At 37.0% G+C, this 57,671-nt stretch carries 55 protein-coding genes and 1 riboswitch (1 of these 56 only partly in view); of the genes, 20 read left to right on the top strand and 35 right to left on the bottom strand.

Annotated features, from left to right (window positions below):
• The 3 genes in view from H9635_RS14430 to recX are tightly spaced (at most 1 nt apart) and all read right to left on the bottom strand, a layout consistent with a single transcriptional unit that may run on beyond the window.
• Nucleotides 1–27: the start of a YfhJ family protein gene (locus H9635_RS14430; protein ID WP_191701013.1), read on the bottom strand. It extends 243 nt beyond the left edge of the window; only the first 27 of its 270 coding nucleotides appear in the window; the start codon lies at nt 25–27; the stop codon falls past the left edge of the window.
• A 1-nt stretch (nt 28) separates the two neighbouring features.
• The gene (locus H9635_RS14425) at nt 29–358 is read right to left on the bottom strand and encodes a YfhH family protein (protein WP_191701012.1); all 330 of its coding nucleotides are present in this window, start codon (nt 356–358) and stop codon (nt 29–31) included.
• Nucleotides 351–1,160: a recombination regulator RecX gene (recX, locus tag H9635_RS14420; protein ID WP_191701011.1), complete on the bottom strand. Its 810-nt coding sequence runs from the start codon at nt 1,158–1,160 to the stop codon at nt 351–353. The genes H9635_RS14425 and recX overlap by 8 nt, the downstream gene beginning before the upstream one ends.
• 109 nt (nt 1,161–1,269) lie before the next feature.
• On the opposite strand from recX, the gene H9635_RS14415 reads away from it, so the two are divergent.
• The 4 genes from H9635_RS14415 (at nt 1,270) to H9635_RS14400 (ending at nt 4,844) form a co-directional block, all read left to right on the top strand.
• On the top strand, nt 1,270–2,169 hold the full coding sequence (locus H9635_RS14415; protein WP_191701010.1) for a TIGR01777 family oxidoreductase: 900 nt from the start codon (nt 1,270–1,272) through the stop codon (nt 2,167–2,169).
• Between the two features lie 52 nt (nt 2,170–2,221).
• On the top strand, nt 2,222–3,007 hold the full coding sequence (locus H9635_RS14410; protein WP_191701009.1) for a polysaccharide deacetylase family protein: 786 nt from the start codon (nt 2,222–2,224) through the stop codon (nt 3,005–3,007).
• Nucleotides 3,008–3,140: 133 nt separating this feature from the next.
• A complete protein-coding gene (gene rlmD, locus H9635_RS14405) occupies nt 3,141–4,502 on the top strand; it encodes a 23S rRNA (uracil(1939)-C(5))-methyltransferase RlmD (RefSeq protein WP_191701039.1) in 1,362 nt (453 codons plus the stop codon).
• Between the two features lie 105 nt (nt 4,503–4,607).
• On the top strand, nt 4,608–4,844 hold the full coding sequence (locus H9635_RS14400) for a carboxypeptidase (RefSeq protein ID WP_191701008.1): 237 nt from the start codon (nt 4,608–4,610) through the stop codon (nt 4,842–4,844).
• A 16-nt stretch (nt 4,845–4,860) separates the two neighbouring features.
• Here the strand turns inward: H9635_RS14400 and H9635_RS14395 are convergent, their stop codons facing one another.
• Nucleotides 4,861–6,018 (bottom strand): MFS transporter, encoded by a 1,158-nt coding sequence (locus H9635_RS14395; RefSeq protein ID WP_191701007.1) that lies wholly within the window; start codon nt 6,016–6,018, stop codon nt 4,861–4,863.
• 476 nt (nt 6,019–6,494) lie between these two features.
• Between H9635_RS14395 and H9635_RS14390 the strand changes: the two genes are divergently transcribed.
• Nucleotides 6,495–6,680, top strand: a complete 186-nt coding sequence (locus tag H9635_RS14390) for an SE1561 family protein (protein WP_191701006.1) — start codon at nt 6,495–6,497, stop codon at nt 6,678–6,680.
• Between the two features lie 355 nt (nt 6,681–7,035).
• Entirely contained in the window at nt 7,036–8,574 is a 1,539-nt protein-coding gene (locus H9635_RS14385) for a fumarate hydratase (protein ID WP_191701005.1), read from the top strand.
• Nucleotides 8,575–8,994: 420 nt separating this feature from the next.
• On the opposite strand, the gene H9635_RS14380 is transcribed toward H9635_RS14385, so the two are convergent.
• Nucleotides 8,995–10,377 (bottom strand): L-cystine transporter, encoded by a 1,383-nt coding sequence (locus H9635_RS14380; RefSeq protein ID WP_191701004.1) that lies wholly within the window; start codon nt 10,375–10,377, stop codon nt 8,995–8,997.
• 214 nt (nt 10,378–10,591) lie between these two features.
• Here H9635_RS14380 and H9635_RS14375 point away from each other — a divergent pair, with 214 nt between their 5' ends.
• Complete coding sequence (locus H9635_RS14375; protein ID WP_191701003.1) at nt 10,592–12,496, top strand: heavy metal translocating P-type ATPase; 1,905 nt, start codon at nt 10,592–10,594, stop codon at nt 12,494–12,496.
• Nucleotides 12,497–12,592: 96 nt separating this feature from the next.
• On the opposite strand, the gene H9635_RS14370 is transcribed toward H9635_RS14375, so the two are convergent.
• Together H9635_RS14370 and H9635_RS14365 are read right to left on the bottom strand one after the other, a co-directional pair.
• Nucleotides 12,593–13,528, bottom strand: a complete 936-nt coding sequence (locus H9635_RS14370) for a YihY/virulence factor BrkB family protein (RefSeq protein WP_191701002.1) — start codon at nt 13,526–13,528, stop codon at nt 12,593–12,595.
• Nucleotides 13,529–13,667: 139 nt separating this feature from the next.
• Nucleotides 13,668–13,997 carry a YtxH domain-containing protein gene (locus H9635_RS14365; RefSeq protein WP_191701001.1) on the bottom strand — a complete coding sequence of 110 codons (330 nt, stop codon included), beginning with the start codon at nt 13,995–13,997 and terminating at the stop codon, nt 13,668–13,670.
• 182 nt (nt 13,998–14,179) lie between these two features.
• Between H9635_RS14365 and H9635_RS14360 the strand changes: the two genes are divergently transcribed.
• Nucleotides 14,180–14,401 carry a DUF1128 domain-containing protein gene (locus H9635_RS14360; RefSeq protein ID WP_191701000.1) on the top strand — a complete coding sequence of 74 codons (222 nt, stop codon included), beginning with the start codon at nt 14,180–14,182 and terminating at the stop codon, nt 14,399–14,401.
• An 80-nt stretch (nt 14,402–14,481) separates the two neighbouring features.
• On the opposite strand, the gene H9635_RS14355 is transcribed toward H9635_RS14360, so the two are convergent.
• From H9635_RS14355 to motA, 4 genes are all read right to left on the bottom strand, one after another.
• Nucleotides 14,482–15,390 carry a pseudouridine-5'-phosphate glycosidase gene (locus H9635_RS14355; protein ID WP_191700999.1) on the bottom strand — a complete coding sequence of 303 codons (909 nt, stop codon included), beginning with the start codon at nt 15,388–15,390 and terminating at the stop codon, nt 14,482–14,484.
• Entirely contained in the window at nt 15,390–16,478 is a 1,089-nt protein-coding gene (locus tag H9635_RS14350) for a carbohydrate kinase (RefSeq protein ID WP_191700998.1), read from the bottom strand. The genes H9635_RS14355 and H9635_RS14350 overlap by 1 nt, the downstream gene beginning before the upstream one ends.
• Nucleotides 16,479–16,585: 107 nt before the next feature.
• Nucleotides 16,586–17,350: a flagellar motor protein MotB gene (gene motB, locus H9635_RS14345; protein ID WP_191700997.1), complete on the bottom strand. Its 765-nt coding sequence runs from the start codon at nt 17,348–17,350 to the stop codon at nt 16,586–16,588.
• The gene (gene motA / locus H9635_RS14340; protein ID WP_191700996.1) at nt 17,334–18,134 is read right to left on the bottom strand and encodes a flagellar motor stator protein MotA; all 801 of its coding nucleotides are present in this window, start codon (nt 18,132–18,134) and stop codon (nt 17,334–17,336) included. Before motA ends, motB begins: the two co-directional genes overlap by 17 nt.
• Before the next feature lie 197 nt (nt 18,135–18,331).
• Between motA and H9635_RS14335 the strand changes: the two genes are divergently transcribed.
• The 3 genes from H9635_RS14335 to H9635_RS14325 all read left to right on the top strand — a co-directional run bounded on the left by H9635_RS14335 (nt 18,332) and on the right by H9635_RS14325 (nt 20,627).
• Nucleotides 18,332–19,567, top strand: a complete 1,236-nt coding sequence (locus H9635_RS14335; protein WP_191700995.1) for an aminopeptidase — start codon at nt 18,332–18,334, stop codon at nt 19,565–19,567.
• 125 nt (nt 19,568–19,692) lie between these two features.
• Nucleotides 19,693–19,896 carry a hypothetical protein gene (locus H9635_RS14330; protein ID WP_225231322.1) on the top strand — a complete coding sequence of 68 codons (204 nt, stop codon included), beginning with the start codon at nt 19,693–19,695 and terminating at the stop codon, nt 19,894–19,896.
• Between the two features lie 161 nt (nt 19,897–20,057).
• Nucleotides 20,058–20,627, top strand: coding sequence for a beta-class carbonic anhydrase (locus tag H9635_RS14325; protein WP_191700994.1), 570 nt, complete (start codon nt 20,058–20,060; stop codon nt 20,625–20,627).
• Between the two features lie 69 nt (nt 20,628–20,696).
• Here the strand turns inward: H9635_RS14325 and H9635_RS14320 are convergent, their stop codons facing one another.
• The 4 genes from H9635_RS14320 to thiT all read right to left on the bottom strand — a co-directional run bounded on the left by H9635_RS14320 (nt 20,697) and on the right by thiT (nt 23,863).
• A complete protein-coding gene (locus H9635_RS14320; RefSeq protein ID WP_191700993.1) occupies nt 20,697–21,251 on the bottom strand; it encodes a GNAT family N-acetyltransferase in 555 nt (184 codons plus the stop codon).
• A 70-nt stretch (nt 21,252–21,321) separates the two neighbouring features.
• Entirely contained in the window at nt 21,322–22,164 is an 843-nt protein-coding gene (locus H9635_RS14315; RefSeq protein WP_191700992.1) for a polyphosphate kinase 2 family protein, read from the bottom strand.
• A gap of 171 nt (nt 22,165–22,335) precedes the next feature.
• Nucleotides 22,336–23,088 carry a type I methionyl aminopeptidase gene (gene map / locus H9635_RS14310; protein WP_191700991.1) on the bottom strand — a complete coding sequence of 251 codons (753 nt, stop codon included), beginning with the start codon at nt 23,086–23,088 and terminating at the stop codon, nt 22,336–22,338.
• 214 nt (nt 23,089–23,302) lie between these two features.
• A complete protein-coding gene (gene thiT, locus H9635_RS14305) occupies nt 23,303–23,863 on the bottom strand; it encodes an energy-coupled thiamine transporter ThiT (protein ID WP_191700990.1) in 561 nt (186 codons plus the stop codon).
• Between the two features lie 111 nt (nt 23,864–23,974).
• Nucleotides 23,975–24,083: riboswitch (TPP riboswitch) on the bottom strand.
• 118 nt (nt 24,084–24,201) lie between these two features.
• Here thiT and H9635_RS14300 point away from each other — a divergent pair.
• Together H9635_RS14300 and H9635_RS19405 are read left to right on the top strand one after the other, a co-directional pair.
• Nucleotides 24,202–24,528: a DUF4870 domain-containing protein gene (locus H9635_RS14300; RefSeq protein WP_191700989.1), complete on the top strand. Its 327-nt coding sequence runs from the start codon at nt 24,202–24,204 to the stop codon at nt 24,526–24,528.
• A 69-nt stretch (nt 24,529–24,597) separates the two neighbouring features.
• On the top strand, nt 24,598–24,729 hold the full coding sequence (locus H9635_RS19405) for a hypothetical protein (RefSeq protein ID WP_263617210.1): 132 nt from the start codon (nt 24,598–24,600) through the stop codon (nt 24,727–24,729).
• Nucleotides 24,730–24,784: 55 nt separating this feature from the next.
• Here the strand turns inward: H9635_RS19405 and H9635_RS14295 are convergent, their stop codons facing one another.
• The 6 genes from H9635_RS14295 to nikC all read right to left on the bottom strand — a co-directional run bounded on the left by H9635_RS14295 (nt 24,785) and on the right by nikC (nt 32,979).
• Nucleotides 24,785–27,838 (bottom strand): AAA family ATPase, encoded by a 3,054-nt coding sequence (locus H9635_RS14295; protein ID WP_191700988.1) that lies wholly within the window; start codon nt 27,836–27,838, stop codon nt 24,785–24,787.
• 2 nt (nt 27,839–27,840) lie between these two features.
• On the bottom strand, nt 27,841–29,004 hold the full coding sequence (locus tag H9635_RS14290) for an exonuclease SbcCD subunit D (protein ID WP_191700987.1): 1,164 nt from the start codon (nt 29,002–29,004) through the stop codon (nt 27,841–27,843).
• 100 nt (nt 29,005–29,104) lie between these two features.
• Complete coding sequence (locus H9635_RS14285; protein WP_191700986.1) at nt 29,105–30,118, bottom strand: ABC transporter ATP-binding protein; 1,014 nt, start codon at nt 30,116–30,118, stop codon at nt 29,105–29,107.
• On the bottom strand, nt 30,090–31,127 hold the full coding sequence (locus tag H9635_RS14280; protein ID WP_318245220.1) for an ABC transporter ATP-binding protein: 1,038 nt from the start codon (nt 31,125–31,127) through the stop codon (nt 30,090–30,092). Before H9635_RS14280 ends, H9635_RS14285 begins: the two co-directional genes overlap by 29 nt.
• 22 nt (nt 31,128–31,149) lie before the next feature.
• The gene (locus H9635_RS14275) at nt 31,150–32,103 is read right to left on the bottom strand and encodes an ABC transporter permease (protein ID WP_191700985.1); all 954 of its coding nucleotides are present in this window, start codon (nt 32,101–32,103) and stop codon (nt 31,150–31,152) included.
• Nucleotides 32,104–32,118: 15 nt separating this feature from the next.
• A complete protein-coding gene (gene nikC, locus H9635_RS14270; RefSeq protein ID WP_191701036.1) occupies nt 32,119–32,979 on the bottom strand; it encodes a nickel transporter permease in 861 nt (286 codons plus the stop codon).
• A gap of 436 nt (nt 32,980–33,415) precedes the next feature.
• On the opposite strand from nikC, the gene H9635_RS14265 reads away from it, so the two are divergent.
• Nucleotides 33,416–35,056: a glutathione ABC transporter substrate-binding protein gene (locus H9635_RS14265; RefSeq protein WP_191700984.1), complete on the top strand. Its 1,641-nt coding sequence runs from the start codon at nt 33,416–33,418 to the stop codon at nt 35,054–35,056.
• Between the two features lie 52 nt (nt 35,057–35,108).
• Here H9635_RS14265 and H9635_RS14260 read toward each other — a convergent pair whose 3' ends face one another.
• The 5 genes from H9635_RS14260 to H9635_RS14240 all read right to left on the bottom strand — a co-directional run bounded on the left by H9635_RS14260 (nt 35,109) and on the right by H9635_RS14240 (nt 41,213).
• Entirely contained in the window at nt 35,109–35,975 is an 867-nt protein-coding gene (locus H9635_RS14260; protein ID WP_191700983.1) for an SGNH/GDSL hydrolase family protein, read from the bottom strand.
• Between the two features lie 21 nt (nt 35,976–35,996).
• Entirely contained in the window at nt 35,997–37,226 is a 1,230-nt protein-coding gene (locus H9635_RS14255; protein ID WP_191701035.1) for an aminopeptidase, read from the bottom strand.
• Between the two features lie 6 nt (nt 37,227–37,232).
• Nucleotides 37,233–38,465 carry a DEAD/DEAH box helicase gene (locus H9635_RS14250; protein ID WP_191700982.1) on the bottom strand — a complete coding sequence of 411 codons (1,233 nt, stop codon included), beginning with the start codon at nt 38,463–38,465 and terminating at the stop codon, nt 37,233–37,235.
• A 402-nt stretch (nt 38,466–38,867) separates the two neighbouring features.
• The gene (locus tag H9635_RS14245; protein ID WP_191700981.1) at nt 38,868–40,049 is read right to left on the bottom strand and encodes an acetyl-CoA C-acetyltransferase; all 1,182 of its coding nucleotides are present in this window, start codon (nt 40,047–40,049) and stop codon (nt 38,868–38,870) included.
• A gap of 21 nt (nt 40,050–40,070) precedes the next feature.
• Nucleotides 40,071–41,213, bottom strand: coding sequence for an acyl-CoA dehydrogenase family protein (locus H9635_RS14240; protein WP_191700980.1), 1,143 nt, complete (start codon nt 41,211–41,213; stop codon nt 40,071–40,073).
• A gap of 263 nt (nt 41,214–41,476) precedes the next feature.
• Here H9635_RS14240 and H9635_RS14235 point away from each other — a divergent pair, with 263 nt between their 5' ends.
• Complete coding sequence (locus tag H9635_RS14235; protein ID WP_191700979.1) at nt 41,477–42,052, top strand: metallophosphoesterase family protein; 576 nt, start codon at nt 41,477–41,479, stop codon at nt 42,050–42,052.
• Nucleotides 42,053–42,120: 68 nt separating this feature from the next.
• On the opposite strand, the gene H9635_RS14230 is transcribed toward H9635_RS14235, so the two are convergent.
• From H9635_RS14230 to H9635_RS14215, 4 genes are all read right to left on the bottom strand, one after another.
• On the bottom strand, nt 42,121–43,872 hold the full coding sequence (locus H9635_RS14230; protein WP_191700978.1) for a methyl-accepting chemotaxis protein: 1,752 nt from the start codon (nt 43,870–43,872) through the stop codon (nt 42,121–42,123).
• A 105-nt stretch (nt 43,873–43,977) separates the two neighbouring features.
• Nucleotides 43,978–44,874 (bottom strand): radical SAM/SPASM domain-containing protein, encoded by an 897-nt coding sequence (locus H9635_RS14225; protein WP_191700977.1) that lies wholly within the window; start codon nt 44,872–44,874, stop codon nt 43,978–43,980.
• A 210-nt stretch (nt 44,875–45,084) separates the two neighbouring features.
• Nucleotides 45,085–45,582 carry a YehS family protein gene (locus H9635_RS14220; RefSeq protein WP_191700976.1) on the bottom strand — a complete coding sequence of 166 codons (498 nt, stop codon included), beginning with the start codon at nt 45,580–45,582 and terminating at the stop codon, nt 45,085–45,087.
• A gap of 165 nt (nt 45,583–45,747) precedes the next feature.
• Complete coding sequence (locus tag H9635_RS14215) at nt 45,748–47,235, bottom strand: class I adenylate-forming enzyme family protein (RefSeq protein WP_191700975.1); 1,488 nt, start codon at nt 47,233–47,235, stop codon at nt 45,748–45,750.
• A 221-nt stretch (nt 47,236–47,456) separates the two neighbouring features.
• Here H9635_RS14215 and H9635_RS14210 point away from each other — a divergent pair, with 221 nt between their 5' ends.
• Nucleotides 47,457–47,684 (top strand): DUF1540 domain-containing protein, encoded by a 228-nt coding sequence (locus H9635_RS14210; protein ID WP_191700974.1) that lies wholly within the window; start codon nt 47,457–47,459, stop codon nt 47,682–47,684.
• 43 nt (nt 47,685–47,727) lie between these two features.
• On the opposite strand, the gene H9635_RS14205 is transcribed toward H9635_RS14210, so the two are convergent.
• Nucleotides 47,728–47,967, bottom strand: coding sequence for a hypothetical protein (locus H9635_RS14205; RefSeq protein ID WP_191700973.1), 240 nt, complete (start codon nt 47,965–47,967; stop codon nt 47,728–47,730).
• A gap of 76 nt (nt 47,968–48,043) precedes the next feature.
• Nucleotides 48,044–49,291, bottom strand: a complete 1,248-nt coding sequence (locus H9635_RS14200; RefSeq protein ID WP_191701034.1) for an MFS transporter — start codon at nt 49,289–49,291, stop codon at nt 48,044–48,046.
• A gap of 303 nt (nt 49,292–49,594) precedes the next feature.
• Here H9635_RS14200 and H9635_RS14195 point away from each other — a divergent pair, with 303 nt between their 5' ends.
• Both H9635_RS14195 and H9635_RS14190 read left to right on the top strand, forming a co-directional pair.
• Nucleotides 49,595–50,101: a DUF3298 and DUF4163 domain-containing protein gene (locus tag H9635_RS14195; RefSeq protein ID WP_225231321.1), complete on the top strand. Its 507-nt coding sequence runs from the start codon at nt 49,595–49,597 to the stop codon at nt 50,099–50,101.
• Nucleotides 50,102–50,244: 143 nt separating this feature from the next.
• Nucleotides 50,245–50,886 (top strand): cupin domain-containing protein, encoded by a 642-nt coding sequence (locus tag H9635_RS14190; protein ID WP_191700972.1) that lies wholly within the window; start codon nt 50,245–50,247, stop codon nt 50,884–50,886.
• Between the two features lie 189 nt (nt 50,887–51,075).
• Here H9635_RS14190 and H9635_RS14185 read toward each other — a convergent pair whose 3' ends face one another.
• Both H9635_RS14185 and H9635_RS14180 read right to left on the bottom strand, forming a co-directional pair.
• The gene (locus H9635_RS14185; protein ID WP_191700971.1) at nt 51,076–52,695 is read right to left on the bottom strand and encodes a multicopper oxidase family protein; all 1,620 of its coding nucleotides are present in this window, start codon (nt 52,693–52,695) and stop codon (nt 51,076–51,078) included.
• A gap of 93 nt (nt 52,696–52,788) precedes the next feature.
• Nucleotides 52,789–54,180 carry a hypothetical protein gene (locus H9635_RS14180; protein WP_191700970.1) on the bottom strand — a complete coding sequence of 464 codons (1,392 nt, stop codon included), beginning with the start codon at nt 54,178–54,180 and terminating at the stop codon, nt 52,789–52,791.
• Between the two features lie 215 nt (nt 54,181–54,395).
• Between H9635_RS14180 and H9635_RS14175 the strand changes: the two genes are divergently transcribed.
• Both H9635_RS14175 and H9635_RS14170 read left to right on the top strand, forming a co-directional pair.
• The gene (locus H9635_RS14175; protein ID WP_191700969.1) at nt 54,396–54,641 is read left to right on the top strand and encodes a hypothetical protein; all 246 of its coding nucleotides are present in this window, start codon (nt 54,396–54,398) and stop codon (nt 54,639–54,641) included.
• A 189-nt stretch (nt 54,642–54,830) separates the two neighbouring features.
• Complete coding sequence (locus tag H9635_RS14170) at nt 54,831–55,715, top strand: patatin-like phospholipase family protein (protein WP_191700968.1); 885 nt, start codon at nt 54,831–54,833, stop codon at nt 55,713–55,715.
• Between the two features lie 57 nt (nt 55,716–55,772).
• Here H9635_RS14170 and H9635_RS14165 read toward each other — a convergent pair whose 3' ends face one another.
• A complete protein-coding gene (locus tag H9635_RS14165; RefSeq protein WP_191700967.1) occupies nt 55,773–57,440 on the bottom strand; it encodes an SLC13 family permease in 1,668 nt (555 codons plus the stop codon).
• Between the last annotated feature and the right edge of the window lie 231 nt (nt 57,441–57,671).

The raw sequence follows: 57,671 nt of genomic DNA, 5'->3' as shown, positions 1-57,671 counted from the left end.
TGTCAGTTTTTGATAAATCTCTTCCATTTTACTTCCCTTCCTTTACCGGACGTAACATTGATACGGGTAATGCCTCTTCAAAGCGTTCAGAACCTAATCGGTGTCCCCATGCGAAACGCCCTTTTAAATAATCTACTTGAAAAAATTCACCTGGCGAACCATTTAAACGATATAACTCCCCGGGAATAATTGTTGAAAGATCTACTAAATAGGCTTCAGCCATCAGTGCTTTGCGCTCAAAAACCGCGTATTCATTTACTATCCCTAATTGCTCAGCTTTTCGTGCCCTTTCACGTAAATTGGCAACTTCTTGGCGTAATTCTTGTTCCGACATTCTACTATAAGTTAATTCATTCATTTTGGTGTTGCTCCTTTTGATCAATATATTCTTTTATTTTCTCTATCGGAAAGCCCTTTTGATACAGAGCTTGCTTAACTTTTTGATGTAGCTCAAAACCAGTGAGCTTCGATGCATATTTGCGCCAAAGTTTATCGCCCTGATTTTCGATTAATAGCTCCCATTCTTCATCATGGCGTTCAAGTTTTATTTGTTCAATTATTTCAGTCACTATGGAATAAGAATAGCCTTTGCGGAGGAGTACATCCTGAATTTTTTGTTTCACTTGAGTCGGTGTTTTGTTTTCATTGGACCTAATTGCTTTTTCTGCTAGTTCCATTGCAATCTTCAGTTGCTCATCATGACTAAACGTTCCCAATACTTGTTGCTGCAGTTCTTTGTCGATGCCTTTCTTTATGAAGTCTTGGCGGATAGCTGCGGGACCTTTTTTGGCAGTACGCTTTCTCGTTTCAAGAAGTGCTTTTGAGTAACTTTCATCATTCAAAAAACCTAAGCCCGTTAGTTTATGAATAGCTTCCTGAATGACAGCTTCCCCATAGCCTAATTGTAACAGTTTAGTTTTCACTTCATGTTTACTGCGCATTTGAAAGCTTAAAAAATTCAGCGCCTTATTAAATGCCTTTGCAATCTCATCTTCATATTGTATTTCATCTATTTCCATCTGCTCAAGTACTTTGCCTTTTTGCAGACCAAATTTAATAAGTGTACCTTCATCGACCGCAAACGAATATTTTTCGTTTAAATATATATTATAACGTTGTTGATTGTTTTTTTGCCGTCCGATTTTTGTTATTACTTGCACTATGCACACCTCACAATAACCTTGTTCATTCTAGTATACATGTTTTTACTTTCTCTTTCATGAAACGGTATACTTAACTAACTAGACTAATTAAAGGAAGGTGTTATTTGTGAGAGTTGCTATTGCAGGCGGGACAGGAATGGTTGGTCGTAAATTAAGTGAGCGACTAATTGAAAACGGACATGACGTAATAATATTGACACGTGGCGAGCAACAGTTTAAAAACGGTATTCAGTACGTTCAATGGTTAAATGACGACGCGACCCCTGAGCTTTATGTTGAAAACACTGATGTTTTTATAAATTTGGCTGGTGTATCTTTAAACGATGGTCGATGGACAGAAGAACAAAAGGAAAAGATTTATAACAGTCGAATGGATGCAACAGATGAAGTAATCCGTATATTGCAACACTTACAATATAAACCTCAAATTTTAATTAATGCGAGCGCAGTCGGGATTTATCCGGTATCGGAAACTGCTGCCTACACAGAGCAGTCTGATGAAAAAGCAAATGATTTTTTAGGACAAGTTGTCGCACACTGGGAAGAAAAAGCACTTCAAGCTGAGCAACTTGGTATTCGGACTTGCTTAACTCGGTTTGGTGTCATTTTACAAAACGGTGAAGGCGCATTGCCTATGATGGTGCTTCCTTATCAACTAGGCATCGGCGGCACTATCGGATCGGGTAACCAGTGGCTAAGTTGGATTCATATAGAAGATGTAGTAAGAGCTATGCTGTTGCTAATTTCAGATGAAAACTTATCCGGACCAATTAATTTTACAACACCGAATGTTAAAAGAATGAGAGAATTCGGAAAATCAATTAGCTTAGCACTAAATCGTCCTCATTGGCTTCCTGTTCCAAGCACAGTTTTAAAGCTTGCACTTGGTGAAAAAAGTATTCTTGTACTTGAAGGGCAGCACGTATTTCCGGAAAAGTTATTAAATGCAAATTTTGAATTTCAGTTCGTATCGGTCGAAGATGCCATTCGTAATTTATATAAATGAATAAAACGTGGCATTTCACGCAACCTACTTGTAAAAGGAGGTTGCTTTTTTAATGAAACGACACATTTTAGGAATTAGCTTCGTTTTACTCGTTGCATTAGTATCATTTATTTCAGTAGCCGAGGCTGAGGAATTTCACTGGGGCTTTAAACCGAGCAAAAATGGCGAGCCAGTGGAAATTGGAGAGCCTTTAGAAACATTAATGAACAAATACGGTGCTATTTATAAAGGTAGCCCAGAGAAGAAAATTGTTTATTTAACATTCGATAATGGCTACGAAAATGGCTATACCGAAAGCATTTTAAATACGCTAAGGGAAGAAAATGCACCGGCTACATTCTTTTTGACTGGTCACTATTTGACGAGTGCGACCGATTTAGTAAAAACAATGGTCAAAGATGGACATATTATCGGGAACCACTCTTACGGTCATCCTAACATGGCTCGGCTATCTGCTGCTGAAATGAAAACTGAATGGAAAAAATTTGATGATAAGTTAAATGAACTAACTGGTGTAAAACGTACGTACTATGCCCGACCACCAGAAGGAATCTTTAATGAAGAAGTATTAAAAGTCGGTAATGAAGCTGGTTATCGCCATATGTTCTGGTCCATCGCCTTCAAAGACTGGTTAAAGGATGAGCGACGTGGTGCCAAATATGCTTATGATGCACTAATGGGACAGCTTCATCCAGGTGCAATAATACTGATGCATACTGTTGCACAGGATAATGCTGAAGCAATTCCGCAATTTATAAAAGATGCAAAAGCCCAAGGTTACACATTCGGCTCTCTGGATGACTTAGTACTTGAGCACGAAAAAATATCTCCATATTAGGAAAGTTGCGTTCCTTTCTTTCCATTACAATTTCCGTTATACTGAAATGATGAAAAGAAGGAAGTGGCTCGCACTAATTTTTGGTGCGAGTCACTCTATTTAAAGGACGTGTAAAAACTTGAGTGAATTAAAAATGGAAGTCGGGCAAAAGTTCCCGTTAACAATAAAGCGCCTCGGTATTAATGGTGAAGGTGTAGGTTTTTATAAGCGTAATGTAGTATTTGTAAAAGGGGCTATTCCAGGAGAAGAAGTAACAGTTAGGTTAACAAAAGTATCTCCAAAGTTTTCCGAAGCTGAAATATTGAACATTCGTAAAGAAAGCGAATTCCGTCAAGAAGCACCATGCCCTGTTTATTCAGAATGTGGAGGCTGCCAATTACAGCATATGACCTATGATGCTCAACTAGTAAACAAGCGTGATATCGTTGTTCAAGCATTTGAAAAATATGCAAAGGATATTGCAGAAACAGCCGAAATCCGTCCAACTATCGGTATGGATAACCCTTGGCACTACCGTAACAAATCTCAATTCCAAGTGCGTAAAGAAGGTAAGCGTGTCTATGCTGGACTTTTTGCAGAAGGAACGAATCAACTTTTAAATATCAACGATTGCCTCGTGCAACATCCTGTAACATCAAAAATTACAGTAGCTACACGTAAGATTTTACAAAAGCTAAACATCCCTATTTATGATGGGAAATCATTAAATGGGTTAGTACGTACTATTGTAGTTCGTACAGGTATGCGTTCTGGTGAAACACAAGTCTGTCTTGTGACAACTCGTCATGAATTACCGCATAAAGAGGAGTTAATTGAACGCATCAAAAAAATTGATCCATCTATCGTATCTATTACACAAAACGTAAATCGTGAAAAAACATCTCTTATCTTTGGTAGTGATACGTATGTATTAGATGGTAAAGATGCTATCCATGAAAAATTAGGCGAATTTGCATTTGATTTATCAACTCGTGCATTTTTCCAGCTAAACCCAGAGCAAACAGTTCATTTATATAATGAAATAAAAAAAGCTGCTGCACTTACTGGAAAAGAAAATGTAGTTGATGCTTACTGTGGTGTTGGGACAATTGGTATGTGGCTTGCAGAAGGTGCACGTGAAGTACGCGGTATGGACAATGTCGATGAAGCAATTGCCGATGCAAAATATAATGCCCGCACAAATGATAATTTACAACATGTACGTTTCTTCCCAGGATCAGCCGATAAATGGCTATTCCGTTGGTCAAAAGAAGATTATCGTCCAGATGTAATTTGTGTAGACCCTCCACGTACAGGATTGGAGCCAGGATTTATTAGAACCGTGTTAAAAATCAAACCAAAGCGCTTTGTATACACTTCTTGTAATCCGTCTACGCTAGCACGTGATTTGAAAGACTTATCAAAAGCGTATAAAGTGGAGTACATTCAGCCAGTTGATATGTTCCCCCAAACAGCGCAAGTTGAGTGTGTTGTAAAATTAACGTTAAAGAAATAAAAGCTAACACCTTCATCAAAATAATTTTGATGAAGGTGTTTTTCGTATCTGTCCCCAAATTCTCTCATTTTTCATGTAAAATAGAATTTGCTAGGAGGTATTTAAATGAAAAATATTATATTTGTAATTATTACATTCATTGTTTCTTATTGGGGTATTTCATCACTCGGAGGCTTTATCTTTCCTAGTAATGATGAAAATTCCGCAACTTCAGCCAGCTCATTGCAGGCCGCTGTTACATTCGGTGGTGTAAATTATTTAAATGTATTTATCTACATAATTTTAGCAATGATTTTAACAACGATCATATTCTTTTCAGTAAAAAGCAGACGTTCCAATTAAGGACGTCTGCTTTTTACTATATAGAAAGTTTTTTTGTTTTACCAAGTAATATTACAATCGCAACAATTAACAGCATTACAGAAATAACAAATAAAAATCCGCTGTCTGGAAAAACTTCCAAATACAATCCCCCTAATAATGGTCCCGATAAACTTCCCAGACTAAAGAAAATACCACAAAGTAAATTACCTGTTGGCAATAATTCTTTAGGCGTCAAATCTGTCATGTAGGTTATGCCTAGCGAGAACATTGAACCAACACTCATCCCAGCTAATAAAAAGGTAGCCGCAACAAATATCTCGGAATTCTCCCAAAAGTTGCCGATAAAGAAAAAGGTGCTGCCTACCATTAATCCTGAAACGATGACTTTACGGCGTCCAATTTTATCACCCAATGCACCTAGTGGAAATTGCATTAAGATAGCTCCAATTGAAAAACTCGCTAATATGATAGAAACATATGCTAGATTAAAGTCTTTTCGTAACGCGTAAACCGGGAATAAAGCATTTAGAGAGGACTCCAAAAAACCGTATACAAATGGGGGCAAAAATGCAATCCATCCATATTTCACTGCCAACTTATAGCGCGAAAAACTATTTTGATTTGCATCCCCTGCCAACGTTTCCGGCTTCTCATTTTTTAAAAGAAATACTAAAGACCATGCTACAAGGCATAATGCAGATGACACAATAAACGGAAAGCTTTCGGATATTTTAATCAGCGGTACAAATAACGGACCAACCGCAAACCCTATCCCAAAAGATAATCCATATATAGACATGGCTTTTCCAAGTTTATGAGAAGCTGTCGACGTTGTAATCCATGTTTGGGTTGCAAAATGTAATGCATGATCACCGATTCCGATTAATAATCGCAAAATAAACCAGAACATAACACTTTTCCAAAATGGAAATAAAATTAATGATGTAAAAACCAACGCCCCTCCAAATACAATAATGGGTTTGTACCCGTATTTGCGTAAAGGCTGCTCAATAAATGGGGAAATTAATAAAGTCCCTATGTATAACCCCGTTGCATTCAAGCCATTAAGTGTAGATGACACGCCATCCCCTTCAAATATGACTGAAATAAGCGGCAATAGCATACCTTGCGAAAAGCCTGAAATTGATACGATAATAACTAAAATAATAAATCTTCGCTGATTATAACTCATTTCATTATTCTCCCTTGATTCATACATTCTATCGTATCATAGCCATTTATAAATGGGGAGAACTCAATAAACAGTTCAGAAAAATATAAAACCCTAGCCAACTTTATCTCTAAAAGTTAACTAGGGTTTTAAATATCACTTAATTCCATTTTATTCTTGCGTAAACAGTCGTCTCGACTAATTGCCGAAAATGTTTAAACGTCCTCCTTTTTTTGAGTTTGTCTATACAATTTTTTTCCGACCATCTCCTCTTCTTTAAGTATGAGTTTACTTTATCACAACACTTCAATATTGTAAATATTCAAAATACATAGAATCTTAAAATAATTAACAAGTACTATATAATTTCCTATTTTTTAATAGCTAATTTAATAGATAAGGTATATAAATCGTCTCTAGCTCAAGTTGTCAATTAACTTTTACAGTAGAACGTAGTATAATGTTCGTATGTAAACACAAAAGGAGCATCACGAACTATGAAGCCAATTACAAATAAAGAGCAGCAAGTAACGTATCTAAAGGAACGTTTAGAAATTTTCCTTGAAGTGTTGGATGCTATTGACCCTGAAACAACTGAACTAGAAGATATCGATCGCTTAATTCAAATGATGGATGATTTAGAAGATAAAATGGATCAATTCCAATCACGCGAAGAAAAATAAAATCCTAAAAGGCTGTGTAAAAGTGTACTTTACTTTTACACAGCCTTTCTTCGCAATTAATTTCCGCACTCCTTTGATTTTCGTTCTCGACACAAGACATGTCATTAAATAACTTTCCGATACTCTCTTTTTTCATTCTTTTGACTACATCCGCTATTATCCGCCTTAATTTTATGTGTTTTGACATTCATTCGTGTAAGCGCTCTTTTTTTTCTATTTTAAAAGAGTTATAATGTAAGATGGATTATTAGAAAGAGTATAATTTTCACTATATCGTGAAAGATTATGTTCTGACCTATGTCGACGATTCACCTAACGACAAAAATAAACATATTTTTCTGGGGGGAAAAATAAGATGGCATACTTAGAAACTTTAGAAAAAAGTCTTTATTCTTTAGTAACTGAAACATCTACAAACTTACCAAAAGACGTACGCCGCGCTATTAAAGCTGCCAAAGAAGCAGAAAATGCGGGAACTCGTGCAGCAATGTCATTAGACACGATTACTACAAATATTGTAATGGCTGAAGACAATGTGTCTCCAATTTGTCAAGATACTGGTCTACCAACATTTAAAGTATATACTCCAGTTGGTGTAAACCAAATCGAAATTAAAAAAGCTATCCAAACTGCTATCGCAGCAGCTACTGGGGATGCTAAATTACGTCCAAACTCAGTTGATTCATTAACTGGTAAGAACTCTGGTACAAACATCGGAGCAGGTCTACCAGTAATCAAGTTTGAACAATGGGAAAACGACTATATTACAGTGAAGCTAATCTTAAAAGGTGGCGGCTGTGAAAACAAAAACATCCAATATTCATTACCTACAGAATTAGAAGGTTTAGGGCGCGCTGGTCGTGACTTAGATGGTATCCGTAAATGTATTTTACACTCTGTATGGCAAGCACAAGGGCAAGGCTGTTCGGCTGGTTTCATCGGTGTTGGTATCGGTGGCGACCGCTCTTCTGGATATGATTTAGCGAAAGAGCAATTATTCCGTCATGTAGATGATGTGAATCCGATTGAAGACTTAGCAAAATTAGAAAAGTACATCGTGGAAAAATCCAATACATTTGGCGTTGGTACAATGGGCTTCGGCGGTGAAGCTACATTACTTGGTTGTAAAATCGGTGTAATGGACCGTTTACCAGCATCATTCTTCGTATCTGTAGCTTACAACTGTTGGGCTTACCGTCGTATGGCAATCGATATCGATCCAGCGACTGGCGAAATCACGAACTGGCACTACCAAGATGGTGAAAAAATTACTTTCCGTGACGAAGTAAAACAAGACAACTCGGACAATAAAGTAGTTGAACTTGTTGCACCGATTACAGAAGAAAAAATCCGTTCACTTAAAGTTGGGGACGTAGTAAAAATTTCTGGCCGTATGTACACAGGTCGTGACGCAATCCACCATCACTTAATCGGTGAAGGTGTAGAAGCGCCAGTAGATTTAGACGGTCAAATTATTTATCACTGTGGTCCAGTAATGGCAAAAGACGAAGCAGGAAACTGGGTCGTTAAAGCTGCTGGTCCAACAACTTCAATTCGTGAGGAGCCATACCAAGGCGACATCATGAAAAAATTCGGTATCCGTGCTGTTATGGGTAAAGGCGGTATGGGGCCAAAAACACTAAAAGCACTTAACGAACACGGTGGTGTTTACTTAAATGCTATCGGTGGTGCTGCACAGTATTACGCTGACTGCATTAAATCAGTTGATGGTGTAGACTTGATGGAATTCGGTATTCCAGAAGCAATGTGGCACCTATCAGTAGAAGGCTTCACAGCTGTAGTAACAATGGACTCTCACGGAAACTCATTGCATGCAGATGTAGAAAAATCTTCATTAGATAAGTTAGCGCTTCATGCAGAGCGTGTATTTTAAGTTTATGTAATTTCAGCAACTCACTTCCATCATTTTGGGGTGAGTTGTTTTTTGCAGTATTTCATTTTTAAAATATTCTGTTTATTGATTTATCATTTATGTTATATTATTTTGTAATAAACGGAATAAGGAGTGTTTAAATGTTTTTTACCAAAGTATTTGTTAACGCATTATTTATAGCAACCCAAATACAATTTAGTACAACTTATCAATACAAGCGCAGTTTACTGGTCGCTATTCTTTATACAACATATGTCTACATTATTTTTCCTCATGTCACATACGGCTTTATATATATATTTCTTCTTATAATGTTATGGTTACTTTTTTCCGCCTCATATTTTCAGCGCACTCACTTATTTGATTCATATAAAAGTCGTACAGAATCTAAATGATTCTGTACGACTTTTTATTTATATTTTACTGAACTAATTGTGCTTTATCCGCCGGCTCGTTATAAATATCTGTATCTAGTTCATTCGTTACCCGGCTGGATACGACACCCGAAACCATGGAGCCACTTACATTAAGCGCTGTACGTCCCATGTCGATTAACGGCTCTACAGATATTAAAATACCTGCTAAAGCTATCGGTAAATCCATTGCAGATAGAACGATGATTGCAGCGAACGTTGCACCGCCGCCAACACCTGCTACACCGAATGAGCTAATTGCTACGATTAATATTAATGTTGCAATAAACCCTGGCGATAATGGATTTATACCTACTGTTGGGGCAATCATAACCGCCAACATCGCTGGATATACTCCAGCACAACCATTTTGTCCGATCGATAAACCAAAGGAACCCGCAAAGTTTGCAACCCCATCCGGAACACCAAGACGCTTTGTTTGTGTTTGAATATTTAATGGTAATGCACCTGCACTTGAACGTGAAGTGAAGGCAAATAGTAATACTTCTGCTGATTTTTTCACATATGTTAACGGACTTAATCCTGTTAATGCAACAATAACTAAATGCAATAAGAACATAGCAATTAATGCAACATATGATGCCAAAATGAATTTACCTAAATCCATTATCGCCCCTAAATCACTCGTTGCAACTGTACGTGCCATAATTGCAGCTACACCGTATGGAGTTAAACGTAAGATAATGCGTACTACACCCATTATTAAACCGTATATAGCGTCGACACCTTTTTTTACGTTCGCTGCTGTTTCTTCTTCTTTACGACGAAGCGTTAAATAACTAAAGCCTAAAAATGCAGCAAAAATAACAACTCCAATTGTTGATGTTGCGCGAGATCCTGTTAGATCTGCAAATGGATTTGCAGGGAACATTGTTAAAATTTGTTCAGGTAACGATGTAACCTCAGCCGAACGTTCTACTAACGATTCCCCACGTGCAATTTCTGCTTCCCCTTGCATAATTTGAGTTGCATCTAGATCAAATGCAACTGTAGAGGCAATACCTAAACCAGCTGCTATTGCTGTAGTACCTATTAGTACAGATAAAATAACCGCGGCTGTTTTTCCTAAATTCTTTCCGAATGTTACTTTAGTAAATGCTGCTAATATTGAAATGAAAACTAAAGGCATTGCAATCATTTGTAATAATCGTACATATCCATTTCCAACGATGTTATACCACGGCATAGTCTCGGTAATTGCATCGGACTCCACGCCGTATGCAAATTGTAGCCCTATCCCGAGTAAAATTCCTAATCCTAATGCGATAAATACACGATTAGAAAATTTAACATGCTTTGTTTTAAGGAAATATAAAAATGTAATAACAATGATCAACAAGGCAATATTAAGTAAAACGAATAAATTCACCTTAAACTCCTCCTATTTAATAAAATGTACTTAATTATATTACTCTATAATCCTTATAAGTCAAGTTGGTATTTATTATTCTTATTTATTGTATGTTATTTACAAAATATGATGCTTATATTATAATTATTATTAAATAAGAAAACACTTATAATATAATTGAAATTCATTATCAGTTGATTTAACAATGATATTCATTATCAAGGAGGTATATATGAAAAATTCTAATCGAGAAAAGTTATCATTAAATGAGAAAATTATAGAACATAAAGAATTGATCGCTGCCTTAGTTTCCGGCTTTATTATTTTGCTCGCATGGAGGATGGAATCCACCGATCAAACAACCGCAGCTGTCATTGCATATTTAACAGCTTTTGTAATTGGCGGTTATGCCAAAGCAAAAGAAGGCATTGAAGATACAATTGAAAACAAATCTTTAAATGTTGAAATGTTAATGATTTTGGCAGCCATCGGATCAGCCATTATTGGATACTGGATGGAAGGTGCCATATTAATCTTTATATTTGCCTTAAGTGGCGCCCTTGAAACATATGCGATGAACAAAAGCCATCGTGAAATTTCCTCTTTAATGGAGTTACAGCCTGAAGAAGCTTGGCTTGTACGAGGCGGATTTGAGCCTATTAAAATATCTGTAAAAGATTTAAAAGTAAATGACCATATTTTAGTAAAGCCTGGAGAACGAATTCCTGCCGACGGAAAAGTATATAAAGGGATATCAACTGTCGATGAAGCAGCTATTACAGGTGAATCAATGCCGATTACGAAAAATATTGACGATGAAGTGTATGCAGGAACAGTGAACTTAAATGGAGTTTTAACTATTAGTGTAACGAAGCAAAGCGGAGAAACCTTATTCCAAAAAATTATTACACTTGTACAATCTGCGCAAAGTGAAAAGTCCCCATCACAGCAATTTATTGAACGCTTTGAAGGTATTTATGTAAAAGGAGTATTAATATCAGTCGGAATCATGATGTTTTTGCCCCACTATTTATTAGGCTGGGATTGGACGACAACTTTATACCGCGCAATGGTACTGTTGGTAGTGGCATCTCCTTGTGCCCTTGTAGCATCCATTATGCCAGCTACCCTATCTTCCATCTCAAATGGTGCCAGAAACGGTATTTTAGTTAAAGGTGGCTTACATTTAGAACATTTGAATACATTACGTGTCTTAGCTGTCGATAAAACCGGAACACTTACACAAGGCACACCAGCCGTAACAGATTTTATCGTTCGTGAGGATTTAAATAAAGATGAGACATTGGCATTAATCGCAGGCATTGAAGGACAATCAAACCACCCTCTTGCACAAGCGATTACTTCATTTGCAAAAAAACAAAATGTCATTGTCCCACAAAATATTATAATTGAAGATATACCTGGGTATGGGATAAAGGCACAATATAAAGAACAAAATTATACAATCGGCAAGCCTGATTTTGTCGGTAAAGATTTGGCCGTTTCTTTTTCGGACGGAGCATTGCAGCAATTAGGGAATGAAGGAAAGACAGTTGTATTTTTAAAAGACCAAAACGGAATTGCAGCATTAGTTGCCCTAAAAGATATAGTACGAGATGAAGCAAAAAAAGCAGTTTCAGCACTGAAAGAACTAGGCATTGATGTCATGATGCTTACTGGTGACAATGAAGCGACAGCAAAAACTATTGCAAATGAAGCTGGTGTAACAAACTATGTTGCAGAATGTTTACCTGAAACAAAGGTCGAACATATTAAGCAGTATAAGCAATCATACGGCAATGTTGGTATGGTGGGTGACGGGATTAATGATGCCCCAGCGCTAGCAACTGCTTCTGTTGGGATTGCAATGGGTGGCGGTACGGACGTGGCACTCGAAACAGCCGATGTTGTATTGATGAAAAATGACCTTTCTAAGATTGCTTACGCTGTTAAGCTCTCTCGTAAAATGCAACGAATCGTTAAGCAAAATATAATTTTCTCGTTAACAGTCATCGCAATTCTCATTATCTCAAACTTTTTCCAGGCGATTAGCCTCCCCCTTGGGGTTATTGGTCATGAAGGAAGCACGATTTTAGTTATTTTAAATGGCCTGCGTATGTTGAGCAAAAATGTTTAATGGCTTGCTACTAAAAATAACCAACTGACAATAACCATAAATAAAGCACGACGCCTAAATATTTATGGCGTCGTGCTTTTTGTGTGACAAAACAATTTAGAAAACAGGTGTCTTTGCATTCTTTTTATTTTTCTTGGCAATCTGTCTTTTTTGGAATGTGGCATTTAATATTCCACCCAATATTAAAATCATTCCTGTAAAGTACAGCCAAAGCATTAGTATAATGACCCCGCCAATACTGCCGTAAGTAGCACTAAAATTGCCGAAATTGTTAATATAAAATGAAAAGCCATAAGTTAATGTAAGCCAGCCTAGTGTTGCCAATATTGAGCCTGGTACAACACTAACAATTGTTAATCGAGGATCAGTATTAGGAACAATCCAATACATAACCGTTAATAAAAGAAAAATAAGGGTAGGCGGCATAATCCAACGAAGCGTAGTCCAAAGACCTGCCAATGATTCTTCTATACCAAAATAGCCGAACACTACATTTTCAATTTGCTGTCCAAAAACCGGCAAGACAAGAGCAATTAAAATAATAATTACTAACGAAATAGTAAATAAAAGAGACCAAATACGATTTATAAAACCTGCTCTAGCTTCAACATCATAGGCACGATTTAATGTTTTCATCAGTGCGTCTACAGCACGCGAGGCAGACCAAATTGTACCGATAATACCAACTGAAAGTAAACCGCCATTTTGGTTGGTTAGTACTTCCGAAAGTGTCCCTTCAATAAGAACATAAACTTCCTCAGGCATTATATCACTCAAGAAATCGAATACTTGCCCTTGTTCTAAATTTAAATATGGTAAGAGTGTTACCATAAAAATAAGCATCGGGAAAAATGATAGTAAAAAGAAATAAGCAAGTAGTGCACCCATCCCCGACATATCAACTTTTTGAATACGGTATATTAAATCCTGAAAAAAACCTTTTGTCGTTAAAACATTTATTTGACTAGGGTCAGGTGAAACATATGATTTAATAAGTGAAATCTTTTCTTTAAATTCTTCTTTCTCTTCCATATAGCCACCACCTTTTGAATTACCCAGAAAAAAGATACACTGAATACCTTTCTATCCGGATAACGCCCTAACGGATGTCCCAGATATCGAAATAACTCCAAGAAAAAATCTGTACATATTTACACTAAGGCGAATTTAATTAGCCAGCTTGTTCATCCTTTTTTGAAAATGCATCAATCGTTTCGGAAACCATACTTTGTATCGTAGTTGGCAATTCTTTAATATCATTTCCATTTTGCATAATAGACTGAATACTATCATTTACTGTTCCGTAAACTGTTTGAGCCTGCTCAATTTTCGATTCAACTAATGCTAATAGTTCGTCACGGTTTTCAGCATAATAAACAACCGTATCTTTTGCATTTTTAGCTGTCTTTACAGTATGCTCTCTTGTTTGCTTATCTAACATACTGATTGCTGCACCAGTTACTGCTCCAATTGCTATAAACGGTAATAGTTTACTTTTCATATTTTACTCTCCTCCTGTGTATGCTTTCATATTCCCATAAAAATTTCCTATAAAACTTATCTACAACCATTTTAGCGAATGTTCGCTATTTTTAAAAGCATTCCTAAAACTTTTACGGGTTGACAAGAAGTGCCTTGCATGAAATGATATTTTTGTAAACACTGAAAGGTAGGGCAAAAAATATGGACTTATCCAACCCATCACAACAAAATGTCAATTATATGATAGAACAAATCAAGGAAAAACTACGTATGGTAAACGTTGACGCTATGCAATCAGAGGCATTCGATGAAAATAAATACGAGGATTTACAATATCTATATGAAATGGTTATGAAACGAGACTCGTTCAGCCCTAGCGAAATGAATGCTATTGTTGCAGAATTAGGCTCCCTTCGTAAATAAAAGGAAGCAATAAAAGGAAGCTCATCGATATTTTTCGACGAGCTTCCTTTTATTTCATAACTATTCCCCAGGAAATACGATTACTTATTAAGTTCGACAGCAATTTTTGCGCCTACACGTGCATTGTGTTTTACTAATGCAATATTTGCATCGAGTGACTTACCTTCAGTCAGTTCCTTCACTTTGCCCAGTAAGAATGGTGTTACATTTTTGCCTGCAATACCTTGTTCTTTTGCTTCTCTTAGTGCATTGTCGATAATAGTATCCATTACACTTGTTTCCATAGCATCCTCAACTGGAATTGGGTTGGCGATTAATGCCCCACCACGTAAGCCTAAATCCCATTTTGCGCGTAGAATAGCTGCAGTTTCTTCTGCTGAATCAACACGAATGTTTACATCAAATTCACTCTCACGTGCATAGAATGCCGGTAATTTGTCAATCCCGTATCCGATTACTGGTACACCTTTTGTTTCTAAATATTCTAATGTTAAGCCGATATCTAAAATGGATTTTGCACCTGCACATACAACAGCTACATTTGTCATTGCTAATTCTTCCAAGTCTGCAGAAATATCCATCGTTGTTTCAGCCCCACGGTGAACCCCGCCAATACCACCTGTTACGAATAATTCAATACCAGCTAACTCTGCACAGATCATTGTTGCTGCTACAGTTGTTGCTCCAATTTTTTTAGTTGCAAGTAAATAGCCAATATCGCGGCGACTTGTTTTTGCTACACCTTGAGCATTACCGAACATTTCTAACTCTTCATCGGATAAACCAATTTTGATTTTCCCGTCGATTAATGCGATTGTTGCTGGTACTGCACCACCATCACGAATAATTTGTTCTACTTCACGAGCTGTTTGTACGTTTTGAGGATATGGCATACCATGAGAAATGATTGTCGATTCAAGAGCTACAATAGGTAGACCTTTCTCTTTTGCTTCTAATACCTCTTGTGAATATGATAAATATTGTTCCATTATAAATTCCTCCATTCAAGTAATTTTTCCTTTGTTAAATCTTCTCGTACAGTTTTGTCTGATTGTAATGTTTTTGATGCATTTGTTAAACCAAGTTGGATTGCTTCTTTAAAGTCCTCATTGTTTAATACTCCATGTAAAAATGCACTTACAAAAGCATCTCCCGCACCTGTAACATCTACAATATTTTTTGTTGCAATGGCTTTATAATGCGTCACTGTACCATCATGACCAGCCATTACTCCATGTTCTCCTAATGTAAGGACGACATATTTTGCCCCTTTTTGTAGCATTGCTTTTACTGCCTTTTCATAATGACCAAATTTCTCCAAATTCATATTCAAATACTTTTCTGCTTCATCACGATTGCAAATAAAGTAATGTACCCCCTGTAAATCTTCTGGCATGTTTTTCATCTTAGGGGATGAAACAGGAATAACAGCGAATGGAATTTTACGCTCATGGGCAAACTCTTTTACATATTCCACTGTTTCCAATGGACAGTTTAAATCAATTATTAAACAGCTCGCATTTTGCATTATGGATTCATACTTTTTTAAAACAGTTGGAGATAGTTGTTCATATATTTCCATATTCGCCATGGAGATTACCAGTTCCCCGGAATGCGCCAATACGGCTGTGTAAGAACCTGTTTTATAGTCTTTTAACTTTTCCACTAGATCAAGACTCATCGTAGCATTACAATTCTGTTCAATATATATGGCATCATGATCATCACCCATTACGGTAATTAATGAAACACGGTTACCTAAACGACCAATATTTTCTGCTATGTTACGCGCCACCCCACCAACCGTTTCAGTTACCGAAGCAGGATTTGAAGTACCTAACTGGACATCTTGTTCAATTGTAAATTTACGGTCGACGTTAGCACCGCCAATTGCGATAATATGATTTTTCTCCGGCAAGACATATGCTCGTCCAAGAATTTCTCCGCGTTTAATCAGTGACGAGATGATATTGGCAAGTGCTGGTCTTGACATCCCTAATTGCTCTGCCATTTCCTGTTGAGACAGATAAGGATTTTTTTTTATCAATTGAAAGATTAGCTTTTCTTTTTCATTCAACTACATCACCTCGATTCAAACATTTGTTTATAATTATAAACTTTTGTTTAAAAGGTGTCAAAAATAAAAAAAGCTGTTTAGAAAGTTTACTCTCTAAACAGCTTTTATTACTCTACAATTAGTTCTCCATTTTCAGTGATACGTGGTTGTACAAGAACCTCAACACGGCGATTTTTTGCTTTTCCTTCTTCTGTATCATTGGAGGCAATTGGTTGGAATTCACCGAATCCTTTAACACTGAAGTATTTCGGGTCAAGCGCTTCATTACCCGTAACAACTTCCTTCATAAAGTTTACAGCCCGCATAACTGATAAATCCCAGTTGGAATCAAACTCAGTAGTATTGATCGGAACATTATCTGTATGACCGGTAATAACAATATTACGTGGTGGGTCAAACATTAACAGTTGCGCAATCTCATCGGCAATGGTTGCATACTCTTCCTTTACTTCTGCACGCCCCATGTCGAATAAAATACTATCTCGAATCGTAATTAACAAACCTTCTTCTGTCAATTTTGTTTCAAACTGATTTTCCAATTCATGAATTGCAATGAATTCGTCCACACGATTTTGCGTTTCCAGTAGACGTTCTTGGTCTTCCATATATTTAGAAACCCCTGATTGAATATTGGAAGTCGAACCATTAGGTGTTTGAACTACTGAAGGGTTGTCCATAACCCCTGTACCACTTGTGAAAATTTCATTAAATACAGCAGACATTTGCTGTAGTTTTGTTTCGTCGACAGAACTTGATGCAAATAGGACGATAAATAATGCTAATAATAATGTTAAAATATCCGCATAAGGTACTAGCCATGATTCGTCTACATGTTCCTCATGCTTTTTATGTCTTTTACGCTTCTTTGCCAAGGCCACCCGCCCCGCTTTCGGTAATTTGCTTACGTTCTTCCATCGTTAAATATGAAGCAAGCTTCTGCTCGATTACTCGAGGAGCTTCACCTTCAAGTACAGATAAAATCCCTTCAATCATCATCTGCTTTTGCTTAACTTCTACAGAAGATTTACGTTTTAACTTATTGGCAAATGGATGCCATAGTACATACCCTGTAAAGATACCTAATAATGTAGCAACAAAGGCAGCAGAAATTGCTACACCTAATTTATCGATATCTGTCATATCTTTTAAAGCTGCAATAAGCCCTACTACAGCCCCTAATACACCAAGAGTTGGTGCATATGTACCTGCTTGGGTAAAGATTCCTGCACCACTTGCATGGCGGTCTTCCATCGCTTCTACTTCCTCTGAAAGCACATCGCGAATATAGTCTGCATTTTGACCATCTATTGCCAGCGTTAAGCCATTTTTCAGGAAAGGATCTTCAATTTCAGATGCTTTGCTTTCTAGAGCCAATAAACCTTCACGACGAGCTAAATCTGCCCACTGTGCAAACATTTTGATTAAATCAATATCACTAGCTAATTTTGTTTCTGTAAATAAAATTTTAAAAAGTTTTGGAATTCGTTTTAATTCCTTCATTGGGAACGCGATTGTTACCGCTGCAATTGTACCAAAGATGATAATTAAAATAGCGGCAGGATTCAATAATGCGTCAGGTGTTACACCTTTCATAAACATCCCTAATAATAGAGCAAAAAAGGCAAGTATTATCCCAACAACCGATGATATATCCATATGTAGTACCTCCAAATTACTATGTCTTTTCTTATTTCGGTATATTTATCTTTTTATTAACTTCCTTTACACTGGTATTAGAACAATTTTTATATTTTTCGATACATTTATTATTTTTATCACAATTTCTACCCTTTTGATAATGGTGTATCAAAAAATAAAAATATTTTATGACAATTACTGGAGGAATGTTTCAAATGAATTCAATGTTCGAAAGTAAGTTAACAAAGTATGCGGAATTGGCAGTAAAAATCGGTGTTAATATTCAACCAAATCAATATTTGTATATCGCTGCTTCCATTGAATCAGCACCATTTGTACAAGTTGTAACTAAAATCGCCTATGAGGCAGGGGCAAAGCAAGTATTTGTAGATTATACAGATGACCAAATTACGCGTACTCGTTACGAGTTAGCACCGGATGATTCTTTTGATTTCTTCCCTCCATGGAAAGTCCAGGAGCGTGAGTGGCTGGCTGAACAAGGTGCAGCATTTATGAGCATCGTTTCGCAAAGTCCTGATCTACTAGCTGGTATCGATTCAAAACGTATTGCAACTTTCCAAAAAGCAGCCGGAATTGCGTTAAATAAATACCGCCAGTACGTACAATCAGATAAAATCAGCTGGACTGTCATTGCAGCTCCTTCTAAACAATGGGCTAAAAAAGTATTTTCAGATTTACCTGAAAATGAACAAGTGGAAGCATTATGGGAGGCTATTTTTAAAGCGACACGAGCTGACTTAGACAACCCTGTCCAAGCTTGGGCAGAGCATAATGATAACTTACATGAAAAAGTAGATTACTTAAATAATAAAAACTATGCAAAGCTGCACTATACAGCACCTGGAACGGATTTAACGATAGAGCTTCCGAAAGGTCATTTATGGTGCGGTGCAGGCAGTGTCAATGAAAAAGGCGAAGAATTCATGGCTAATATGCCCACTGAAGAAGTTTTTACAGTACCGCATAAAAATGGTGTAAACGGGTATGTATCTAGTACAAAACCACTTAGCTACGGTGGCAATATAATCGATAATTTTAAAATTACATTTGAAAATGGGCGTATTATAAATGTTGAAGCTGAACAAGGCGAAGAAGTTTTGAAAAACCTTGTAGCAACAGATGAGGGCTCTCATTATTTAGGGGAAGTGGCACTTGTACCTTTCCATTCACCTATCTCTGAATCGAATATTTTATTTTACAATACACTATTCGATGAAAATGCATCAAACCACTTAGCCATTGGCAGTGCTTATGCATTTTGTTTAGAAGGCGGGAAAACGATGTCACAGGAAGAATTGGAAAAACACGGGTTAAATAATAGTATTACGCATGTTGACTTTATGATTGGTTCTGCGCAAATGAATATCGATGGCATTACTGAAGATGGTCAGGCAGAAGCTGTTTTCCGTGATGGAAACTGGGCATTCTAAATCTTCAAGATGTCGCCATATTTACAATTTATTCTGAAGTAAATGCATAAATTCCCCTACAATGTTCCAATTTATTAGGTTATAATTGGTTAATGATTCTTATTATTAAATAGAGAGGAGTTTTTATGATGTTTGATCACCGTCATCCGTTTTTGTCTGATTACTATACGTTAGTTTTAGGTTTCTCAGCAGTTATTCTTGTTCTTTTAGTAATGTTTATCATGTACTTACGAATCGGATTACAATCTCATGACTCTGTTATAGTAGATTCAAAGGCTAATGCATTCGCGCCAAACGAAAAATCACTAGATGGTCACCACCATCATTAATATTTTTCACAACCGTTCTATTTGAGCGGTTGTTTTTTATTGCTGAATTACTGCTTTAGTTCTCTTTATTTATTGGATTTTTAACTATAATTGTGCGCATTTATTTGAATTATCTAAATAATATTTTAAAATGAATACAGAAACGAAAGGGGTATGAACAAATGTCTGCATTACAAAATATTCTAGAGTTTAATGAAAAGTTTGTTGCTGAAAAGCAATATGAAGAATACGCGACAACGAAGTTCCCTGATAAAAAGATTGTTGTTTTATCTTGTATGGATACGCGTTTAGTAGAATTATTACCAAAAGCAATGAACTTGCGCAACGGGGATGTAAAAGTTGTTAAAAGTGCTGGCGCAATCGTAAATCACCCATTTGGTGGCATTATGCGCAGTATATTGGTAGCCGTGTATGAATTACAGGCTGATGAAGTATATGTTATTGGTCATTATGATTGTGGTATGAGTGCCGTTGATTCAAATGTAATGATTGGTCATATGCTTGAACGTGGAGTAAAACAAGAAACGATAGATGTTATTAATTATGCACGCGTAGATTTAAAAGAATGGTTACGTGGTTTCGGCGATATTAAAACGAGTGTTTTAAAAAGCGTTGATTTAGTAAGAAATCATCCATTAATGCCTGCTGGTGTTCCTGTACACGGTCTTATTATTGATCCTGCAACTGGTAAATTAGATTTAGTAACTGATGGATCTGAAGAAATAAAATAATAAGCTATAGCCTTACCCACAGGACTTTATTGGGTAAGTGCTATAGCTTTTTTTATAGTCATATAAAGATCACCTATTTATATATTCTCGCTGTAATATTGCGTACATATAATGGTCAACCCATTTACCATTAATAAATAATAATTCTCGGAGTAAACCCTCTCTCGTAAATCCTGACTTCTCTAAAACGCGTATAGAGCCCACATTTTGAGGAGCGACATATGCTTCAATACGATGAATATTTAAAGTCGAAAATGCGAATTCCATTACTAAACGTACTGCTTCGGTTACAATGCCTCTTCCAATAAATTTTTCATCCATAGAATATCCGATAAAACCGCTGGAGTATGGCAAGCGTTTTATAGAGTAGAGAGATATATGACCAATCAGTAGACCTGTTTCATTATGGAAGATTCCAAAGGAAAACTCTCTGTTTGTTTGCAAAAGATGCATGCTTTCCATTATTTTCTTGTACTGTGTCTCTTCTGTATAAAATTCATCCCGATGTAACGGTTCGTATGTTGACCAATAAAATTTGTTATCCACTAATAGCTTAGTCAATGCTCTTGCATCGGACAGTGTAAATGTACGCAATGAACATTGTTGCCCAATAAGTTGAACCATTGGACCCTCCTTCTTTCGAAATAGCTTAATTAAGCTTTTCATTTAACTCACCTACATTTCACAGCCAAACTTACTTATCTGTTTTTGATTTTTTCTTTTTTGGCTTTGGCTTTGGCTGTATTTCTATAAATTCAGGTTTTTCACTATCTGCCGCAAGTTCCTTATGATTTTCAAAAACATTGGTAAGCTGAAGACCCCGTTTAGTAATTTGTGTTTCAATTTGCGCAACCGCTTCTTTTAGCACTTGTACTCGTGCATAAAATTTATCGTTGCCAGGAATTAAACACCAATGGGCATTTTCTGTATTTGTTTTAGCAAACATTTCATCTGCCGCTTCCATATATAGATTGAACTTTTCACGATTTCGCCAATCTTCATCTGTTAGTTTCCAAGATTTATATGGATCTGCCGCTCTCTCCATAAAGCGCTTCAACTGCTCATCTGCATCAATATGAACCCAAAACTTAACTATAATATAATCTTCATCCGTTAATTGCTTTTCAAAGTCATTAATTTCGTTATAAGCACGCTTCCATTCATGTTCTTTTGCAAAGCCTTCTATGCGTTCCACTAATACACGACCATACCAGGAACGGTCAAAGATGGCTATCTGACCATGCTGAGGAAGCTTCCGCCAAAAACGGTGCATATAGTGATAACGCTTTTCGTGTGGCTGTGGTGCGGAAATTGGTGAAACGATTAAACCACGTGGATCAATGTGTTCTGTTAATCGCTTTATTGCGCCCCCTTTGCCTGCTGCATCCATACCTTCAAAAACGAAGATGAGACCGATTTTATTGTTGTATAAAAATTGCTGTATATTAAGCATTTTATACTGCAACTCTTTCAATTGCTTTTTGTAGAGCTTCTTATCCAATTTTAATGTAAGATCCAAATCGTTTAGTTTCTTCATTCAACGGCCCCCTCTATTGCGAATCATTATATATATTTTACTTGAAAGTGTTTAGAAATGGTAATTGTTGTTGTGATTTATTTGAATCGTTTGATTATTTTATGTTAATTTAATCTCCCTATAGAACAAAAGTAAAAAACGTGGCCGCACTATATGCTTCCACGTTTTTTATTAGTCTTCTAATGTTGTTAAAATAATTGGTTTGTCTTTTGTTACGATAATCGAATGTTCAATTTGTGCAACTAACGATTTATCCGGAGTAATAAATGTCCAACCATCTCCAGATTCAACAATATGCTCTGCCTTTGCTGAAATGAATGGCTCTACTGCTAAAACCATCCCTTCTTTCATAATCGTTGTATCCCATGCATCATAATAATTTAATACGTGGTTAGGCTCCTCATGCAATGATTTACCTAAACCATGACCTGTTAAGTTCATAATTACCGTTAGGCCATGATCACGCGCTTCACGCTCAACCGCCTTACCAATTTGATTTAATTTTGAACCTGCTTTAACTTTTGTCATTGCACGTTCAAATGCAGATTTTGCTACAGCACAAAGTTTTTCCTTATCTTCATAGCCTTCTCCAACAACAAAGGAAATTCCTGTATCTGCAAAATATCCATCTAAAGAACCTGATACGTCGATATTAACGATATCTCCTTCTTGAATCACTTTATTACCTGGAATACCATGTGCCACTTCATGATTCACCGAAATGCAAGTATAGCCCGGGAAGTCATATTCACCTTTTGGACCTGAAACAGCGCCAGCATCAGCAAACATCCGTCCTGCAATTTCATCCAATTCTTTTGTTGTCACGCCAGGTACTGTCGCAGCTTTCATCGCTTCACGAATTTCAGCACAAATGCGTCCTATTTTTTTAAAAGCCTGGATTTCTTCTTGAGTTGTAACAATCATGTGTAACTTCCTTCCTCTTAAACAATGTCTACCCTTAACTATAACATACTTAAAATCGGTTGTAAGTGTTCATTGTTTTTTTAAATGATGTGTTTAAATACAGGAATTATGTGCAAAAATGATTTATAGATTAATGTACATTGATAAAAAAACAAACTAGATTTGAAGTGTGGAAATCCGCACTGCAAACCTAGTTCTATTATAATAATTTAATTTATTGTACTTTTTGCAATAAACGTGGTGCAGACGTGAATAATAGGACGGCAATAATGGCTGTAATAATTGTTGCTGGCAGCATATAGGAACCGTTGTAGAGAATTGAATATGTCCACACATTATCGTCGCCTGCAAATTCCTTAAAGAAGACCACTCCGGCAAGTAAGTGGCAAACAAATCGTAAAGCTCCACCTAATAACGTACCTATTATAATATAGAGTGCCATCTTTGTTTTATGAAGTGACTGTGTTGCTTGCAGTAAAGGCTTTCTTATAACTGCCGCTAAACCTACTACAGTAAAAGCGAGACCATAATCCAGAATTGCCTGAAGCCAGTGAACAATATACGCGCCAAACATCATTTGCATTATGCCGATCAGTAGACCTGTTGCAAGACCTGCTGTTACTCCCCAACGAATTGCCATTAAAATAATAGGAACCATTACAAAGCTGATCGAACCACCTTGCGCCCACATTTTAAATGATATTTGATCCAACACCAGTCCGACGGCAGCGAAAATCGCTATTTCCACCATCATAAGTAATCTTTTTTTGTCCATAACAATGCTCCTTTCTTTTTTCCGATGTAACAGAAGTGAAGAAGGAATAGAAATTCATCTGCAAAAATAAAAAACGATAATCAGGACAAAAGCCTGACTATCGTTTGAACAGTCGGATTCTATCCACATCCCTACGCAAGTACTAACTTACAGGTTCAAAGAGTCAGTGCAATCACGTGCACAATCTCAGCCGACTTACTCGGCTCCCCTTGTGGTACATCTAAATAATTATTGTTTGAACAAACTTATTGTATCGAATAATTTTCCAACTTTCAACAAACGATTTTTTTGAAACTAAATTCCAGACAGAAGCGTATACAAACAAAGGAGTGAATGAAATGAATCAATCAAAAGGTTTGAGTGCTTTAAGCTATTTAAGCTTTTATTTTGCACCATCTATCTTGCCATTTATTATATATATAGTTTCAAAAGATGATTTTGTAAGGGCGCACTCCAAAAAGGCTTTTATAACACAGTTTATCCCGATTGCTTTTGGCATTTTGTATATTATTTATTTTTTCGTTTCACTTTTTTTAACGCATGAAACGTTGACTATGCAGGATTTCTTTGTCAGTTCACATTTTATTGCCATTGTAGTTTTAGTTATTATGTTTTCAATAGTAGGGATTTGGAATTTAGTGAAAGCTATTAAAGTTCTACGTTAATGTTTATGAAAGCTTCATAATTGGGTATATTTCTTATACGAAATGATATTCGTTAAGGAGTGAACACTTATGAAAATTAACAAACTTGTTAAAACAGCAATTAAGTATGGTCCAATACTTTATCCAATTATAAAGAAAATGATGGATAAAAAATCTACTCCACAACCCGTAACTACTACACGCCGAGCTACAAAACGCTAACGTAAAAAGACATTTCACCCTATCATTCGAGTGAAATGTCTTTTTTCGAAAAATTTTATTTAATAATAATTTCCGTTTTACTATAGCCTTCTTTTAACTTTTGTACTTGTAAAATGGCCGGCATAGCTGCTTTAAGTTCGGCAACATGTGAAATTACCCCAATTAGTCGTCCTGTCTGCTGTAGGTCGATTAAAATATCGATAGCTCGGCGCAACGCCTCTTCATCCAATGTACCGAAGCCTTCATCGATGAACATCGTATCAATATGCACACTGCCTTGAACACTTTGGATAACATCCGCCATTCCTAATGCTAACGAAAGTGATGCATTGAACTTCTCACCGCCGGACAATGTTTTTACATCGCGTGTTTGCCCTGTATTACTATCATATACATCAATACTTAACCCGCTTTGAGCATTTCCTTCCTTGCGACCCGTTGACTTTAAAAAGTATTGACCATTTGATAACACTCGAAGTCTCTCATTTGCGGCATGTGTTACTTTTTCTAAATAGCCTATTTGCGCAAATCGCTCAAAAGAAATTTTCGCTTCATTTTGTCCACGAATCAAATCATAAACATGTTCAACTTGCATTAATTTTTCTTTATATTCTTCTATTTGTCGAGCTGATTTTTCAAGCTTCTCTAAAGTTTCCCCACACTGTAATGTGTAAGATTGAACTAACTTCATTTCTGAATATTGTGCTTCTACTTGCTCTGTAAGAAGCGTAATTTGTTGCTCGAAAGCTTTTAAATCCACCAATTCTTTTCCCTCCAGCATTTGTTGTTCTTCTGCAATTTGCACTGTTAAAGTATGAAAACTTTGCTTATAGTTATCTAAAGTTTCCTGAATTTGCTGTTGAACATGTAGTGGAAGTAGTGCTTGCTTATATGCTTCTAAATGGAAGCCTTCTTGTATGAGTACATACTCAAATGAAGCTTGCGCTATTTCATTTTCCTGTTGTTTTTCAGTTAAATTGTTCAATGCATGATGGTAATTAACTTCACAAGACTTTTCTTCTAATTGGATATTTTGCAATGCTTCCAACGCTTTTTGTATTGTATTTTTCAAATGATGATACTTTTGCTGAAGGCTTGTCAATGCTTCTGTAACTTGTTGAACCGTAGAAAATTGCGGCAGTAAAGACTTTTCACTTTGCTCAAGCTTTCCCTTCTCTTGTGCATATTGTTGATCAATTTCCGATACATATTGCTGCCCTTTTTCAATCCGACCTTGAAGCACTTCTTTGTTTTCCAATAGCTGTTCCAACTTTTTCTTTTCCATTACTAGTTGCGCTTGTTGCTGTTTTTGTATCGATAATTGATTCGTCAATATAGATAGTTTCTGCTCGTATTCGTCAAGAGATGAAGGGGCAATTTCCAGCTGTTGAAGTATCAACTGTTTTTCATTTAATGCCGCTTGTTCTAACTCCAATTTCGAACTTACTTGATAAAAGTTCTGCAGTGCATTGTCACTTTCACGGCGCAATACGGTCAATTCATTATCGTCGACATCCATTGCTTCACTGCTATGGATCGCTGGATGCTCTGTGCTTCCGCATACAGGACACGCCTCCCCGTGCTTAAGTGACGTAGCGAGAAATGCTGCCTGATTGCTGCGAATCTGTTGTTCCAGCTTCTTAAATTTATCCTGGGCATCATTTGCAATTTGCTGTTTTTCAGCCAGTGTTTTCGTTAATGCCGCTACGCTAGATTGGAACTTTAAAGTTTCTTTCGCAAGCTCAATTTTCTTAGTCAACATTGCTTGAGCTTCAAACGTTTCCTGATACGAAGCCACTTTTTCTTCCAAGCCATTTATAATTGTACGCTGCTCCTGTTGCTGTTCTTTTAATGCAATATCTTCTTTTTGAAGCTTTTCAAATAATTGTTTTGCGTTATTTTGGTTTTCCTCTATTTTTAAAACGGATTTACGCTGGTCATCTATCGATTGATAAATCGGTAAGAGCTGTTCTAACTGTGAAATAGTTTTTGGATACTCATCCAATAAAGGTTCATGTTGCTTTTGTTCTTCATAATATTTCAATGCATTTTGAAGCTGTAACTGTACCTGTTCAAAATCCTTTTTTGCTCGCTGTAATGCTACTTCTGCTTTTTCAAGCTGAAGCTTCACTTTCTCATGTTCACGCTCTATAGGTTCGATATGTGTTGCTTTTTTTGCAAGCTCGAGACGGTGTTTCTCGTTTTCCATAGTTTGTTCCTGCTGCAGAAGCTCTGCAAGTTTTGTTTTTCTTAATAAATATTTCTCAATACGCTCATTTAATAGCTTTTGTTCACTATACGTTTCATTTAATTGCTGTAATTGTAATTTGGATTTCTCATATTTCGTTTTTAATGTTCTGCAATGTTCTTCATAATATTGCTGTTCCAATAGTAAGGCTTGCTTTACTTGATATAGATTTATCACATCTTGATTTACCGCTGAAAATAGCTGTGACTCTCTATTAGGTAGGCGCGATAGAATTTCATGAATGGTATTGTCTTGATGCATGATTGATTGATCATATAGCTTTTCGGCAGACTTTTTTTTCTCACGCAAAAGCTCGACCATTTTTGTAAATCGTTCTGTTTTGAATATTTTACGGAAGATTTCTTCTTTATGTTTCGATTCGGATGTCAATAATTTCTGAAATTCTCCTTGTGGGAGCATCACAATCTGATTGAATTGAGATTGGGTTAAGCCAATCAGCTCTTCTATTTTCGCTTGAATTAGCTTTACTTGAAACTTTTCTACAGCCGGAACTTCAACGCCCCCAGTAATTTCAAAAAACTCCCGTTTCGCACTCGACCCGTTATGACCAAATTTTCGCCAAATCCGATATAAACGTCCGCGCACTTCAAATTCAAGCTCGACTTCAGTATCAATCGTCTCATCTGCAAAATCACTACGTAAAAAAAGAGACTTTTCACGGTCTTCCCCACTGCCTGAATCATAAAGGGCAAATGTTATCGCATCAAAAATAGTCGTTTTTCCCGCACCAGTAGCCCCTGAAACGACAAATATTCCATGCTCATGAAGTTTCGTAAAGTCGATAACTTCCTTTGTTTGATATGGTCCAAATGCTGTCATCGATAATTTAATAGGCTTCATCGTTACAGCACCTCCTGTAATTCTCGTTCATTATCGATCAGCTGCTGAAGAATGTCTGTATAAATTGCTTTAGTTTCCTCACTCAGAGGCTTACCAGTCATTTCTGTGTAAAACAGCTCAAACAATTCCGAATCATTCATTTGTACACGATTTAAAGTATCCGCCTGCTGCTCAAGCTTTTCATAAACGACCGTTCTTTCAATATGCAAAGCATTCGGATAAACAGTACGAACTAGTTCAGCAGCCCCTTTAACAAAACTTTCATCCTGCAACTTTACGAAAACGTAATCATCATTTTTATCATGTTGTAAAATATCATCAAGCAGTCCTGTAACAATGCGCATATCCCGAATCGGCGTCAGCAACTTTTTTTCCACAGCTACGGAGCCATCTTCTTTCAGGTCAACTATTAAAAAGCCTTTTTTATGTGTTACTTCAGATTCGGAGTATTTTAGTGGTGATCCTGCATACTGTATTTTTTCATTTGCCACAAAATGCGCCTGATGTAAATGTCCCAGCGCTGTATAGCAAAATGGTTCAAACAATGCCGAGTCAATGCACTCTGTACCACCTATCGTCAATTTACGTTCTGAATCACTTGTATTTTGTTCGGGCATCCCATCTTTTGTAACAAAGGCATGTCCAACAATAATGTTGCGTTTTTCCGGATCAACTGTTAACTTAATTTCTTCAATAATCCGTGCCATTGCCCCCTCATGGGTCGTAATCGATTCATCGCCAAAAACATTTCGTACAATTGAAGGCTCTGCAAAGGGAACTAAATAAAAATGTACTTCCCCATACTCGTCATGCATAATAACCGGTTCAAAGTAACTTTCCAGGTGACCGACAATATGCAAGCCACTTGCTTTCATTAAATCACTACCAAAGTTTAAACGTGTAGCGCTATCATGATTTCCAGCAATTGCGACAATCGGTGTTTTTTCATCAATTAATATTTGTTTAAAAGTTTTATTTAAAAGCTGAATTGCATCAGTAGGTGGTACTGATCGGTCATATAAATCTCCCGCTATAATGACTACGTCTGGCTTTTCTGTTCTTATTTCCTCGATAAACTGTTCGATTACATATTGCTGATCTTCCGTCATCGATACACCTTGTACAAGCTTTCCTAAATGCCAATCTGCTGTATGAAATATCTTCATGAATAACGCCTCCTATCTTATTACTATAAGTGTACATGACTAAAATTAAAAAAACCACACTATACGAACGAATATTCGTATAGTGTGGTTATAATTATTATTAATAATTTGCTGTCATTTTTCCAGCTGAAATTTCTTCCATATAGTGACACGCAGCTTCATGTGTATCTTTCATAATGGCAGATGTACGTAAAACTGGCTCTTCCGTACGGCATTTATCTGTCGCAAATGGACAGCGTGTATGGAAGCGGCAACCTTGTGGCGGATCAATTGGTGACGGTACATCACCTTTCAATACGATTCGACTTTTCACTGCATCCGGATCTGGTACAGGAATTGCCGATAAAAGCGCTTTCGTATATGGATGTTGAGGGTTTTCAAACAAACTGTTTTTATCTGCAATCTCAACAATTTTTCCTAAGTACATTACGATAATACGGTCAGAAATATGACGTACTACCCCTAAGTCATGAGAGATGAATAAGTATGTTAATCCATATTCATCCTGTAATTCTTCTAATAAGTTCAATACTTGCGCTTGAATTGAAACGTCAAGTGCAGATACCGCTTCATCACAAATAATTAGCTTTGGGTCAACTGATAATGCACGGGCAATACCGATACGCTGACGTTGCCCCCCAGAGAATTCGTGGGGATAGCGGTCTGCTTGATATGGACGTAATCCAACCGTTTCAAGAAGTTGTTCAATCCGTGCACGGCGCTGGTCCGGCGGTAATACGTTTTGAATATGCATCGCTTCATTTAGGACGCTTGCAACCGTTTGACGTGGATTAATTGAAGCGTATGGATCTTGGAAAATGATTTGTAAATCCTTACGGAATTTACGCATTTCACCTTTAGGGATTTTTGTAATATCTGTCCCTTGGAATACAACAGATCCATCTGTCGGCTCTTCCAAACGTAAAATTGCTCTACCTGTTGTAGATTTACCGCAACCAGATTCCCCTACGATACTTACAGTTTCCCCTTCATAAATCGTAAATGAAATATCATCTACTGCCTTTACGTGGTTGACGGTACGGCCTAAAAAACCACCTTTAATTGGGAAGTATTGCTTTAATCCCTCAACCTTTAACAGTTCTTTTTTCGCCATATAGCGTCACCTCCGATTCTCCATCCCACTCTTCTGAGTACATCCAGCAACGGATTTGCTCCGAATTGTCTGCTCCGGTACTCAACAACTCCGGCTGTTTTTTATGGCAAAGCTCTGTCGCCGCTGGACAACGAGGAGCAAAACGACAACCGACCGGCATTTCATGTGGGCTCGGTACCATTCCTTTTATCGGAATAAGTTTTTCCTGGTCCACATCATGACGTGGTAATGAATTTAGTAAGCCTAATGTATATGGATGCTTAGGGTTTTTAAATAATGTGCGGACATCTGAATATTCCACTACTTGCCCAGCATACATAACCGCAACATAATCGCATGTCTCAGCCACTACCCCTAAATCATGGGTAATCATAATTACAGACATCCCTAAACGATTTTGTAAATCTTTAATCAGCTCTAAAATTTGCGCTTGAATTGTTACATCGAGCGCTGTTGTTGGCTCATCCGCAATTAAAATTTCAGGATCGCATGCTAATGCCATTGCAATCATTACACGCTGGCGCATTCCGCCCGATAATTCATGTGGATATTGTTTTACGCGCTTTTCAGGTGATGGTATACCAACCAGCTTCAACATTTCCACTGACTGAGTCATCGCTTCTTTATTACCTAGCTTTTTATGGATTTTGATTGTTTCACTAATTTGTTGTCCCACTGTATAAACTGGATTTAACGATGTCATAGGTTCCTGGAAAATCATCGAGATCTGATTCCCACGAATTTCACGCATTTCTTTTTCCGACAGCTTCAATAAGTCTTTTCCTTTGAAAAGTACTTCACCGCCCTTAGTTTTACCATTTGATGCTAGTAAACGTAAAATCGAAAGGGATGTAATACTTTTCCCGGAACCAGATTCCCCTACAATCCCAATAGTTTTCCCTTTTGGAACAGTAAAGCTTACACCATCAACCGCACGAACTTCTCCAGCGTCCGTACCAAATGATGTTTGTAGATTATTTACAACTAAAATACTTTCCATTTCATTCATATGCCACACCTCTTTTCGTTTATTAGTTTAAGTCAATTCGTTTGTTCAAGAATTTATATGAAATATCCACTAACAGGTTTACAATTACGAATAAAAGTGAAATTACGAGTACAGTCCCTTGAACGATTGGGAAATCCCTTTGCCTAATTGCATCTATTGTTAAACGGCCCATACCATTAATAGCGAAAATTGTTTCTGTTAACACTGCTCCACCTAGGAATCCACCAAACTCTAATCCAATAATTGTTACGACTGGAATAAGTGCATTTTTAAGTGCATGACGGTAAATCACGATTCGTTCGGATACCCCTTTTGCACGAGCAGTACGAATATAATCTTGTCCAATAACTTCAAGCATTGATGAACGAGTCATACGTGCAATAATTGCGGCGCCACCTGTACCGAGTGTAATAACCGGTAGAATAATTTGTCGCCATGAGTCACCCCATCCGGATGGTCTCATTTTCAGAATTTCCGGTAAATCCCATCCAAATGGTAAATTACCCAATGCAAACCATTGAATTAACAATAATCCTAACCAGAAATTTGGCATTGATAAACCAAATAACGCAATAAGCATAATTGAAACGTCAGTTAATGTATAGTGACGTACAGCAGAAATAATACCTGCAATTAAACCTAAAAACACAGCGACTATTGTTGCATAAACAGCTACTTCCACCGTAATCCAAAATCTCGCCTGTATTTCATCCATTACAGGGCGACCACTACGAATTGAATTACCTAAATCGCCTTGCAGTGCATTCCCTAAAAATCGACCATACTGTACATATGCAGGGTCATTTAACCCTAATTTTTCTCGTATATTTTCTACCGTTTGTTCAGATGCACCTTCCCCTGCCATTACTTGAGCAGGATCACCAGGAATTAGGAACATCAATGAGAATACTAAAATAGAAACCCCTAACAATACGGGAATCGTTTGTAATAAACGACGGATAATATATTTAGTCATTTACTGTTCCACCTCCTATTGTTTCATCTTTGGATCAAGTGCATCACGTAACCCATCACCAAAAATATTAAATGCCAATACTACGACAACAATCATCATGCCAGGAATTAAAACCATATGTCCTGCATTATGCATATACGTACGGCCATCACTCAACATCGCTCCCCATTCCGCTGCTGGCGGCTGAGCGCCTAAACCTAAAAATGCTAAACCGGAGGCTGTTAAAATTGCCGTTGCAATACGCATAGTTGCTTGAACGATAATTGGTGACATAATATTCGGTAAAATATGTCTAAAGATAATTCGTATATCCGATGCCCCGAGTGCTCTTACTGCATCAATATATTCGAGGTTTTTTACTTGTAACGTTGAACCACGTACGATACGTGCGAATGCGGGGATGGAGAATATACCGACCGCAATAATAACGTTTATTAAGCTACCGCCTAATACAGAAACGATTGCTAAAGCTAGTAATATACCAGGAAACGCCAACAGGATATCCATAAGACGCATAGTTATCGTATCAATTGCACCGCCATAATATCCGGATACAATCCCTAATACTACCCCAATTACACCTCCAATAAATACTGATAAAAATCCAACTGTTAATGTTAGCTTTGTTCCATTAACAATACGTGAGAAAATATCACGACCGAAGTTATCTGTACCAAACCAATGTTCCTTTGAAGGTGGCTGAAGTTTGTTTAAAATATTTTGTGCATTCGGATCGGTCTTAACTAAAAATGGACCCAATATCCCTACTAAAATGATAAAAAGAATTACTATTCCACCAACAACAGCTGCTTTGTTTTTTAATAAACGCTTCATAAACGTTTTAAAAGCTTCCGAACGTGGATTACTTTTTTTCATTGTAGAAGGATTTTTCTCTGTTTGTACCGTACTCAATATAAATCATCCTTTCAAATTTTTAATTCCTTCTATAAATTCTAAATAGTTAGTATAAATAATAGTATATAGAGTAAAAAGTATACATTTCAACATAATAATGTTTTATTAAAATTCTGAATATTTTATTATTTTTATATTTTTTAATAATTTGATTATACTAACATAGTATACTATTTTAATGCAAATTATGACTTACTCTTACAGCCATAAGCACTATAACAATTTACCGAATAATTAATAATTATTATAAAATACTATATCATGTCCTGATTTTCTACTTTAACTATTTTTTATCTTTTTTGGATATTGATGCTTTGTACTCATATGTGCTATTCTATTTAAAGAAATTACATTTTTGTAATATTCTAAAATAATATTAAATGGGGGGACTTCCAACATGTCATTTTCTAAAAAGTCGCTTTGGATGCTACTTCTTACATTTACACTTGCTCTTGTGTTAGCTGCATGTGCTGGTGGAGATGATTCAGAAGATACATCAAAAAGCGAGGACACTGGAACTGAAACAAATACAGACTCTGGTACTACAGATGAAGCTGCGGCTGGCGGTGACTTAATTATCGCTGAGTTATCAGATGCGAGTTCATTAGATCCACATGGTTCAAATGACGTACCATCATCTAACGTACAATCAAACCTTTACGAAACTTTAGTAAATCGTGACGCAAACGGGGAATTAGTTCCTGGTTTAGCAGATTCTTGGAATCAAGTTGACGATTTAACTTGGGAATTTAAGCTTAAGCAAGGTGTTACTTTCCATGACGGTGAAGCATTTAACGCAGAAGCTGTAAAAGCTTCATTCGATCGTTTATTAGATCCTGAAGTTGGATCTCCACGTGCTTTCTTATTCGAAATGGTAACAGAAGTAAAAGTAGTAGATGAATCTACTGTTCAATTTATAACTGAATACCCATTCTCACCATTACTTGCCCACTTAACGCATAATGGTGGTAGTATTATTTCACCTAAATCGATTGAAGAAGATTACGCTGCAATGGAAGCTGATTCATCAGTTAAAGCTGGTTCTGTAATCGGAACAAACCCGGTTGGTACTGGTCCATTCAAATTTGAGAGCTGGACTCCTGGTACTGAAATTAAATTAGTTAAGTTCGCAGAATACGCTGGCACTCCAGTACACATTGATTCTGTAACATTTAAAGTAGTACCAGAAAGTGCTACTCGTGTTGCGGAAATACAATCAGGTTATGCACACATTATTGGTGCAGTTGAGCCTGGTCAAGTAGCAAATGTTAATAGTTTTGATGGCGCTTCTGTATTGGAAACAGCTTCTTCATCTTTAACATACCTTGGTTTCAATACTGAAAAAGAACCTTTCAACGATCCAAAAGTACGTCAAGCAATTTCTAAAGCAATTGATCGCCCGACTTTAATTGAAGGTATTTATGAAGGCTATGGTATTCCTGCGATTTCACCTTTAGCTCCTGGTATTTTCGGATACACAGAAGATGTGACTTCTATGGCTTATAACATGGACGAAGCTAAAGCATTACTTGAAGAAGCAGGCTATGCGGACGGCTTTAAAACGACAATTTGGACGAATGATAACCCTGCTCGTCAACAAGTTGCAATTGTTTTACAAGAAAACTTGAAGCAATTAAACATTCAAGCTGAAATCGAAGTAATGGAATTCGGTTCATACTTGGAAAAAACAGCTGCTGGTGAGCATGACATGTTCATTTTAGGCTGGTCTAACCCTACTGGTGATGCGGATTACGGTCTATATGCATTATTCCACTCTTCACAACATGGTGACCCAGGTAACCGTTCATTCTACTCAAGCGATAAAGTGGATGAGTTATTAGAAAAAGGTCGTCGCGAAGCAGACCCAGCTGCACGTGAAGCAATTTATAAAGAAGCATTACAATTAATTTCTGACGAATCTCCAATGGCATTCGTATTACACCCATATACTTTAACAGGTGTATCGGATAAAGTTTCTGGCTTCAACGTAGGTACAGACAGTATCTATCAATTACGTGAAGTTAAAATTAGCGAGTAATTGATACTAAAAAAGCATTCCTACAAGATTTTCTTGTTGGAATGCTTTTTATTTATACATATATAGGTTTTGGTTTATCCGGATGATGCTGAGCCATAAAATCTTCTTCCTCTACAGCTAATTCATTTTGCTGCATCTGCAACATTTCTTCAAATGTTTTCGGGTTTGGCTCAGGCATTGTTTCTATTGATAACGAAAGAAAATCATTTCCGCTATATTTCTTTAGCATTTCATTAGCCATAATACGATAGCCAAGCTGGTTCGGATGAATATCTTGAATGCTTGGTAAATAATCCGCTTGCCCTAAATTAAAAGCTTCAAACACATCAACAAAAACATGCCCCGCCTGCTCGGTCTCCTGCTTTAATATTTTATTTAATAACTTTACTGCTTTTTCTGCACCTTGTTTTTGCTCCTCATGAAGGCTTACATAAGGAAAATAATAACCTAGTACATAAATTTCAGCGTTCGGTGCTTTTTCTTTAGATAATGAAAGGAGTTCCTTCATTTGAATCCGCACTTCATTTAATGCAAAGTCCGCACTGAGCTGGGAAAAGGCAATAGTACCTTGTTCCGGATTATGCTCTATAAGAGGGAGTAAATTATTGGCCCCCGCAGAAATAGTAATCAATGTCGCCTCATTTAGTAACTGTGCTGCTTCATCAGATTGAACTGTTTCAATGACATTTTGAACACGATACCCCGGAAAAGTAAGCTCTTTTGAAAAATGAGCAAGTTTTCCATTGCGCATGAGCTGTAAAGCAATAAAATCCGTATAACCTGCATCAATCTCACTGTATGGCGTTTGTCCTGCTGCTAATGAATCTCCAAGCGCTATATACACTTCCCGTTCATCGGCGAATGTTGCAGTTGGAAATAAGACGACACAAAAAATAATGCTAAGTATTATTTTCCGCATTTACTCACCCCACTTCTATAATTAGAATGCCCAGTTTCCTTTTCTGAAGATCGGTTCTTTTGAGCCATCCGCTAAAATACCGTCTATATCCATTTCAGCGCTTCCGATCATAAAATCTTCATGTGTAATCGATGTATTAATACCTAACGATTCTAGCTGACCTTTTTCTAGTTCCTTGCCACCTTCATAACAAGTCGGATATGCTTCACCAATCGCTAAATGATTTGATGCATTTTCATCAAATAATGTGTTGTAATATAAAATATTAGATGCCGAAATTGGTGATTCATGCGGTACTAATGCGACTTCACCTAAATAAGTTGAACCCTCATCTGAAGCGATAAGCTGCTGCAGTAATTTCTCACCTACTTTTGCCTCAGCGCTCACAATTTTTCCTTTTTCAAAAGTAAGCTTAAATTCATCAATAATATTTCCTTTATATACAAGTGGTTTTGTATTAGATACGCATCCATCTACACCATACTTTGCAGGTAATGTAAATACTTCTTCTGTCGGCATATTCGCAATAAATGTTGTACCGCTCGGAGATTGACTACTACCGCTTTTCCATAAATGCTTTTCAGGTAATTCAATTGTTAAGTCTGTACCTGGTGCCACGTAGTGTAATTTTGCATATTTCTTAGCATTAAGCTGAGCTGCACGTGCATGTAAAGTTTCAATATGATTTTTCCAGTTTTCAACCGCATTACCTTCACCGATACGCACCGTTTTAAAGATTGCTTCCCATAATGCCGGTACTTGTTCTTGCTCAGCTAAATCAGGGAAGACTTTAGCCGCCCATTTTGGAGAAGGGACTGCAATAATTGACCATGCGATATCATCATTCATTACCGCTTTACGATAATTTACAAGCGCTGCACCTGCTGCCTTCTGCTGAGCACCTATTTTCTCGGAATCAATGCCCGCCAGTAAATCAGGATTTTCCGCATCAATCCAAAGAAGTGCGCCTTTACGCTCGATTAATTCTTCGCGTTGTGCAACGACCCATTTTGGAAAATTGGCTGTTTCTTCTACAGTAACATTTTCATAATAGGCACGTTCAAAGCTTGCATCTGTTAAATTTACATGGACACGACTTGCGCCTGCCTCATACGCTTTTTTTACCACAATCCGTGTAAAATCCAACGTATCTGTTGAAGTATTAATTAATAAGTATTGTCCTTTTTGAACATTTACTCCGATACGAACAGCTAAATCTGCATATTGCTCTAACTTCTCTTGGAATGTCATCAATTGTTATTTCTCCTTTTTCTTACTGAAAGTCATGCCTTTTTTATTAGATTTTGGTTGATAAGGCTTTTTCTCTGTTGCTTTCTTTACTGGTGGAGCCGCTTTTGACGAAACTGTTTTGGCATTCCCCTCCATAAGCTGCCCTTGAGTCCAAACTTTTTGAACACCTTTTAATGAAAGATCACGCAACCATTTTTTGAAAGTCTTTTCATCTTTATAAGATAATAATGTTAATACTTCTCCGTCTGCTCCTGCACGTCCTGTACGTCCCGAACGATGTGTGTACTGCTCAATTGTACGAGGAACATCGACATGAATAACATGTGTTAAACCTGAAATATCTAAACCTCGCGCTGCAATATCTGTTGCAATTAAAATACGCGCTTCCCCTTTTCTGAAAGCATCCAACGCTTTTTTACGTTCATCTTTTTTCATATCTGAATGTAGTGCTACGATTGGTGCATCGCGGTACTCCAACTTGTTTTGTTTCATTAGTACTTGGTCAATATTATTAACGAATGCCAAACCGCGCAATCCTTCAATATTTGCAAGACGACGAAGCATCTCTGTTTTATCTCGTTCCTCTACTTTTACAAAGGAGTGTTCTACTTTACCGAACTTCACCATATCTTCAGGCTTAATCTCAATGCTGATTGGCTCGAACATTAAACGTTCTGCTACAAGCTTTATTTCTTCTGTAATCGTTGCAGATACTACAACGACTTGACGACCGAATGCGGCATTTTCAATAAATGATTTTACAACTACTCGGTATTCGCGACTTAGTAACTGATCGCATTCATCCAAAACAATTGTTTCTATTTCTCTAAGCTTTAGTTTCCCTTGGCGAGCCAATTCATTTAAGCGACCTGGTGTTCCGACAACAATCGTTGGCTTTTTCTTTAATTTTTCGATTTGGCGTGCCGAGTTCGCACCACCGATTAGTTGCTGCACAGTAATATCCGTTCCTACTGTCCAATCACGGATAACTTCAACAATTTGCATTGCAAGCTCTTGTGACGGTGCAACGATTAATGCTTGGGTCTGTTTCTTTTTACCGTCTACTTTATTTAGAATCGGTAATGTGTAGGCTAATGTTTTTCCTGAGCCGGTCGGGGATTCTGCTACGATATCTTTCCCTTCAACCATCGCTGGAATCATTTCATCCTGAATTTTCATTGTCGTTTCAAACGACCATTTATTTTGAAGTGTTTCATTTAATAAACTAATTGCTGACATATTGTTTTACCACCTTTTATTCGTTGGCTTTAGTGTACCATATTCCGCAATTAATGCGTAAAATTTGGCGGAGTGTCCTTTGGTTGTTTACAGCAAAAAAAGTAAGGTTTGTGTCAAATTAAAACGTTTTGAATTTTTTGTAGTAGAGTGCAAATAAAAAAAACTATTTCAGTAAGCTTTCCTTTAGAAACTTGAGGCAAAAAAATTTGCAAAGTTTTCTAATATAATCTGAAATCATCTAATATATTTTTATTTATGCTAATAAAGTTGCGATTTTCTAATATATCCTTTCGCTGTGCTAAAAAGGTTCAGCTTGTTCTAAAATCATCTTTCTGACATTATTGTTCTAATAAAAACAACAAAAAAAGCATGCTGGAAACTTCCTCCTAGCATGCTAAATTTCTATACTCTTTCTATAATTAAAGCAATTCCTTGTCCGCCACCGATACAAAGACTGGCAACCGCATACTTCCCATTACGTCGTTGCAGTTCGTAAGCAGCGGATAAGATGATTCTTGTTCCACTTGCACCAACCGGATGACCAAGTGCGATTGCACCACCGTTTACATTCGTTTTCTCACGGTCCAGACCAAGTTCCTTTTCCACTGCAATATATTGAGCTGCAAAAGCTTCATTTATTTCAACTAAATCCATGTCTTCAATTGTTAAATTTGCACGCTCCAATGCTTGACGAATTGCCGGAGCCGGGCCGATTCCCATAATCGTCGGATCAACGCCTGCTATTCCCCATGATACAATGCGGGCTAACGGCTTTAACCCTTGTCCCTTTACAAAATCTTCGCTTGCGACAACGATAGATGCTGCCCCGTCGTTAATGCCGGAAGCATTCGCAGCAGTTACGGACCCGTCCTTTTTGAATGCCGGGCGTAATTTAGCCAAGCTTTCCATCGTGCCGCCTTCTTTAATATGTTCATCCTGCTCTATTAAAATTTCGCCTTTTCTTGTAGCTACTGCAACAGGCACGATCTCTTTTGCAAACGTACCGTTCTCGCGTGCTTTTGCCGCACGTTCGTTTGATAGAAGTGCAAAGGCATCTTGCTCCTCGCGGGAAATCGTATATTGTTCAGCAAGTTTCTCTGCCGTCAAGCCCATTCCTGAGCCCGTATACTGGTCAGTTAATGTTGCTTGAAGCATATCTGTAAACTCCAGGTTGCCTAGTTTCGAACTGCTAAAGCGTTGTTCAAAATTGGAATACGGTGATTGGGACATGTTTTCTGCTCCCCCAGCAAGTACTACATTTCCTTCACCTAGTTGAATCATTTGAGCAGCCGATACGACCGATTGCATACCAGATCCGCAAAGACGGTTTAACGTTAATGCTGGCACTTCCTTTGGTACACCTGTATAAAGACCGATATGACGGGCTAAATATGCCGAGTTGGCACCTGTTGTAATTACACCCCCGTAAATTACATGATCGACTTGCTCAGGCTGTACGTTTGCCCGCTTTAACGCTTCCACTGCTGTTTTTGTGCCAAGCTGTACTGCATCTGTTGTTGCAAAAGAACCTCCGAAAGCTGTAAATGCTGTACGGGCCCCGTCTACGATATATACGTTTTTCATTATTCCATCCCCTTAGTCTATCTATTTTAATATTTGCTTTGCAATAATTCCCTTCATAATTTCCGTCGTACCAGCATAAATCGCCGCTACGGGAATATCTCGGTAACGTCTCGCAATTTCATATTCTTCCATATAGCCATATCCTCCATGTAACTGTAGGCAATCAGCTACAACTCGTTTAGCCATTTCACTAATCCACCATTTCGCCATGGATACTTCCTTCACAATATCTTTACCAGCAATATGTTTTTCAATTAAACTGTCGACATATGTACGCCCTAGCTCAATTTCCGTCGCCATTTCCGCTAATTTAAATTGTGTGTTTTGGAAATCTGCAATACGACTCCCGAATGCTTTACGTTCTTTCACATAATCTACCGTCAGCTGTAAACAACATTCAGCTTCGATTTGAGTTTCAATGGCTACAATTAAACGTTCCTGCTGCAGTTTTTCCATTAAATAATAGAAGCCTCGGTTTTCTTCTCCCAATAAGTTTTCTGCCGGTACACGCACATCTTCAAAAATAAGCTCTCCTGTATCTGCACTGTGCATTCCGATTTTATCGAGTTTTTTCCCACGTTTAAAACCAGGTGTACCATTTTCCACAATAAGCAGACTAACCCCTTTATATGCCGGACTTGCCTGCGGATCAGTTTTACAAACGACAACAACATAATCTGCATGAATGCCATTCGTAATAAACGTTTTTTCACCATTTAAAATATAAAAATCGTCATCTTTTTTCGCCGTCGTTTGTATCCCCGCGAGATCAGAGCCTGCACCCGGTTCTGTCATTGCGATAGCCGAAATGTACTCACCTGTTACGCTTTTAGGAAGCCACTTTTCTTTTTGCGAAGTTGTTCCGTATGCTTCAATATAAGGTGTCACAATATCGGAATGAAGCGAAATCCCGCTTGCTAACCCTGCACCAACACGTTCAAGTTCCTCCGTTAATATAGCAGAATAACCAAAATCCAGTGCAAGCCCCCCATACTCTTCACTGACCATTGGACATAAAAATCCATTCTCCCCAAGCTTCAACCAAAACTCACGTGGGATATCCCGATCCTTTTCCCATTGTTCAAAATAAGGATACGCCTCTTTATCCAGCATTTTGCGTAAAGCTTTTCTAAACATCTCATGTTCTTCTGTGAAAGTACTCATTTAACCCACCCCTTTATTCTTTTCTGAAAATTTATACATTTTAATTTTAACAGTCACTAAAAATGGAAACAATGACTTTTACAGAAATATTATTGCGCTATACAGAAAATATAAGCAACACAAATACTCCAGAAAATTCTATAACATTTGATTCTTTATTTATACCTTCAAATATTTTGAGTAATAAAAATGTTTTATTTATCAATAAATTGACTATTGCTATAATATTGAGGAAATCCTATTAAACACGGTGGTGATTCTTTATGAAATATGCAATTTTGAGCGACTTACATTCGCATTATAAAAATACAAAAAAGGTGTTAAATCATATTCAACAAGTAGCGCCCAATACAGAGATTATTGGCTTAGGGGATTTATTTGAGTGTAAAATCGGCAAGAAAAAAGCAAAAATGGTTCGTCATGCAAAGCTAAAGGACGCGGCGATTATAGATGATAAGTTTATGAGCTTGTTAACATTTCCTTCAATCATCGGTAACCAGGAAGAACGTATTGCACTTGTAACGGGGGATCAACGTTTTCTGCAATATAAAAATGCCCTTGAAATTGAACATGCTACGCTAATTCATGGACATCAAATAGAATGGGATAAAACATTTAATCCAACATTCCCCCATATTGAAACACCGCTACTATTTTTTGGACATAGTCATGAGGCCGCTATATACAACAATGGAAAGAGGCAACCAGTACCATATAATATTCCATTATCAGTTGGACATAAGCGTTATCAGATTAATGTCGGTCCAGTAGTTGAAAATAAGGAATGGTGCTTATACGACAGTCAAGAGATGACTGTTACATTTATGCAGGCACAATAGAGCAATGTAAAATATAAAGAAAACGGGTTATTCAAAGTTAAATTTGAACAACCCGTCGTAAATACATATTATGATCTTACATAAGGAGCTTTTGCATCGATTAGAATTTGCTGTAAGTGATTTAGTTTCCCGATAACAATATTGGATGTTACCGTTAGATCCTCCAAAAGGGTTTCAGCCGCTTGTTTGTCGCCAACTGTGTGTGCCTTTACTGCTTTTTTAGCAATATCATAAACTTTTAGGAAAGGTTCTTCCAATTCAAGGAAGACTTTTTCTTCACCTAATAGTTCTCTCCCTTTACCGTAATACCATTGGCCTAAATTAGAATCACGTGGTGAATCTAATTTTAAATTACTCATTTCTTCAAAACCTAATAGTAAATTATAAATTTTCCAGCGCCATAATAAATGATCCGTTATGGCGATTTCAATAATGTCTTCTTGGGCAAGAATAAGGTTTTTAGAAATGGTCTCCGAACGATATTCATCAATCATTTTACTTAAAGTGTAAATTGCAGCCCCTGTATCAAAAGCAATTTTTTTACTTTGAACGGTACTTTCCGTAATGTTACGGTTGCGATCGGCAATTTCTGAGGCAGATTTTGCTTGATGGCGTGTTGTAGAGGAAATTTCCTCAAAACGTAGCCCTTGTGTTTGCAAAGTTGAGTTTAACTCCGATAACGTTTTCGTAATGTGAATAACATCCGATACACCCACGTGTAATTCATCTGTGGAGCGTTTCGTTAATTCATCAATATTGGCTGTAATATGTAATAACGCTTTAATATCAGTATCAATTGATTGAACAGATCGTTTTGTGTCATCTGCTAATTTACGTACTTCCTCTGCTACTACCGCAAATCCTTTACCTGCTTCCCCTGCTCGAGCCGCTTCAATAGAGGCATTAAGCGCTAATAGATTTGTCTGGTCAGCGATACCTTGAATAAGAGACATAACTTTTGATACGCTATTTACGCGATCAACTAAGTTAGCAACATTTTGACGAACCGCTTGTTGTCCTTCGTCTGTATTTTGCAAAATCGCAGATACCTGTTGTAAAGCTGCTAAATCACTATTCAATTCCGTCAAAGACGCTTGTGTATGGATCGAGATATCCCCTACAGAAGCAGCAATTTCTTCTATACTGGCATCCAACTCCAACATCAAATCACTCACCAATTTCACATCATTGTGCTGCACGTCCTGAAATTGAATGAGCTCTTTTATTTGGTCAAGCTGTGTATTATAAGTAATAATTTCACCTAAACCATTTACAACTGAACCGCCTTGAATTTCGATATAAGTTTCAACTATGATTTGTATGTCCAATGTTACGAGACTATCGTAAGCCAACAATGTATCGAGCATTTTTTGATAATCCCGTCCACATTGTTTGGCAATTAAGGGGATAATCAACTGATTAATTAATGTATAGGCTGAAATCATCCAGTTTGGTAGAACTCCGATTCTTGCGTGTACATAAGCGATTTGTCGACGTTTAAATACGTATTCCAAATCTAGTTCGTCCTGAAACAGGCTGGAAAAATGGCGATCAAAAGTAACCTTTAATCGTTCAACACTCGAATTCTCCAAAATAATTTTAGAAAACTCGGGTATTGCCAGTAACCTATTATAAAAATTATCCAAAATTTCATCGCGATTTTCATTATAGATTTTTTTTAATAGCGTTACTGAATTACGGCGTACATGACTTAGCGCCAAAAAGTCCAATTTCTCTTTCAGTCGTTCATTTGCTCTAATATCGGAATCGGATTGTTGACTAAAATAAATATAATTATCAATTTTACTTCTACCAAACATAGTATAATCCCCTCACTTACGACCTATTTTTTTGTTAAATTCGTAAATTTAATACTATGATTATACTATATCCGTTTATATGTCAGAAGGTTTAAAATTAGTATTTTATATGTCAGGTAACTCCGACTCCATGCCAAACTTTTGGCGGAAACCGCATTTTTTACATAGCTCTTCCATAGCTTCACGACGAGAAAAGCCATCTACTAAGTTTTGTGCACGTTCAGTGCTAATAATGTCCCCAAATTGCTGATTATGGACATTGCCTAAATTGATGACACCTTCCCCATCTAGACAGCAAGGAACGACGGAGCCATCCACTAAAATAGCTGCATGTGTACGCAAGGCATGGCAGAATCCTTTCCCTTCATCCGCTTTTTCAAGCAAGCTTGGCCAGCGGAATTCATGATCTTGGTTTAAATAAATATTTTTTGCTATTTTTAAACCTTTGCCCATTTCTACACGCTCTTGAATCTCAAAATCTAACCCATATTCATTTTCTAATATTTCGAGTGTCTCACGGTTTCTGCGGTTTGCCAGTTCCGAAACATTATTGCGCTGTAAATTCCATAATCGGTAGGAAATAATGACATTATGCTCTCGGACATCTCGCACAAACTCCAAAATATCACTTAAATATTTTTCTCGATTTTCAGAACCTTCATGTCCATCGAAGCTATGAAGAGAAAAATTAATTTGTCTAAGTGCTGGCTTACCTAATAGTTTATCGCGGTTCTTTTTAATTAAAGTTCCATTTGTTGTAATATTGACTTTAAAGCCTTTTTCATGGGCAATATCAAGTAATTGACCAATTCGCGGGTGCAGTAAAGGCTCCCCTTTAACGTGCAAATAAATATATTTTGTATAGCCACTAATTTCGTCAAGAATATGAGCAAATTGCTCTACCTTTATTAACCCTTTTGCTCGCTCTGTAGGTGGACAAAAGCTACAAGCTAAATTGCAAACACTTGTAATTTCGATATATACTTTCTTAAAAGTTTTCAACGCTCGTTCACCATTCCTCTTATTAATTATATCTGCCTTAACCTTCTTACTTATGTTTTTGTACGTCTGCACTCAGAAGTAAAGCAATACATTCCATTGTATCAAACTTCAAACATAAATAGATAGTTGACGTTTTATCTCATAATTCAATTTTCCTCTACAAATGAAAAACTGCCTAGAAAGTATTCACCTTCTAAACAGTTTATAATTTTATCCTCGATTTCGAATGGATAAGCCTTTTAAAAACTTGCGGGCAAAGTTGTCCCCACACTCTTTATAATTTCGGTGACCTGGTTTACGCATAATTGCACCTAGTTCGCCTTTCGAAACCGCGATGCCGCCTTCATCCAGAATATCAAGCATATCCTCGGTTGTAAGCTGGCACGCTACCTTTAGTTTCTTTAAGACCATATTGTTTACATGATCCGCCTTTTCTTGTACTGGTGCTGCTTGTCCTTCTTTTTTAGGCATAGGACCGCGCTTAAACGTAATTAGACCATTGAAAAAGGCCTCTAAATTTTTATTGTTTACCTTCATTTGATCGTAATCAACTGGTACTTCAGCCTCTTTTTCCAAAGACTTCGTTAAAATTTTCGGCATTTCCTCTGGTGTAATCGTTAAGCCGCCTAACTTAAATATTTCAATCATTTCTCTATTTTTCAAATCCAGTGCATAACGTACACGGATTAAAATATCATTATTATCCATAATTGCCTCCATCATGTTTTGCTAACGATTATTATAACAGACAGAGAGGTATGGTTGTTAGCTGGACGAATCATCGTTTCCTGAATAACTGGCGCACATTCCCCTAAATTGGTAAGTAAATTTAAAATTAAGTCATCCTGCTGCCACTTTAATAGAATACCGCTTCTAAGTCGTTTGCTTCGGGCGCAACGTATGCTTTAACACTTTTCCAGAAGCATTCCGTGGCAGTTCCCCTATAAAATCTACTTCGTAAGGTATTTTATATTTTGCCAATTGAGTAGCACAATATTCAAATACTTGTTGCTCAGTCAATTCTTTACCTGGCTTTATCACGACATATGCTTTCGGTACTTCGCCATATACATCATGCGGAACGCCAACGATTGCTGCTTCTAAAATTTCTGGAATCTGATAGAGCACTTCCTCCACTTCAATCGGATAGATATTTTCACCACCGCGAATAATCATATCCTTTTTACGATCCACAATATATAAATAGCCTTCCTCATCAAATCGACCTAAATCCCCTGAATGAAGCCAGCCATTTCGAATTGCGTTCGCTGTTTCCTCCGGTGCAAACAAGTAGCCCTTCATGACTTGCGGTCCCTTCACACAAATTTCCCCTACTTCACCCACAGGTACGATTTCACCATCTGAATTAAGCAATTGAATTTCTGTTCGTGCAAGTGGCTTACCTACTGATCCAATTTTAATAAGTGCCGTTTCATCTAATAATGAGCTTGCTGCAGGTGTATTCTCGGTTTGGCCGTATAAGTTTTGTACTTTTACATTTGGGAATGTATCCTTCAAACGTTTCACTAGTTCATATGGCATCGGAGCTGCTCCATAACAGAACAATCGTAAATGCTCAAAATTATAGGCAGCAAGCTCTGGCTTATTTAATAAAATTGTATACATTGCCGGAACACCGAAGAAAATCGTAGTCTGTGTTTCTACCAGTTTTTTTAAAGTTTTCTCAGGTGAAAATGCCTCATCAATTATAACTGTTCCGCCCTTTAAAATTGTCGGTACAGCAAAAACATGACTGCCTGCACAATGGAATAAAGGTGTGCATATAAACATGCGATCCTTTTCATTCATTTCCATAGACTCCGACCAAATTTCTGCTGTTTCCAATACATTACGGTGACTAAGCATTACACCTTTAGGTTTTCCCGTAGTACCCGATGTGTACATGACAACAGATATCTCTTCTAAATCGAATGTTGGTAGCTCTTCTGTTTCCATTTGTGTGTTAATAATTGCTCGCATTTTTTCTAATGTTAGTACTTCGTCAAATCCAGTCAGAGGAAAATCAAGTGTCCCTTGTAACTTTTCATCATAAATTAATACCTTTGCTTTTGAATGTTTAAAAATATACTCGACTTCAGGTGAAGCCAGCTTCGTATTAACAGGCATAACCGTAAGCCCTGCAAGTTGTACACCGTAATAAATCGCCATAAACAGATTGGAATTAAGCGTAAACTGTGCAACAATATCATCTTTTTTAAAGCCTTTTTTTACAAGGTAATGTGCAATTTTTAATGATTTTTCATAAAGCTCTTTATAAGTCCAGGATTCATCTTGAAACACAATAGCTTCAGCTTCCGGTGTTATTCGAGATTGTTCAAATAATGCTTTTGTAACCGTCATCCCCATCGCTCCTCATAAAAACATGTATTTCTTAAATTTTATCAATTTTTTCTATTTAAATACAGTTTTTCATTCACAAAAAAGAATTGGCTAATTGTAGCTTATTTACTAGAACATAAAAGAAGTGCAATTGGACAAATTAAATATTGAGGAATATAAAAGGATATTTAAGTTAATACTCTTTTTATACTTTTTCAAAAAAATTAACGAGGAGGAAATTTATGCCTACTTTAGAGGTGAAATGTACTGTATCCAACTGTTTTTTCCATGCGGAGGGAAATTTTTGTGGAGCTGAAAAAATAGAAATTAATATGGATAAAACCAGTAAGAATGAGAATACCGAGTTTGCTTCTGATTTCGACCTCCATAAACGAGAGAAAGCGAAAAGCTCAAGCGAAACATGCTGTCAAACATTCATTTCTAAAAAAGATGCATCTAAACACTCCTAAGATTTTTGGAAGCTGTCAACTAGACAGCTTCCTTTCTTAAGTGTTAATGAGGAGAATTACGATCTACCTGAATATTTCCCGGTACTTCATTTAACTTATACGCATTGCTATCTACTTCAAGATTTTCACTTATTGTCTTAAGTGGAACTTCGTCTACCGTATGATCATCTTTCTTTTGAGCTAGTATGGCCAGTGTATCATTATAGGAAAGACCGGATGCTGCATTTAAGCGCTTTACTTCTTCAATATCGGTGCCTGCTTCTGTATATTTTTTCTCGTGCATAAAATCCACCTCCTCCTACTTTAGGATGCGCGAGGAAATGGGGTTTATGTGAAAGAGATGTAGTCAAATTAAAACATTATTCAGGACCATGCATTTCCCTAAAAAGAAACATTCCACCTAAACCAATTACTGAAAAAACAACAGGAATAATAAAGCCATAGTAATAAGCGTTTTGCAACATTCCAGAACTTCCATGAACGTAATCTAATATCGCCCCTAAAAATATCGGTAATAATACAGCACTTAAGAAACCGCCTGTGTTCGCGAAACCCGATACAATACCTGATTCTTCGAGCGGGAAAGAGCGACGAACTGCCGCAAACGTTAATGCACTTGCCCCGTATCCAAAACCGATTAGAAAGAAAAGTATAATCACCCACCAAATCGATGGATATCCTTTAAAGAATAAAAAAGTAATCCAGCTTGATAAGACGATTAGATGAACGGTAATATAAGGTTTTTTAATAGTATCGAACATACTCGCAACCCAACTCATTAAAGGTGCGCCTAAAATTGCTCCAACAAGACCAACCATAATTAACTGACTTGCCTCAGAACGTGTCATCCCATACATATCCATACCAAAAGGTACTGCCCATGAACTAATAAAACCGACATAACCCCCAACCACTCCAAAATGGCAGAAAAATAAAGCCCATGCCTGACGATTTGAAAAAACCCTTTTTACTATTACTCCTGTTCTTTCTCGAAGTATTTGTTCTTTTTCAACGACCGGTTTTATAAATGTTTGTTTTGTATTTTTTATAAGAACAACATATAGAAGCAAACCACATAAGCAAACGATAGCTCCTAACGAGAAAAAGGCCCCTCTCCAGCCAAGTAGCTGTATCCATGCAGAGAATGGAACAGTAGCTAATAAAAAACCTAAACTACCTGTCATACCGGCAAAGCCTACTAACCGAACAAATTCTTTTTTATGAAACCATTGCCCTAATATAAGCATCATATTTACCCAAATCGTAGCATCGCCTAGTCCAGTTAAAATACGTGATAGAAACAGTACATATTCATGTGTTCCCACACTATAAAATACCGTTCCAACACCCGTTATAACTGCACCCACAATAAGAAAGAAATTCGGTCCAAAGCGATCCGCTAAAATCCCCATCGGAATCTGTAGACTTGTATAAACAAAAAATTGTACACCTGTAATAAATCCGATTGTCGTAGCGGTAATATTAAAATCGTTCATTAACTGGTCCGTAATCAATCCTGGTGCAGTTCTTTGACTTGCCATAAGCAAATACGTAAGCAATACCGAAGCAAATACAATCCATCTGTACTTACTATTTTGTTTATCCAGCAGCCTCTACTCCTAATAGTTTTATTTAATAAATTGCGTAAAACCCTTTTCTTGACTCATTTTATGATTGTACTTAATGTAATATCTTTTTAGTTGCAGACATTTTCATAAAGTATTTACCTTTACATATAAATAACAATATCGGTTGTGTTTTTTCAGGTTGAAAACAAACATAAAGGGAGTGTAATCATTCTACAAATAGGTCCTTTGCCTATAAGTACGCTTCGTTTGGATTGTGGCAAAAACCAGATAGTGTATTATCCGTATGTATTTTTTACCGAGAATAATTTTTGGGAAAATAAAATGAATGAGGCAATTAAGGAACAAGTGAAAAAGCTGATTTCTGATCAAGTTGGTGATATGCCGACAACAGTGGAAGAAATGCGAGGTTTTTATGAAATAAAAAATAATCAACGACAAATATTAAGCTTATCACTTTCCAATTATACGTATCATCAAAAGGCTGCTCACGGAATGACCTATATCAAATCATTAAACTTTGATTTAGAAAAACAGAAGATTTGTAAGTTAGAAGATTTATTCATCCCAGGCAGTGACTATATTAAACGGATTTCCAGTCTTGTAAATATTCAAATTCACGAGCGAGATATTCCCCTTCTGGATGATTTTAACGGTATTCAACCAAACCAGGATTTTTATATAGCGGATAAAACACTAGTAATCTATTTCCAGCTATACGAAATTACCCCCTATTACGTAGGCTTGCCTATGTTTCCGATTTCTGTTTTTGATTTAACCGATATTATTGATGAATCAAGTCCTCTAAGTAGGATGGCTGTTAATAATTAAAATTTAATATAACTTGTATGCCTCTCATTTCTAGTGAGAGGCATATGGCTTTTTAGGCACCTTTTTAAGTACACCAAAAGAGGCAAATAAGCATAATATAACTAGAAAGCCAGTTTTAAACTTATATACGAGGTGAAGAAAGAATGGCGTCATCTATAGATTACACATCTCCATCTACTCAATTTGCTTTTGACATAAATAAAAGCACATTATTTAAAAAAGACCATCGAAATTTTATAAACGTATTAGGGGTAAAACAGTTAAATACCTTGGATAATGTGTCCTTACTGGATATATATTTAAGTGCCGATAATATAATTGAACCGCATTATCATCAAAATGCAGCAGAGCTTATCTATTGTATTTCTGGTGCTGTTACCGTATCTATCTTAAATCCTTTCACAAAACAGCTTCTCCATTATCCGCTGACACCTGGACAAGTGGCGAATGTTCCACAAGGTTGGTGGCATTATGAAGTAGCCACTGTTGATGACACACATCTTTTAGCAATTTTTAATGCACCGACTCCTGAAGTAATATTGGGTTCTGATTTATTAAAATTAACTCCACCCAATATCTTATCTAAAACTTATTGCATTAATGAAAATGAATGGAATCAAGCCATCAGTCCTGTGAAACCAAATACCTTTATAGGACCCTATACGGATTGCTCCAAAGAGACGCAACAAATATCTCCTCAATATTTATATCCCCAGTACCATTGCTCACAATGTGCGCTCCATAGCCAACAAACGCCTTATGCATATCAAAACTGGCACTATTGAAATCGCCACTCTTTAACAAAGCTTCCCACAATGAAAATACTTAAAAAGGATGATGTATATCATGAGATGTTCTGATGAGCAATTGGATATTAATCGCTGGGAGAATGACGGCGGAAAAAGTGTTAGTACTCTAATAAAATCATAAACAATATTTAAAGGATGGTATGAACTACATACCATCCTTTTGTTTTAATGTTCGTTACTATGAGGAGGGGTTACGGGATGTGCATCTTTAATGACACGAATCGGGCGCATCATATCATGATCTTCATGCTCTAAAAAATGACAATGCCATATATAATCCCCCGTATGTTCCTTCCAGTGCATAATAATTTTTGTTACTTTTCCTATATCCGCTTTTACAGTATCTTTCCAGCCTCGTTCATAATCATGCGGTTCTTCCGGAGGGCCTGTAAATTGCAATTTCCCCTCAGCTACATAAAGATCTACATTAAAAGGTCTACGTTCAAGTATTTTAAATTGCACTAGATGAACATGAATCGGGTGATGGACTGGTGTAGTATTAATCAAATTCCAAACTTCAATGCTATCTAAAGATGGTTTTTCAGTAGCGGGATCATGATACATTTTATCGCCCAATAACAGCATAAGTCTGCCATAACGGTCTAACGTACTTGTTAAAGGAAGATCCCGGACCGTATGCGCATGATGCTCATGCAATTCCATTGCAGGTTCTAATAATGTAGGGATTTGACTTGTATCCTCACCCTTTAATGGCAAGTTTACAGTAAACTTCATAATAACGTTCGTATGTTCATCAGCAAATTCCTCGTCATCATTCATTAAAATTATCTCTTCATTGGCAAAATCACTAAAATCTATAATGACATCTACCCGTTCTGCTGGAGTTAATTCAACTGAATCAATATTTACAGTGGCAGCTAAAAACCCACCATCTGTTCCGATTTGGCTTATTTTCTCATCATTGGAGAGACGCAAGTTATAGCTTCTCCTGTTTGAGCCATTCAATATGCGGAAGCGATACTTTCTCGGCTCAACATTTAATATTGGCCATACCTTTCCATTAACTAGTATCGTATTACCGACATAGCCTAACGTGACAGTCGGGTTTGGCAATGGAAGTTGGTCAGGAACGGGAAGGGGAAATGGTGGATCTAGTTCTGTAGGGTAAAAAATAGAACCATCTTCATTGAATGATTTATCTTGAATGAGTAAAGGAATTTCATAATTCCCCTGTGGCAGTTGTAAACGTTCTTCCGATGAATCACGAAGTAAATAAAAACCAGCAAGACCCGCAACGACATTTAATCGAGTAAGCCCCATTGCATGGTCATGATACCACAATGTCGTTCCAGGCTGGTGGTTTGTATATTCATGTACTTCCTGTTTAAATGTTGGACCTGTAGCAGCGTAATTTTTCGTATACCATGCTTCAGGGTGACCGTCACTTGCAGAAGCAACATTTGCTCCATGCAAATGAACTACGGTCCGTACTTCTGCGGAATTGTTTACGCCATGCAAACTATAGTCAATCGGCAAGAAATGTTTTTCCGGAAGTCTATTCAAATATTTCACATATGTCGTGTAGTCTTTTTTCGATTCAATGGTCGGCCCCGGAACAATGCCATCATATCCCCACACTTCAGTAAAAGGAAAATTTTTATGGAATCGGTGCTTTGACTTTAGCATTTGTATTTCATAATAGGAATTTACCGGATAATTTTTATTTGCTCTCGGTCTTGCAGTAGGCGGTTTTACTAATTTATCTATAAATTTAGGTATTGTATTTGGATCAGCTGGATTAACAGGCTGCTCACTAAAATTCAAAATATACCATCCTTCTTTACTAATTTCATATAGTTTATTCTTTACTTCATTTAGGCGTTACTCCAAGGTGCGTTTTCATAAACTTCAAGTAAATTAAATGATAAACATCGCCACAATTGTCGTAACGATTAACCCCACTACTACAGGTACAAGATTTCGGCGAGCAAGCTCAAATGGGCTAACGTTACAAATTGCAGCTGCAGGAATAAGTGCCCAAGGAACAAGGGTACCACCACCTACCCAAATAGCCGCAATTTGTCCAAGTGCCGTTAACGTTGCAGTTCCTTCACCAATCGCCGTACCAAATAAACTTCCGATTGACCCTACTAGAGAAATCCCTGAGAACCCTGAACCATCTAGCCCCGTAATTGCCCCTACCCCTGTCAGAGTAACAGCAGCTATTTCTGTAGTTAATGGAACAATTGCCGCTAACCCCATACCTAAATCATTGACTATCCCATGTGAAGATTCAGGCAAGTGTTCCCCTATAATGGTAAGAAATCCTGCATCCCCTAAATAGAAAAATGCCGCAATTGGGATTACTGGACCAAATACTTTAAATCCAAATTGAAAACCTTTAATAAAATAGTCCGTCGTTTGATCGAGCCCTTTCTTTCTATAGGCTACAACACAAAGAAGGAGCAATATAAATACAGAAGTCCCTCCTACTAAAGCAGTTGCATCTCCACCTTGTAGATTAAAAACAGACATTGCCACAACGTCGAGTAAAAAAGCAACTGGAATTAAAAGGGCAAAGATTTTTTTCTGTCTCATCGATAATAAATCATCGGGTTTTTCCTGTTCTGTGCTGTTATCATACGTTCCTACTAATGGAATAGTTCCTCGCTTCATATCTCGTTTCAAAAGATAGAACGCCACTGCAGTTGTCACGACACCCATTGTAATAACAAGCGGGATACTCGCCGTAATTACATCCCCTACTGGAATCCCTGCAGCATCGGCAGTCAATTTCGGTGCACCTTGAATAATGAAATCACTAGACAGCGCGATACCATGCCCGAATAAGTTCATTGCCATTGCCACTCCAAGTGCTGGAAGTCCAGCCCGAATTGCTACCGGTAACAGTACTGCTCCGAGTAAGGCAACAGCAGGCGAAGGCCAGAAAAACCATGAAATGACCATCATTAATATACCTATTGTCCAAAACCCGAGTGTCGGATTTTTTATAATTTTTGTAAACGGCGCGATCATTACTTCATTAATACCCGTTTTTGTAAGCACCCGACTCATCGCCACGATAATAGAAATAATTAAAATAGTAGATAAGAGTTCTGTAATCGCATAAATAAAGCTGTTAAAAACCCCACTAATAGAAGAAATAAAGTCTCCTGTTGCGACAAATGCAATAACGAATATTCCTACAATACTAATTAGTGAAGTATCGAGTCGCTTCACCATGAAAATAATAATAAGAACAATAAATGCTACATAAATCCAGTGGAGAGCTGTTAATTCAATTCCCATACTCATCCTCTTTTCCTTTTTTATATAGCATATGGAGTGAAAAGATAGGTGGTGAACGCCTATTTATAATAATATTTTTTAATAAATTGAGCATTCGCCTAGCTTCTTTTCATATGGATAAAAGTTAGTAACTATAAATAGTTGCTACATGTTTATTATTGAACTAAAAAGTGCCATATTACATAAATAGAGTTGATCCAAAAAGGAGGGTGCACATGGCAGTCTGTCCGTTATGCAATGGTTTACATGAAGTGGAGAAATATTGTCGAAAATGCCATATTCTATTAAATGATGAAGGAAAGGTATCTGATTATTTAGATCCATACGGACATTACAATGATGAAGAAACCGTTAAAATGGGTGATGGCTATCCATATACAGCAGCAAATGAAATTTGTCCACACTTATTAACTTGTACTGAGTGCGGTTATGATCAAGTCATTTTTATTCAACAACGCTAATTCATTATTAGAAGGTTGCTCAAATTTTTGGACAGCCTTTTTGTATTGTAAATCCAAGCCATATCGCTACCTTGATATAACCAATCCCAATCTTCTATTAGTTAATAAGCCCATTTTTGATTTTCCCATCATATACTGTTATGAACTTTTATATCCGAACTACAATTATAAATAAGAAAGGGAGAGTAAATGATTGTTGACGGGGTATTTTCGGGTGGTGGTATTAAAGGGTTTGCATATGTAGGAGCAATTCAGGCGCTGGAAGAGAAGGGAATAAAATTTGACCGTGTAGCTGGTACGAGTGCGGGTGCCATTTTGGCAACGTTTATTGCAGCAGGATTTAATGCACAAGAACTTGAAGAAATTTTTGATGAACTGAATTTAAAGGTATTGCTAGATCCCCCCAAACTAACGAGAGAATTTCCATTTTTAAAATGGCTCAATTTATATAGACGTTTCGGCTTGTATAAAGGAAAGGCTTTGGAAAATTGGTTTCTTCAAAAACTAGCGACAAAAGGGATTTATACTTTTGGTGATTTACCAAAAGATTCATTAAAGCTCGTAGCCTCCGATTTAACTAACGGGAAAATTATTGTGTTACCCGATGATTTGCACCACTACAACATAGATGGCAGCACATTTCCCATTTCACGTGCATTACGGATGAGTTGCGGTCTTCCTTTTTTCTTTGAACCGGTTTATTTAAAACATGAGAGTACAGAATCTGTTATTGTCGATGGAGGAGTTTTGAGTAATTTCCCGCTATGGATTTATGATAATGGTCACAAAAAGCGGCCGGTTCTCGGGATGAAGCTAAGCAGTGCTAGCGAGGATAGAGCACCCCATGAAATTAATAATGCAATTCAATTATTTGAAGCGCTATTTACTACAATGCAAAATGCCCATGATAACCGTTATATCGCCCGCAGACATGAGAAAAATATCATCTTTATTCCGGTTGAAGACTATAGTACGACTCAATTTGATTTAGATGAAAAAACAAAAAATAAATTAATTAGCATCGGAAAAGAAAGGACTATTCAGTTTTTAAAATCATGGTCTCCAGTTTGGTAAATATATTTTCAATGTAAAAAAGGTGAAATCCAATGATGCGATTTCACCTTTTTATATTTATTTTATTACTTTGAACACTTCTGGTACTGTATTTAAATCGATCCCCCACAAAACAGGGAGTAAGAAATAAATAGACAGTGTAATGAATATGACACCGAAGACATTCAGTGCAAAACCAGCCTTCATCATATCTGTAATTTTAATATATCCTGAACCGAACACTGCCGCATTTGGTGGTGTCGCAACCGGAAGCATGAATGCACATGATGCCGCAACACCTGCCGCAATCATTAATGCATAAGGGTGGATACCTAAAGCAACAGCAAGTGATGCCATAATTGGATACATCATAGATGCAGTCGCAGTATTCGAAGTAATCTCAGTTAAAGCAAGAACAAGTGCTGCAACCAGGAAGATTAACACGATAACACTTACACCTTCAAGTCCCATAAGCTGTGACCCGATCCATTCCGATAAACCCGTACCTACAAACCCGGAAGCAATGGCAAGACCGCCTCCAAATAACAGTAAAATACCCCATGGTAATTTTACAGCTGTTTGCCAATCCATTATACGATCACCTTTACGATTCACAGAAGGGATCGCGAATAAAACGATAGCGAAAAATATTGCGATGATTCCATCAGATAGACCGGGAATAAAATCACTTAGGAAGAATGATCGAGTAATCCAAGAAAATGCAGCCAATATAAAGACTACAAAGACAGCCTTTTCTTCAAAAGATGCTTTACCTAAATCTCTTTTTTCTTTATCGATTACAGCACTTCCGCCAGGTAAAGTTTTTATTTTAGACGGGAATGCAATTTTTACAAGGTATATCCACGTGAGAATAATGAAAATCCAGGCAAATGGCACCCCAAAAAGCATCCATCCAGCAAAAGATAGTTCAATACCATACATTTTATTGATTGCACCTGCTAGCAATGTATTAGGTGGCGTTCCTATTAAAGTTGCAATTCCACCAAGGGATGCTGAATAGGCAATCCCGAGCATCAATGCTTTACCAAATGCAAAACGTTGAGGCGAAGTATCTATACTCGGATTGTCATTCTTTAAGCCGTCTGCTACTTGATTAATGATCGCTAGTCCAATTGGAATCATCATCATTGCAGTCGCAGAATTTGAAATCCACATTGATAAAAATCCTGTTGCAATCATAAACCCAAGTACAATTCGGTCCATATTTGTACCGACCATTGAAATTATTGAGATGGCAATACGTTTATGTAAGTTCCACTTTTCCATTGCAAGCGCAATCATAAATCCACCCATAAACAGGAAAATTGTTTCATCTCCATAAGAAGATGAAGTTACCTTTATGTCTAAACTATTTGTTAAAGGAAACAATACAAGAGGTAATAATGCTGTAGCGGGGATTGGGATTGCTTCAGTAATCCACCAAGTTGCAATCCAAATGGTACTTGCCAAGACTCCTTTAGCTTCTGGTGTAAGACCCTCAGGATTAAAAAACAGCAATGTTAAAATAAACAATAACGGTCCTAATATAAGACCTACTATTTGTGCTGTTGTATAACTGCGGCGAGTATAACCTCCTCCACCTCCATTACCCGAACCTGCATTACCTGTTTTTTTGTGATTTCCGTCCGAAGCAATTTTAGAAGAATTTGGTTTTATGAAAAAAGTAAACATATCTTTTACTTGGTCATGCATTTCCCATAACCGATTCCACGTAGTTGAAAACATTGCATTTCCTCCTAAATTTTGTTTTAAAATAGCATTATTTGATTTTAAATATTACTATTCCTTTTATCATTTTTACTTAGATAAATAAAAAAAGCAATAGTATTTAAAATAATGTGAAAATAAAAAATAATAAAGTTTATAGAAAATACCTTGTAAAATATAAATTTTTACATTTTAAATAATATTTTCAATATAGTACATTGTTATATAACATTGATATTACATTTCTAG

Source organism: Solibacillus faecavium (assembly GCF_014836905.1).
GTDB classification, from domain to species: domain Bacteria; phylum Bacillota; class Bacilli; order Bacillales_A; family Planococcaceae; genus Solibacillus; species Solibacillus faecavium.
The sequence above is the reverse complement of the archived record's forward strand: the minus strand, read 5'-3'. Positions and strand labels throughout refer to the sequence as shown.

Coding starts and splice junctions, on each gene's coding strand:
- map (WP_191700991.1), bottom strand. CDS start 23,088: ATGATTGTTACAACTCAAGAAGAAATCCAGGCTTTTAAAAAAATAGGA.
- H9635_RS14315 (WP_191700992.1), bottom strand. CDS start 22,164: ATGAAGAAACTAAACGATTTGGATCTTACATTAAAATTGGATAAGAAG.
- H9635_RS14230 (WP_191700978.1), bottom strand. CDS start 43,872: ATGTTTGGTAGAAGTAAAATTGATAATTATATTTATTTTAGTCAACAA.
- H9635_RS14175 (WP_191700969.1), top strand. CDS start 54,396: ATGGCAGTCTGTCCGTTATGCAATGGTTTACATGAAGTGGAGAAATAT.
- H9635_RS19405 (WP_263617210.1), top strand. CDS start 24,598: ATGAAAATTAACAAACTTGTTAAAACAGCAATTAAGTATGGTCCAATA.
- H9635_RS14295 (WP_191700988.1), bottom strand. CDS start 27,838: ATGAAGCCTATTAAATTATCGATGACAGCATTTGGACCATATCAAACA.
- H9635_RS14355 (WP_191700999.1), bottom strand. CDS start 15,390: ATGGAACAATATTTATCATATTCACAAGAGGTATTAGAAGCAAAAGAG.
- rlmD (WP_191701039.1), top strand. CDS start 3,141: ATGGAAGTCGGGCAAAAGTTCCCGTTAACAATAAAGCGCCTCGGTATT.
- H9635_RS14335 (WP_191700995.1), top strand. CDS start 18,332: ATGAATTCAATGTTCGAAAGTAAGTTAACAAAGTATGCGGAATTGGCA.
- H9635_RS14395 (WP_191701007.1), bottom strand. CDS start 6,018: ATGAGTTATAATCAGCGAAGATTTATTATTTTAGTTATTATCGTATCA.
- H9635_RS14250 (WP_191700982.1), bottom strand. CDS start 38,465: ATGTCAGCAATTAGTTTATTAAATGAAACACTTCAAAATAAATGGTCG.
- H9635_RS14365 (WP_191701001.1), bottom strand. CDS start 13,997: ATGAAAAGTAAACTATTACCGTTTATAGCAATTGGAGCAGTAACTGGT.
- H9635_RS14410 (WP_191701009.1), top strand. CDS start 2,222: ATGAAACGACACATTTTAGGAATTAGCTTCGTTTTACTCGTTGCATTA.
- H9635_RS14165 (WP_191700967.1), bottom strand. CDS start 57,440: ATGTTTTCAACTACGTGGAATCGGTTATGGGAAATGCATGACCAAGTA.
- H9635_RS14240 (WP_191700980.1), bottom strand. CDS start 41,213: ATGAGTACTTTCACAGAAGAACATGAGATGTTTAGAAAAGCTTTACGC.
- H9635_RS14375 (WP_191701003.1), top strand. CDS start 10,592: ATGAAAAATTCTAATCGAGAAAAGTTATCATTAAATGAGAAAATTATA.
- H9635_RS14265 (WP_191700984.1), top strand. CDS start 33,416: ATGTCATTTTCTAAAAAGTCGCTTTGGATGCTACTTCTTACATTTACA.
- H9635_RS14235 (WP_191700979.1), top strand. CDS start 41,477: ATGAAATATGCAATTTTGAGCGACTTACATTCGCATTATAAAAATACA.
- H9635_RS14180 (WP_191700970.1), bottom strand. CDS start 54,180: ATGGGAATTGAATTAACAGCTCTCCACTGGATTTATGTAGCATTTATT.
- H9635_RS14215 (WP_191700975.1), bottom strand. CDS start 47,235: ATGACGGTTACAAAAGCATTATTTGAACAATCTCGAATAACACCGGAA.
- H9635_RS14425 (WP_191701012.1), bottom strand. CDS start 358: ATGAATGAATTAACTTATAGTAGAATGTCGGAACAAGAATTACGCCAA.
- H9635_RS14205 (WP_191700973.1), bottom strand. CDS start 47,967: ATGCACGAGAAAAAATATACAGAAGCAGGCACCGATATTGAAGAAGTA.
- H9635_RS14360 (WP_191701000.1), top strand. CDS start 14,180: ATGGACTTATCCAACCCATCACAACAAAATGTCAATTATATGATAGAA.
- H9635_RS14325 (WP_191700994.1), top strand. CDS start 20,058: ATGTCTGCATTACAAAATATTCTAGAGTTTAATGAAAAGTTTGTTGCT.
- H9635_RS14245 (WP_191700981.1), bottom strand. CDS start 40,049: ATGAAAAACGTATATATCGTAGACGGGGCCCGTACAGCATTTACAGCT.
- H9635_RS14210 (WP_191700974.1), top strand. CDS start 47,457: ATGCCTACTTTAGAGGTGAAATGTACTGTATCCAACTGTTTTTTCCAT.
- H9635_RS14190 (WP_191700972.1), top strand. CDS start 50,245: ATGGCGTCATCTATAGATTACACATCTCCATCTACTCAATTTGCTTTT.
- H9635_RS14385 (WP_191701005.1), top strand. CDS start 7,036: ATGGCATACTTAGAAACTTTAGAAAAAAGTCTTTATTCTTTAGTAACT.
- H9635_RS14255 (WP_191701035.1), bottom strand. CDS start 37,226: ATGACATTCCAAGAGAAGTTAGAGCAATATGCAGATTTAGCTGTTCGT.
- H9635_RS14285 (WP_191700986.1), bottom strand. CDS start 30,118: ATGGCGAAAAAAGAACTGTTAAAGGTTGAGGGATTAAAGCAATACTTC.
- thiT (WP_191700990.1), bottom strand. CDS start 23,863: ATGGACAAAAAAAGATTACTTATGATGGTGGAAATAGCGATTTTCGCT.
- H9635_RS14330 (WP_225231322.1), top strand. CDS start 19,693: ATGATGTTTGATCACCGTCATCCGTTTTTGTCTGATTACTATACGTTA.
- H9635_RS14390 (WP_191701006.1), top strand. CDS start 6,495: ATGAAGCCAATTACAAATAAAGAGCAGCAAGTAACGTATCTAAAGGAA.
- H9635_RS14300 (WP_191700989.1), top strand. CDS start 24,202: ATGAATCAATCAAAAGGTTTGAGTGCTTTAAGCTATTTAAGCTTTTAT.
- H9635_RS14400 (WP_191701008.1), top strand. CDS start 4,608: ATGAAAAATATTATATTTGTAATTATTACATTCATTGTTTCTTATTGG.
- H9635_RS14290 (WP_191700987.1), bottom strand. CDS start 29,004: ATGAAGATATTTCATACAGCAGATTGGCATTTAGGAAAGCTTGTACAA.
- H9635_RS14195 (WP_225231321.1), top strand. CDS start 49,595: ATGAATGAGGCAATTAAGGAACAAGTGAAAAAGCTGATTTCTGATCAA.
- H9635_RS14220 (WP_191700976.1), bottom strand. CDS start 45,582: ATGGATAATAATGATATTTTAATCCGTGTACGTTATGCACTGGATTTG.
- H9635_RS14275 (WP_191700985.1), bottom strand. CDS start 32,103: ATGACTAAATATATTATCCGTCGTTTATTACAAACGATTCCCGTATTG.
- H9635_RS14320 (WP_191700993.1), bottom strand. CDS start 21,251: ATGGTTCAACTTATTGGGCAACAATGTTCATTGCGTACATTTACACTG.
- H9635_RS14170 (WP_191700968.1), top strand. CDS start 54,831: ATGATTGTTGACGGGGTATTTTCGGGTGGTGGTATTAAAGGGTTTGCA.
- H9635_RS14370 (WP_191701002.1), bottom strand. CDS start 13,528: ATGGAAGAGAAAGAAGAATTTAAAGAAAAGATTTCACTTATTAAATCA.
- H9635_RS14260 (WP_191700983.1), bottom strand. CDS start 35,975: ATGCGGAAAATAATACTTAGCATTATTTTTTGTGTCGTCTTATTTCCA.
- motA (WP_191700996.1), bottom strand. CDS start 18,134: ATGGATATATCATCGGTTGTTGGGATAATACTTGCCTTTTTTGCTCTA.
- nikC (WP_191701036.1), bottom strand. CDS start 32,979: ATGAAAAAAAGTAATCCACGTTCGGAAGCTTTTAAAACGTTTATGAAG.
- H9635_RS14280 (WP_318245220.1), bottom strand. CDS start 31,127: ATGAATGAAATGGAAAGTATTTTAGTTGTAAATAATCTACAAACATCA.